The sequence below is a fragment of the Pseudomonas sp. P108 genome (assembly GCF_032613195.1).
Lineage (GTDB): Bacteria > Pseudomonadota > Gammaproteobacteria > Pseudomonadales > Pseudomonadaceae > Aquipseudomonas.
Genome location: NZ_CP126691.1, coordinates 995515 through 1053185 on the forward strand (window position 1 = coordinate 995515; position 57671 = coordinate 1053185).

45 protein-coding genes, 1 tRNA gene and 1 pseudogene (1 of these 47 running past the window's edge) are annotated in these 57671 nt (G+C 56.2%); 23 read left to right on the top strand and 24 right to left on the bottom strand.

From position 1 onward, the window contains the following. Positions 1-8: 8 nt before the first annotated feature. The 4 genes from QOM10_RS04185 (at position 9) to QOM10_RS04200 (ending at position 2282) form a co-directional block, all read left to right on the top strand. On the top strand, positions 9-914 hold the full coding sequence (locus QOM10_RS04185) for a pentapeptide repeat-containing protein (protein WP_316917653.1): 906 nt from the start codon (positions 9-11) through the stop codon (positions 912-914). A gap of 2 nt (positions 915-916) precedes the next feature. After that, on the top strand, positions 917-1534 hold the full coding sequence (locus QOM10_RS04190; RefSeq protein WP_316917654.1) for a nucleotidyltransferase domain-containing protein: 618 nt from the start codon (positions 917-919) through the stop codon (positions 1532-1534). Next, on the top strand, positions 1531-1824 hold the full coding sequence (locus QOM10_RS04195; protein ID WP_316917655.1) for a hypothetical protein: 294 nt from the start codon (positions 1531-1533) through the stop codon (positions 1822-1824). The genes QOM10_RS04190 and QOM10_RS04195 overlap by 4 nt, the downstream gene beginning before the upstream one ends. Before the next feature lie 134 nt (positions 1825-1958). Next, positions 1959-2282 carry a hypothetical protein gene (locus QOM10_RS04200; protein ID WP_316917656.1) on the top strand — a complete coding sequence of 108 codons (324 nt, stop codon included), beginning with the start codon at positions 1959-1961 and terminating at the stop codon, positions 2280-2282. A 137-nt stretch (positions 2283-2419) separates the two neighbouring features. Here the strand turns inward: QOM10_RS04200 and QOM10_RS04205 are convergent, their stop codons facing one another. The 3 genes from QOM10_RS04205 to QOM10_RS04215 form a co-directional block, all read right to left on the bottom strand. Next, positions 2420-3445, bottom strand: a complete 1026-nt coding sequence (locus QOM10_RS04205) for a YiiX/YebB-like N1pC/P60 family cysteine hydrolase (RefSeq protein ID WP_316917657.1) — start codon at positions 3443-3445, stop codon at positions 2420-2422. A gap of 41 nt (positions 3446-3486) precedes the next feature. Continuing rightward, positions 3487-4737, bottom strand: a complete 1251-nt coding sequence (locus QOM10_RS04210; RefSeq protein ID WP_316917658.1) for an RES family NAD+ phosphorylase — start codon at positions 4735-4737, stop codon at positions 3487-3489. Positions 4738-4944: 207 nt separating this feature from the next. Next, positions 4945-5259, bottom strand: coding sequence for a helix-turn-helix transcriptional regulator (locus tag QOM10_RS04215; protein ID WP_316917659.1), 315 nt, complete (start codon positions 5257-5259; stop codon positions 4945-4947). A 93-nt stretch (positions 5260-5352) separates the two neighbouring features. Between QOM10_RS04215 and QOM10_RS04220 the strand changes: the two genes are divergently transcribed. From QOM10_RS04220 to QOM10_RS04235, 4 genes are all read left to right on the top strand, one after another. Further along, positions 5353-5766: a hypothetical protein gene (locus tag QOM10_RS04220; protein ID WP_316917660.1), complete on the top strand. Its 414-nt coding sequence runs from the start codon at positions 5353-5355 to the stop codon at positions 5764-5766. Beyond that, on the top strand, positions 5759-6355 hold the full coding sequence (locus QOM10_RS04225) for an MbcA/ParS/Xre antitoxin family protein (protein ID WP_316917661.1): 597 nt from the start codon (positions 5759-5761) through the stop codon (positions 6353-6355). Before QOM10_RS04220 ends, QOM10_RS04225 begins: the two co-directional genes overlap by 8 nt. Before the next feature lie 4 nt (positions 6356-6359). Then, positions 6360-6857 (top strand): hypothetical protein, encoded by a 498-nt coding sequence (locus QOM10_RS04230; protein ID WP_316917662.1) that lies wholly within the window; start codon positions 6360-6362, stop codon positions 6855-6857. A 189-nt stretch (positions 6858-7046) separates the two neighbouring features. Next, a tRNA-Thr gene (locus QOM10_RS04235) sits at positions 7047-7122 on the top strand. A gap of 424 nt (positions 7123-7546) precedes the next feature. Here QOM10_RS04235 and QOM10_RS04240 read toward each other — a convergent pair. From QOM10_RS04240 to QOM10_RS04250, 3 genes are read right to left on the bottom strand one after another with little or no spacing between them, the layout of a single operon-like run. Next, positions 7547-9511 (bottom strand): hypothetical protein, encoded by a 1965-nt coding sequence (locus QOM10_RS04240; protein WP_316917663.1) that lies wholly within the window; start codon positions 9509-9511, stop codon positions 7547-7549. Then, positions 9508-11394 (bottom strand): hypothetical protein, encoded by a 1887-nt coding sequence (locus tag QOM10_RS04245; protein WP_316917664.1) that lies wholly within the window; start codon positions 11392-11394, stop codon positions 9508-9510. The genes QOM10_RS04240 and QOM10_RS04245 overlap by 4 nt, the downstream gene beginning before the upstream one ends. Continuing rightward, entirely contained in the window at positions 11369-12736 is a 1368-nt protein-coding gene (locus tag QOM10_RS04250; RefSeq protein WP_316917665.1) for a hypothetical protein, read from the bottom strand. Before QOM10_RS04250 ends, QOM10_RS04245 begins: the two co-directional genes overlap by 26 nt. Before the next feature lie 717 nt (positions 12737-13453). Between QOM10_RS04250 and QOM10_RS04255 the strand changes: the two genes are divergently transcribed. After that, entirely contained in the window at positions 13454-13753 is a 300-nt protein-coding gene (locus QOM10_RS04255; RefSeq protein WP_123452824.1) for a DUF6388 family protein, read from the top strand. A gap of 51 nt (positions 13754-13804) precedes the next feature. On the opposite strand, the gene nadC is transcribed toward QOM10_RS04255, so the two are convergent. Next, entirely contained in the window at positions 13805-14653 is an 849-nt protein-coding gene (gene nadC, locus QOM10_RS04260; RefSeq protein ID WP_316917666.1) for a carboxylating nicotinate-nucleotide diphosphorylase, read from the bottom strand. A gap of 372 nt (positions 14654-15025) precedes the next feature. Here nadC and QOM10_RS04265 point away from each other — a divergent pair, with 372 nt between their 5' ends. The 4 genes from QOM10_RS04265 (at position 15026) to QOM10_RS31235 (ending at position 20926) form a co-directional block, all read left to right on the top strand. Then, entirely contained in the window at positions 15026-17206 is a 2181-nt protein-coding gene (locus QOM10_RS04265; protein ID WP_150749588.1) for a DUF1631 domain-containing protein, read from the top strand. Positions 17207-17270: 64 nt separating this feature from the next. After that, positions 17271-17831 carry a 1,6-anhydro-N-acetylmuramyl-L-alanine amidase AmpD gene (ampD, locus tag QOM10_RS04270; RefSeq protein WP_150749587.1) on the top strand — a complete coding sequence of 187 codons (561 nt, stop codon included), beginning with the start codon at positions 17271-17273 and terminating at the stop codon, positions 17829-17831. Then, on the top strand, positions 17828-18667 hold the full coding sequence (gene ampE / locus QOM10_RS04275; protein WP_127925795.1) for a regulatory signaling modulator protein AmpE: 840 nt from the start codon (positions 17828-17830) through the stop codon (positions 18665-18667). The genes ampD and ampE overlap by 4 nt, the downstream gene beginning before the upstream one ends. Before the next feature lie 1554 nt (positions 18668-20221). Further along, a complete protein-coding gene (locus QOM10_RS31235; RefSeq protein ID WP_371857645.1) occupies positions 20222-20926 on the top strand; it encodes a methyl-accepting chemotaxis protein in 705 nt (234 codons plus the stop codon). 116 nt (positions 20927-21042) lie between these two features. Here QOM10_RS31235 and QOM10_RS04285 read toward each other — a convergent pair whose 3' ends face one another. Continuing rightward, a complete protein-coding gene (locus QOM10_RS04285) occupies positions 21043-21819 on the bottom strand; it encodes a TatD family hydrolase (RefSeq protein WP_316917668.1) in 777 nt (258 codons plus the stop codon). Between the two features lie 3 nt (positions 21820-21822). Then, positions 21823-22818, bottom strand: a complete 996-nt coding sequence (gene cra / locus QOM10_RS04290; RefSeq protein WP_095119519.1) for a catabolite repressor/activator — start codon at positions 22816-22818, stop codon at positions 21823-21825. A 307-nt stretch (positions 22819-23125) separates the two neighbouring features. Here cra and ptsP point away from each other — a divergent pair, with 307 nt between their 5' ends. The 4 genes from ptsP to QOM10_RS04310 all read left to right on the top strand — a co-directional run bounded on the left by ptsP (position 23126) and on the right by QOM10_RS04310 (position 30400). Next, on the top strand, positions 23126-25987 hold the full coding sequence (gene ptsP / locus QOM10_RS04295; protein ID WP_150749585.1) for a phosphoenolpyruvate--protein phosphotransferase: 2862 nt from the start codon (positions 23126-23128) through the stop codon (positions 25985-25987). After that, positions 25987-26928, top strand: a complete 942-nt coding sequence (gene pfkB / locus QOM10_RS04300) for a 1-phosphofructokinase (protein ID WP_160038267.1) — start codon at positions 25987-25989, stop codon at positions 26926-26928. Before ptsP ends, pfkB begins: the two co-directional genes overlap by 1 nt. An 11-nt stretch (positions 26929-26939) precedes the next feature. Further along, on the top strand, positions 26940-28673 hold the full coding sequence (locus QOM10_RS04305; RefSeq protein WP_150776356.1) for a PTS fructose-like transporter subunit IIB: 1734 nt from the start codon (positions 26940-26942) through the stop codon (positions 28671-28673). Positions 28674-28858: 185 nt separating this feature from the next. Continuing rightward, on the top strand, positions 28859-30400 hold the full coding sequence (locus tag QOM10_RS04310; RefSeq protein ID WP_316917669.1) for an alkaline phosphatase D family protein: 1542 nt from the start codon (positions 28859-28861) through the stop codon (positions 30398-30400). A gap of 193 nt (positions 30401-30593) precedes the next feature. Here QOM10_RS04310 and QOM10_RS04315 read toward each other — a convergent pair whose 3' ends face one another. Both QOM10_RS04315 and QOM10_RS04320 read right to left on the bottom strand, forming a co-directional pair. Next, on the bottom strand, positions 30594-33122 hold the full coding sequence (locus QOM10_RS04315) for a sulfite reductase flavoprotein subunit alpha (RefSeq protein WP_316918361.1): 2529 nt from the start codon (positions 33120-33122) through the stop codon (positions 30594-30596). 236 nt (positions 33123-33358) lie between these two features. After that, complete coding sequence (locus QOM10_RS04320; RefSeq protein ID WP_316917670.1) at positions 33359-35677, bottom strand: TonB-dependent siderophore receptor; 2319 nt, start codon at positions 35675-35677, stop codon at positions 33359-33361. A gap of 207 nt (positions 35678-35884) precedes the next feature. Between QOM10_RS04320 and QOM10_RS04325 the strand changes: the two genes are divergently transcribed. Together QOM10_RS04325 and QOM10_RS04330 are read left to right on the top strand one after the other, a co-directional pair. Continuing rightward, positions 35885-36565 (top strand): Fe2+-dependent dioxygenase, encoded by a 681-nt coding sequence (locus QOM10_RS04325; RefSeq protein ID WP_150749580.1) that lies wholly within the window; start codon positions 35885-35887, stop codon positions 36563-36565. Then, a pseudogene (locus tag QOM10_RS04330) lies at positions 36562-37317 on the top strand (tetratricopeptide repeat protein). Before QOM10_RS04325 ends, QOM10_RS04330 begins: the two are co-directional and overlap by 4 nt. Positions 37318-37599: 282 nt before the next feature. Here QOM10_RS04330 and QOM10_RS04335 read toward each other — a convergent pair. The 5 genes from QOM10_RS04335 to QOM10_RS04355 all read right to left on the bottom strand — a co-directional run bounded on the left by QOM10_RS04335 (position 37600) and on the right by QOM10_RS04355 (position 42827). Then, the gene (locus tag QOM10_RS04335) at positions 37600-38763 is read right to left on the bottom strand and encodes a type III PLP-dependent enzyme (RefSeq protein WP_034154440.1); all 1164 of its coding nucleotides are present in this window, start codon (positions 38761-38763) and stop codon (positions 37600-37602) included. 638 nt (positions 38764-39401) lie between these two features. Next, positions 39402-40559: a betaine/proline/choline family ABC transporter ATP-binding protein gene (locus QOM10_RS04340; RefSeq protein ID WP_150691842.1), complete on the bottom strand. Its 1158-nt coding sequence runs from the start codon at positions 40557-40559 to the stop codon at positions 39402-39404. Then, positions 40556-41209: an ABC transporter permease gene (locus QOM10_RS04345; RefSeq protein WP_007915307.1), complete on the bottom strand. Its 654-nt coding sequence runs from the start codon at positions 41207-41209 to the stop codon at positions 40556-40558. The genes QOM10_RS04340 and QOM10_RS04345 overlap by 4 nt, the downstream gene beginning before the upstream one ends. A gap of 13 nt (positions 41210-41222) precedes the next feature. Then, complete coding sequence (locus QOM10_RS04350; protein ID WP_316917671.1) at positions 41223-42116, bottom strand: glycine betaine ABC transporter substrate-binding protein; 894 nt, start codon at positions 42114-42116, stop codon at positions 41223-41225. 21 nt (positions 42117-42137) lie between these two features. After that, complete coding sequence (locus QOM10_RS04355) at positions 42138-42827, bottom strand: ABC transporter permease (protein WP_169844036.1); 690 nt, start codon at positions 42825-42827, stop codon at positions 42138-42140. Positions 42828-43185: 358 nt separating this feature from the next. Here QOM10_RS04355 and QOM10_RS04360 point away from each other — a divergent pair, with 358 nt between their 5' ends. The 4 genes from QOM10_RS04360 (at position 43186) to QOM10_RS04375 (ending at position 47912) form a co-directional block, all read left to right on the top strand. Beyond that, positions 43186-44769, top strand: coding sequence for a peptide chain release factor 3 (locus QOM10_RS04360; RefSeq protein ID WP_316917672.1), 1584 nt, complete (start codon positions 43186-43188; stop codon positions 44767-44769). Positions 44770-45075: 306 nt separating this feature from the next. Next, positions 45076-45546, top strand: coding sequence for a hypothetical protein (locus QOM10_RS04365; protein WP_127925808.1), 471 nt, complete (start codon positions 45076-45078; stop codon positions 45544-45546). 760 nt (positions 45547-46306) lie between these two features. Continuing rightward, entirely contained in the window at positions 46307-47503 is a 1197-nt protein-coding gene (locus QOM10_RS04370) for an MFS transporter (protein ID WP_160038277.1), read from the top strand. Between the two features lie 160 nt (positions 47504-47663). Further along, on the top strand, positions 47664-47912 hold the full coding sequence (locus tag QOM10_RS04375; protein ID WP_127925810.1) for a hypothetical protein: 249 nt from the start codon (positions 47664-47666) through the stop codon (positions 47910-47912). Positions 47913-48109: 197 nt separating this feature from the next. Here QOM10_RS04375 and QOM10_RS04380 read toward each other — a convergent pair whose 3' ends face one another. From QOM10_RS04380 to QOM10_RS04415, 8 genes are all read right to left on the bottom strand, one after another. Then, positions 48110-49090 (bottom strand): peptide ABC transporter ATP-binding protein, encoded by a 981-nt coding sequence (locus QOM10_RS04380; RefSeq protein WP_127925811.1) that lies wholly within the window; start codon positions 49088-49090, stop codon positions 48110-48112. Beyond that, positions 49090-50058, bottom strand: coding sequence for an ABC transporter ATP-binding protein (locus QOM10_RS04385; RefSeq protein WP_095125386.1), 969 nt, complete (start codon positions 50056-50058; stop codon positions 49090-49092). Before QOM10_RS04385 ends, QOM10_RS04380 begins: the two co-directional genes overlap by 1 nt. Positions 50059-50068: 10 nt before the next feature. Then, on the bottom strand, positions 50069-50995 hold the full coding sequence (locus tag QOM10_RS04390; RefSeq protein ID WP_027610812.1) for an ABC transporter permease subunit: 927 nt from the start codon (positions 50993-50995) through the stop codon (positions 50069-50071). A 10-nt stretch (positions 50996-51005) separates the two neighbouring features. After that, positions 51006-52016, bottom strand: coding sequence for an ABC transporter permease subunit (locus QOM10_RS04395; protein ID WP_007917620.1), 1011 nt, complete (start codon positions 52014-52016; stop codon positions 51006-51008). Positions 52017-52089: 73 nt separating this feature from the next. Then, positions 52090-53685: an ABC transporter substrate-binding protein gene (locus tag QOM10_RS04400; RefSeq protein WP_127925812.1), complete on the bottom strand. Its 1596-nt coding sequence runs from the start codon at positions 53683-53685 to the stop codon at positions 52090-52092. Between the two features lie 77 nt (positions 53686-53762). After that, positions 53763-55184, bottom strand: coding sequence for an OprD family porin (locus QOM10_RS04405; protein ID WP_127925813.1), 1422 nt, complete (start codon positions 55182-55184; stop codon positions 53763-53765). A 175-nt stretch (positions 55185-55359) separates the two neighbouring features. Next, the gene (locus tag QOM10_RS04410) at positions 55360-56958 is read right to left on the bottom strand and encodes an ABC transporter substrate-binding protein (RefSeq protein WP_316917673.1); all 1599 of its coding nucleotides are present in this window, start codon (positions 56956-56958) and stop codon (positions 55360-55362) included. Positions 56959-57258: 300 nt separating this feature from the next. Then, positions 57259-57671 carry the final stretch of an ABC transporter substrate-binding protein gene (locus tag QOM10_RS04415; protein WP_127925815.1) on the bottom strand. The gene runs 1213 nt beyond the window's last position, so only the last 413 of its 1626 coding nucleotides appear in the window; the start codon falls outside the window, past its right edge — the gene reads right to left on this strand; the stop codon is at positions 57259-57261.

Here is a 57671-nt window from a genome sequence, read left to right on the forward strand (position 1 = left end):
AGCTAAATATGATGGACGAGAACCCACCCTCAGAGAGCGCAGGCGTCGAGGCAATAACAGACGGGGTCTCCAGCATCGTGCAGCGGAAGCCGCGTGAGGCACTACTGCCAGGTAACCGGGAGGTTATCACGGATCTTTACGTCAGCAGGAATGTCGAGAACGAGCCTAAGGACTATGCGTTCAAGGTGTACGTCAGACTAAACGCCAAAAAACAGACGCTTAGAAAAGTCTCCTTCCAACACAGCGTCTTCGACGCTTGCTACTTCAATAACTGTAATTTCGATTCCTGCGACTTTACCGGCTGCCGGTTCGTTGGCTGTAATTTCCATCAGTCTGCATTCTCTGGATGCAAGTTTGAGTATGCGGTCTTCGAGCGTTGCCAAATCGACGATGACATCCTTGAGCGAGAGGCGCCGCGCGAGGAAAACCTGAAGATGCGGTTTGCAAGATCGCTTCGAATGAATTTTCAGCAAATCGGTGATGCCAAAGCTGTCAATCGGGCGATTTCACACGAGTTGGAGGCTACATCGAGTTATCTGAAAAAATCTTGGTCATCAAGGGAGACATATTACCGAGATAAGTATCCGGGCTGGAAGAAGGTGCCACAGTTCATCAAATGGCTTGAATTCAGGGCGCTGGATGCAATCTGGGGCAATGGCGAGAATACGCTTAAGCTCCTGCGGGCAATCGTAGCGGTTCATCTGCTAATAGCGTTTTACGATACTTATCAATTCGGTAACCCTTGGGATCTAACGGCCTATCTCACAAGCCTCGCGGCCTCTCCTGGAGTGTTCTTCGGCATCGCCACCCCGCACCCTTATCCTATCTGGTTCTCGTCAATTATCGCTGGTACGCGTCTTGTTGGATTCGCCTTTCTCACAGCAATCCTTGTAAAACGTTTCGGGCGGAGATGAATATGCACATTTACGCCTTTGGTTCTATCTGCCGTGGCGAGATTGACCTAGGATCAGATGTCGATCTCCTAGCCTGTATCGACGGTCCAGCAGAGCATATTGATCACGAAAAATACTCCGTGTATCGATATGAGCGAATTCAGGCTTTGTGGAAAGAAGGTAATCCGTTCGCTTGGCACCTGCATTTAGAGTCGAGGTTACTGTTTTCACCGGATGGCACAGACTTTCTGAGCGACCTCGGGAAGCCTGCGCGTTACACGGCAGATGCCGTAGATTGCACTAAATTCAAAATACTTTTCGATCGCTCTTTCCACGAATTGAGGGAGTCTTCGAACAGTGCAACCTTCCACCTTTCGTGCATGTTCTTGGCAATCCGCAATTTCGCAACTTGTCATTCGCTTTCGCTAGGTCATCCCATCTTCTCTAGGAAGTCTCCTCTGATGGTGCAACCAAGCTTAGATATCGATTCGCAAGTGTTCTCCATCCTGACACGTGCACGATTACTATCGACACGGGGTTACGGGAAAAACATAACGCACGAAGAAGTCATCACCGCTATCGAAGCAGTCGCCATCGTTCCGCGGTGGATGGAAGCGCTACGGAGCCAGAATTCGCCATGATTGAATTCAATAACCGAATTGATGCTCAGCGCATAATTCTTAACCTTATTAATCGCGAGCATTGGATGGAGGAGCTTTATGGTCTCTCTAGTGGTGCTATCGACCGCTGGGTTCGTGCCAATGGAATTGATCCCACCGCCGATCTGCCCCGTGCAGTCTACGAGTCGGCCGATAAGCTTTTTTTTCTAGCTAATAAAAGCCAGGAACAAGTTACGGATGAGTATCGGCTACTATCGGTTGAAGTTCTGGAGTTGACTCAAAGAATTGCGAAGATCGTTGATGCCATATGACTGCTTTCGGCGGATTACTGCCTTCAAATATCGGCAATTTTAAGTAGTACCTGTGTTTGCCTCATCGCAGCGCGGTGGATAATAAAATCCAGCAAGCCTACGGCGTCCATATAAAAGTGTAGTGAGATATTGAGATGAACGTAAAACTGAGTGAAGAAGAGATGCGCCAAGCGCTTTTTGGCTCCTCAAATAGATTGGATTCAACGCCGCCAAATACGTCCACCCCGGCGGTAGCCTTAAAGCGGCCGTCTGATTTGAAGTCTCGCAGCCCCGCTAAATCAGTTTCCCCGAAGCTAAGGGTTTCGCTACGAGTTACCAAAGAATTTGAAGGGTGTGCCGAAGTGTTTATTTACGATGCAAATACCTTAAGTACGCTTGTCGCCGAACAAGAAGCAAAAGCTGAGGCAAAAAAGCAAAAATACAAATATTTTGAATTGGTATCGGTGAAGTCAATTTAGTAACGGTTCCCATTAACTTTTCAAGATTTGTTAGTGGGTCGTAATTAAATCGTCCGTCGAGGTATTTCGCCACCTTGGCGATCTTAACCAACAAACCTTTAGGTTTTACACCGGCAGAAATGTTGGGTTGGCTTAGATCAGTCAAATTTTTTTTCTGCTCGCTGAGAACAGGGGGGCGATGACCTAACAGCAATGATTTGCTGCGCCGCATCGATCCTTTTTTTGGTGACATCCATCAAGTTTATGTACAGCTGAAGTTCGGCCGCAAAGTATTGGAGCTTGGTTTGCTGCCATAGACTCATGTACTGCCCATACATAAAATTGAATTGCTGAAGTTGCTGCTTTGCCGCAGGTAATTCTCTGTGCGCGACTTGTGCTCTATCGTCATTGGATCCTGGCAGTTTCAGAAACTCCGCTGCATCGTAGCGCCACGGGTTTCGTAGCAAATCCTCTTTCCATAAATCTAAATATCCTGAAGCTTTCACGATCTCGCAAATGGCTCCATCGTGTTGTGGATGCTCAATGAGGAAGGGTAAGAGCTGCTCAAAGGTCTGAATATCGGCGCCCGCAAGTTTGCGAATCTGCTGCAAAATAAAATTTGTCGCCTTTGCCTGACGTTCAATCGGACTTTCGGATTCGGCGAACCGAATTTCACTGGAGGTGGCCTGTCGAAGTGTGTCTGGTACGGCATGAAGGAGTGGCGAAGTAGCAAAATCAATCGGATAACAATACTCGGCATTGCTAACGAGTTGCGCTCCTGAATAGGCATAGGCTTGAGCAACCAAGCGCGAGCAGAACTGTCGGTTCGATTCATCAAGCTTGCCACCCGCTCGCCAGAATTTAGATTTAACTGCTTCGGGAACAGAATACTGCTTGCCGATTTGTGTTCGCGCATAGGCACAGGCACGCTGTATTACATTCGAATCGGCACCTTGTAGACGAAACACTGCGACATGTCCTTCTTTGGCGAATAACAGACGCTGAGTATTGGCAGAATGAACTCCATCTGCGTCCGAATGAATGTAGCTGTGATCTGCGACGTACAGCATGGCGTGCGAGAACGGACCTCCCGTCAGCTTGCGGACAGCCCTGCTGATCATTTCATCTTGAGCCGTCAGAATGATGTCGCCTATCCGAAGATTGTTGGTATCAAGAATGTACATCTGTGATCCTTTGGGCCAGTTGGCCGCAAAAAATGAGTGTCTTAGTTGATAGTTCCAAAATCTGAACCAAGGCGCCTTCGAGTTAATTCATCGAAGTTTATGAAATCTAAATTTTCAAAGTCATGCGTTAAAGTTTGAATTACGGCGATTTTATGAAAAATCAAACTTCCTTTCTGATGTATTAATTTTGGTGGATGGTCGGGGTTTTCCCATTCCTCGTCTGTAATGCCGACGCGAGAATGCTCAGGAAACAAAACTAAATTTATGCCTTTGTATCCGGTTTGAACAGAAGGATAAGTAATTCCGTCTATTTGAGTGTTGAATTTTTTTCTTAAATACTCAAAAACAACTTGCGTAGAGATATAGCTAAGCTCGTCTTGACGACCTTTTGGTTTGGACATTTTATGGATCAGTTGTTTCAAAAATTCAAAAGCATGTGACGCATCGGAAAAGCCTGGAGTTAAAGGCGTCAGGTCGGATCTGTTTAGCTTATCTAGTTCATTGAGTTGTAGAAGTTTAAGGATGTTGTGTGGCTTGAATGCGCCGGAGATTACGATATCTCCTGCTATCGGGCGGAGTTCACTTAGGCAGGTATTTCTTTCAAATGAGCAATAGAGAGCCGAAATTCCACTAGGTGTCATTCTTTGGCTACTAGCTCTGTCGCGTGGAGCGGGCCCAAGTTCTGACGCGGGACGTTCACTTATTTTTTTTTGCTCAGCTTCATCCCTGGCCAGTCTTGCTCTATACACAACGTCACCAGAATCGAGCACTTTAATCAATTTTGGTTCTAATAAGTTGGCAGGACTTATAAAGTTGAAGAGCGAGTCGAGGAAGGAATAAGCTGTGTTGCTGAAAAAACGGTGTCCATGAACGATATCTTGACGAAAGCTTTCCCACTGAACCTGATAAACGTTGTGCTCTTGCGTCCCGTCGTTTAAAAAGTAAGTGTGTGTGCTTCCATCGTCAGGCTTCTCTAGGTTGCTACCGATGTATTCAATAACTTCATCTGCAAGTTCTTCGTTGCCAAGTTCAAAGTGTTCGAGGACTATTGTTTCAAGCCAATGGATATCTACAATTCCAGAGCTAGCATCAAACACCATCGCCTGTTCGTATTCAGAAAGTCTGTCGGTATGGCAATACGATTCACTAAATCGGTCTGAAATGTAAGCTATAAGCTCGTTTTTGGGAGTGCAGTGGGTTTGATTTGAGCAGTATAAGCAACGAGCATGATCGCCATGCTGATTTATGTAGAACTTTAAGGGTTCCGGTTTTATGCAGTCAGCGCAAATCATATTTTCCCCTTTTAGTGAATATTTATCTCGCACATCCATTATTGATAAAAATTGCAGTGTGAACTCTTAAGTCTGGTCGTGAATGGCTGCGTTTTCGAAGGAAGCTTTGGCAGAAGAGCGCTTCTGAAGGCTTTCAGGTCGTTTTCATTCAGCGCGGCGATGTCAGCTCGATGAGTTCCTCATTGTGATCAATGGCAGCTGGGCAGCCTAGGTAGCATCCTCATCTTTGCGCCTGCCAGGGATCATTTCCAATCTGACGTCACGCACTGCCTTTGCTAGCAGTGTTTCAAAGCTCGTGGATGGGTCCCGATGTAGGTAGCACTGGAGCACGAGTGCCAGTGGCGAGATGCCCATTCCCTCCGCAAGATCATCAATGGCTTTCAGGCTTGGCGAGCGAAGTCCACGCTCCAGCAGGCTGATGTACTCTCGGCTGACCTTCGGTGCGAAGTCAGTCTGAGCCAAATCAGCTTTATGCCGCATATCCCTTAGAGCCTGCGCAAATGCGTCATTCAGCTCGCGCATGCGGCTACCTCCAAAAAAGGAGTATGTAGCCACATTGAGCTTCTGGTTGCAGCGTACTATAGTACGCCGTTAGTAAACTCTTTGAGAGATAATATGTTCGAAACCCACGAGAACGCACGATTGCAAAGTCCGCTATTCGTCTTGGAGGAAGGAACGCACCGTTGGGCCTACGTCTCGCAGACAACGAACCATGAGTGGTTTTTTGTCACGTACGCGACGTTCGACGAAGGCGTTTGCTCACAGCAACAATTCATGATCCCGGCCGCTCAGTACCTACTTGGGCTGGTCTCTAGGGATGCGCCCGAGGAATTCATCTTGGAGATCCAACTCGTCTCCCCGCCCTGGATGAACGAAAAAGGCACATGGTTGATGGAGCCAATTAGAGCGATCCAAGCGGTAGGTGAGAGATTCTGCTACGAGCTGATGGATGGAAAAATCTACCCTTCCGAGTTGCTTGTGCATCCTAGGAAAACGCTGTGGTCCAAGGTCGATAAGGCAAATGAATAATTTCATTGAAAGGCACCTTGCCGATCAGTACCGGCCCCTGCTTTTTCCGCAAGACTTCTCCGAGCAAGCTACATTCGGTTTTGAATGCAATGACGGTTGGGCTGATCTCATCGAAGCAAGTCTGCGGCTGATCCGACAACGTACCGAGCGGAGAGCACTCGACGTGAAAGTCACGCAAGTGAAAGAGAAGCTCGGTCAGCTTCGCATTTATCACCGTGGGGGGGACGAGAGTATCGGTGCTGCTTTCGACATCGCCGAGTTGGTTTCAGGCTGTGTCTGTGAGCTGTGCGGCAAGCCGGGCGAAGTGATAAATCTTGAAGGCTGGCTCTTGGCTCGCTGTGGTAAACATCGTGAGCGGCAGCATTCGCACCAAATCGAACCTCACAACGCTGACGAAGACTTCCTCGCCAGCTATACACAAGCCGTAGATTTGATTTTGTCGTTTTTCGGAGCGGGTGCAGTACTTTGGGTGCAGCAGGAACGAACTGTCTTCGGCGGTCGGCGACCCTACGAAATGCTTGCGACGGAAGAGGGGTGCCGGGCGATTTTTACTCTGCTGAAGCGTCTAGAACATGGGGTTGGAGTGTGACCTCATGAAATTAATTGCCGCTACAAGTGTGGTGATGGCTAATCACCCATATCTACAGGAGCACTTACGCCGTGAACTGGAATGGGAGTTCAACCAAGGGCCAGTAAATTTGAGACAGGTGCGAAGTCTCGTATCGTCGCCTAGGTTGACGTCGTTTTACGTGCGTGCATTCAGTCATCCGGCGCTTACTATTACGGGGGACACGTACTTGGATAACCGTACGATGTTAGCGGACTGCCTACAAAAAACTTGGGCTATATCTCTACAAGAATTTACCCATCTGACGGGGGTGGTGGAGTTCGTCGACGAGTATTGCCCAAAGGATGCTTCAGTGATGAAGCTCCAAATATGGCCATACGATCCGAAATGCCTAGATGACTTTGCGATGGCCGTGGCTGTGGCGCTAAGCTACACACCTGCGGAGTTGATGGCGGAATCACGGATTTCGCTCGCCATAGATGAGTTGGTTAGCGACTGGGGCTTCTACACTGATGAGTTCTGAACCAAACCATTACGAATCAAAAGGTCACGGATGTGGCTAGAACGGTGCTCGGTTTGTATGTTGTGAAGAGAGTTGATATTTATAATAAGCGGGTTTTTAATAGTTTTAGGTTATAAGCAGCTCATAGGAGGACTTTGATGTATCGACGCGCTCATTGGGATCTGCTACCTTCCCTAAGGTAAGTTAAAGGCCGGTGTAGCTCAGTTGGTAGAGCATCTGATTCGTAATCAGGAGGTCGCAAGTTCGATTCTTGTCTCCGGCACCATAATTAAATCAATTCTATTTATCGAAGTGGGATTGCTTCAATCATTTATAATTTGCGTCGATGAATATCTACGATGTTAGAGCCGTTATAATTTGCTAGCGATGACTCTAGCGCCCCGATTCGCGCCATTAATGAAACTTCTCGTGCTACTGAGTCCTCGTAAAGCTTTTTATAGTGATTTTTTTCGGACTTTAGTTTTCTGACTTTTTCCGACGTATATGTAGTGGTTGAGTCTTTTGTTGAGTTCGCAGCTTGCTCTATGGCGTCGATTAATAACTTAAATCTCCCATTGGATCTTCGAATAAATCCTCGATATAGCCCTGCTTCCGTCGCTACCGTGTCAAGGTTTATTTTACTATTGTTGGGTATGTTGATGCATTGCTTGGACTTAAGACGTTCCAAGGCTTCAAAGCAGCATAGTATGTTACGCATCTTTGATTTCTCCAAATTTATTCCGGTAGTAAGTTTCTAACTCTAAAAGATCTTCCAGTTCGGTCAGGTATTCTGAGGTTCCAATACCGAGCGAATTTAAGAATATCCTTTGTGATTTGATGGTTTTTTGCATCTTTATTTCAGTTAGTACGGCGCCTGGGCAGCGCAGGCAAGAAGTTAAAGGTGCCCTCATTATCCGGTCGCAATCGTCTATATTAGTGCAGCCGCCGAGGACGGTAGATTTGTAAGCAATCTTGCCATCATGAATCGCAATTCTCGTAGTCTCTGCATCGGTCATAATAATATTTACAGTGGACTCTGACTTTTTCTTTGATTCAATCCAAGCTCCATGCCCCCCATGAAGTTGGACTTTAGAATTGAGTACCTCCGAAGAATAGTTCAACGCTGACACTATATTGTTCATGGAGCGATATTCATTCTTGAAATGATTAATTTCATAGCCGAACAAATTGGAATATTTATTTCGTCCTCGTGCGTAAAATAATGTCATCGCCCTAGATAGATGTTGGAGCTGGCGCTTCAATGAAGTATAAGTTATCAAGTTGCTTTGTATTCCGTAGAAAGCAAGCGAGCGTCTGAATTGGTGGGTGGTAAAATGCCAATGCTTATTTATTTGGAATCTTTCATCAGCAATCCATTTTTTTTGAAAGTCAACTTTTGTTAGATTATCGTAATCCTCAGCAGTGATTACCATGTCGGCATGGTCGAAAATATAGTTCATGTGCCAGTGAACTAAGTTTGCAGGTGTGTCGAGATCGCCGCTAAATCTCTTTTTAGACATGTGAAAGCTCAAATTGCTCAAATTTGGAAACAAAAGCATTGTGTCGGAGGGGACGCCGTAGCTATGAGCGATTACATCACATATTAATCTTGCGGCGCTTAGGGCGTTGTTTATCTTAGGGCTTGTTATCCAGTAGGTTGATTTTCTGGATTTTGAAAGTTTGGTGGTGATGCCAAGTAAGCGAAGTACATTCCGGTTTTTAATTTTTTTTGTTGTGAGGCAGTTGTATCGAAGGCTATACGCTTCGTCATCCCTCATTCCAGAAAATGCATGTATCGTACACTTTGAGGCAAACTGGATGCTCCTTAAGTATCTGCCTAGACTAACGGTGCAGGATACGTCATGTTTGCTGAACAGATTGCTCAACCCGTAGTGCGCTGCTTTGTCGATTACTACTTGAGACGACAAAGTGCTATTTTTACCAGTATGTGAATTAGAGGTATAGTAACTTTCCAGTTCTGTCAAGAAGGGGCGTATCATTGCTCCATGATTTACAAACTCATCAATTCGCCCTCTGAGGCAAGCTAAGCCACTTAGGTAAATTCGAGGAGGGATAATAGCAGTCTGGTTGTCGTCATATTTTCTGTCCCGAATGTTATTGTATGCAATATTAGATAAGTCGGTTTCAAAGCCAAGAAGCCCGGTATCTAATGTACTTAAATGGTAGGCTAACGTGTACGCCCTGGCTATGTCTTCACTCGCAGTAATAGTTTCGGTAAACTCTTTGAAGGAGTGGCTGGTCTTAAAAATATAAAATAAATCAACTTCTTTTGATTCACAAAAAACAGACATTTTGCCTAAAAGACGATGATATGCTTGGAGTGTCCCCACAGAGATTCCTGACCCAAGCTGACCTCGTTCGCGTGTATACATTATTAGGAACATTAACCACTGTACTTGCTTGATAAGTAGCAAGTCGCTTGAGTAGTTCCTAGAAACGAAATTTATATTCTTATATGAACGGGTTCGATGATCATATGGGCCCAGCTTCCATGTCATATCTTGCGCTAAAGAAAGCGGTTCTCCTTGCTCGTCTCGGCTAATAACGAAGTTTTTTGGTACTTCGGGTGTCATATTCTTTCGATTGCGCCAATCATAGGTATCAGGTGCTGAAAGGATAGAGGTGTTCGAAAGGATGGATGGAAGCGCACTCATTGAATAAATCCTAAATCAATAAATAATGACAATTTTGCTGACCAGTAATTTGTGAGTTGTCCATCAAAGACTTCTCCCTGTATTTGATTGACTAGGTTTTTTTTATCTTCTGAAATAAGTTCAATGGTTTTTATTAGGTGTTTCAATGCGCTTTTTGATTCCCCGAAAAGATTATCGAAATGTGCATCGGAAGATGTTGCTTGTTCAAGCTCATTTATAAAATATTGCATGCTGAGTAGTTTTCTTACTCCCTCGCTATCTGGGTTTACAGCGAAGTTTTTGCAAAACAGGCACCCGACCATATTTTTACAGTCAGGTTCGATTCGGGAAAGATGATTAAATTTTGAGTGTGCGCCTGGAGTGCCATTACAATTCCCTCCGGGAATTTTAAGGGTTCCAGTAGTTTCATAATTTTGAATGTGTGATTCTAATTCATCAAAGAAATTAGAAAATTCCAAGTTTTGCTGAAATTCGCTTCCGTTGGTATAACTTTTTTCAACTGTTTCCACCCTATTTTGTAGTTGCTCCGCAGCTGCGGTAACTCCAAAGTGATTAGCTACCCAGTCGGCTTTGAATACTCGCCACTGACGGGCGTTGACGGGTTTTAGGTGCGGATCAAATTGTTTTTTTGCTAGGTCGAAATATGTATATAAGAAGTTCGGGTCGATAGGTATAAGCTTTGATCCGGTATCACGAAAAAAAAGTAAATTAGTGTCTCTGCCATCAGCAAGAAAATTCCTCAGGCGGCAGTATTTTTGGAACTCTTTTAGGAATTTAATGTGAATCTCAAAGTCTACTAAGTGTCCGGCTCTAGTTTTAAAGCTTCGGAAATGTTGACGCGTTATGACGGGGTTGTCTTCCATCTTTGGTTCCCATACTTGTTTGACTAGGTCTGCGGGGTTAATTCCTGTAATGGCAAACATTTTTAATTGAAATGAATTTACTGCCCAGTACGCTATCCTTAGTCTGGCCGGATGACGGGGGTCTAAGTTGGCGCGCTCCAAAGCTAATTCGCTTCGTTTACGATTAGATCTCGCGCCGCTAGGAGGGTAGTCAAACTTCTTCGCTATATAGTCAAGTGAATTTAGCTGTCCATTAGCGTAATCCCACATCCAGTTCCCATTGACCATCTCCTCTCGCTTAGCCAATTTCCATTTCGGCATAATCCAGCAAGTACAGGGCAGCGCCCAAGCGCTTTCGTTGGGGAGGTGGAGAAGGTAAGGAAAAGGAAGTTTATCGAGTAAAAAGTCAGTGATGTTATGAAAAAGGTTATCCGCGAGATGTAGCGCTTGATTTACTTCGTCTTCGTCCGGGATTTCTGTATGATTAGTATCATTGTTGAACCTTATTGGGCTAATTCCGGATTTTACTTTTGATATTTTATGTTCATACCACCATGTTAAAATGGCGAGCGCTCCTCCTTGTTTATGCAATGCTGTCTGAGAGTTAAGTCCGGCGTAGAGAAGCTCGTCTCGAAGCTCAAGGATATAGTTGTGAAACGCGTGTCTTGCATTTTGTATATCTTCAAAGATGTCTTTGTATCCGTTGAAGTCTGCCCAATCTACGAATGCAATTCCGTTTTTTATTTGGTTTCTAACAGTGACTTCAGATAGATTTTTTTGGGCGATACTTTGCAGAGATCCAATAACTATCTTCGAGATGACATTTCGGCGTGAAGGCCTGAAGCTGTGTTTTTCAACCGAGTAAATCCAATCTGTGCGCATTCTTACCAGGTATGCTATCGCACCTATTTGAATTGCGGTTTTACCCTTGGGGGATAGAATTTTGTAAAGCTCTGGCGAATTCGCGGTCGCAATGGCTTCGAAATCAGTTACAGACGCGTCCTCAAGCTTGATTTCATATATGTTTGAGTTTTGGTTCATGCGTATTTAAGGTGTCGTGAATGAGTGTGTTTCGGTTTGGAAGCATCTTGTTCTCCCAAGCTGTTTGGATCAGTTTTTTATCAGACGTTTTTTTTGCCAATGACAAATACTGAAGGGTTGTATCTAGCTTTGAGTGCCCCAGTTTTTCTTGGACCATTTTGAGTAGATTATCCATGCTTATAATCCCTAGCTCTACTAATGCGAGATTGTCAAGCAGTAGGTTAAGTCCCGTAGTTGCACGGATGTCGTGAAAGTGAAAGCTTCTATTGAATCCATTTAGATTAAGGATGGGTGTGAGTTGGCAGTGGATAAAGGTTCTTATTGAATTGCCCTTTGGAGACCATTGAGAGTTTTTATAATGAGTGTCGTCATTTGCTGCGTAAAATGGGTTTCCGTGCGTGCTTATGAAAACGTAATTATCAGCAGCGCTATACTGCGATGCCAGTTTAGTAACGCGGTTCGCGTAATCTGCACTTGATATGTATGTCTTGATCATATTGTAAAGCCAGCCGGGAAACTCAAGCACACCAGCCTTTGAGTATTTGGTGTCAATGCCAGTCCCGGGCCCAGATCTCACGTTTATAATTTCGTCATCGGATATGTTTTTCTTTTCAAAATGCTTTTTTCTAAGAGTGCATACCGACTGAATCCGCGCCCCTGTAATAAGTGAGGCAACGAATATTAAAATCATTACGTAATTGTTGAGTGTCTTTAGTGATTGGAGAAGTTTGAACTGGTCATCATCGTCCAGTGGAAACAATTTCCCATCATCAATAACACTATTTGCTGATGCTGGTTCACCTTTCGATTTAATATTAAGGTCAGTGCTGATGATTTCTTTGTATCTGGCTAGGCCTATCTTTTGTTCGTACCTAACAACTGTTTTCTTTTCTATCCATAATGTGTATTTGAAAGTTACATTGCGGGAAGACATCAGCCAGCGATAAAATGTTACGACGCGATTTATCTTTCTATTTCCGGTGCTAGTGGCATATTTACTATCTGCAATGTATTGGCTAAAAAAGTAAGTTGGGCGTAATGGCTTTAGTCTGTGATCCGTTTTGTAGCTCATGTTGTTGGTGTGCATTACATTCATAAACGTGACGAGATCATCAGCAATCCCTTTTAATGTCTCGTAATTAGTGATAGCACGGTACTCAGGTTTGGTAAGATCAGTTATGAAGTTAATACCATCCTCCCATGGCTCACCACTAGGTGTAATTATGCATGGGATATAGAGTGCAGTCATTTCAATGAGTGTACTGTGCAGAGACTCTATTTCAGTACTTTCGACTGAGGTTTGGGTTGGTGATGGGTTTTTGATCTTTATTGTGCTGTACATGTGCAATGTCTATCGACTAGTTGCATATATGTTGTGATATGTGAGGTTTGATTGTCAAACTTATTTCGGGTTGGTTTTATGAGTTGGTTTTATGAGTTGATTTTATGAGTTGCTGAAGTAAGTTGGTTTTATGAGTTGCTGTGGTGGGTTGGTTTTATGGGTTGGTTTTATGGGTTGTTTTGATAGGTTGGTTTTATGGGTTGCTGAGGTAAGTTGGTTTTATGAGTTGCTGTGGTGGGTTGGTTTTATGGGTTGTTTTGATAGGTTGGTTTTACGAGTTGTTTTGGTAGGTTGGCTTTGTGGATTGCTATATTGGATCGGTGCTATTGGAGGAGGGACAGGGCTCAACCATCCCTTGAGGTTACTGCGCCGCGAACACCTTGGCGTTTTGCCATTTTTGTACTAGCTTGTAGAGCCGAATAGGCCAAACTAGCTCGTAGAAGGTCGCAGGTTCGATTCCTGTCTCGGGCACCACCTTCTTAAACACTCTCACCCATCGCAAAAGCGGATTTATGTTCCGCAGGTCAGCTTTTTGTGAGAGAGATGTAAAGAGCCGTGTAATTCGTCATGCAAACGTCCTATATTCGGAGCCTGCATGAGCATCGCCCAGCAGTTTTCAGATGATCCCGAATGGTTCCGAAGGCCGGACAAATCCGCGTCAGAGAGATCCTTGATGATCCAGATCCATCCTCCATTCCTAAGATCAGCGAGAACGCCATGACCGAATTAACTCAAGAGCAACGTCACGAACAAGCGCTGGAAAAGTACATTCTGGACGTACCGGACCTGAAAGAAGAGATCAAGGACCTGAGTCCCGATGATCAGAAAGATCAGATCCAGTGGGCCTTCGAAGACGAAGCCGAAGCCCAGGGCTTGCAGCCGTGGGAGTTGACACTCAAGTACACGAGCACGCCGGAAGAGTTCGAGGCACAGCGCCTCGTGCTGCACAAAGAGGCGGCCGAAGTGCTGGGTGTCGAGTGGGAAGAGTACTGCGAGATGAATAATCTGGTGGTCTGATACAAAAACGCCAGCCTCAACCGGGCTGGCGTTTTTTATTGCGCGCAGTATTCAGAGACTGAGGCGCATCGACAGATCCACCGCTTTGACATCCTTGGTCATCGCGCCAATCGAGATGTAGTCCACTCCGGTTTCGGCGATCGGCAGCAGTGTGCTTTCGTTGATACCGCCGCTGGCCTCCAGTTTCGCCTTGCCGCCGTTCAGGCGCACGGCTTCGCGCATGTCATCCAGGCTCAGTTCGTCGAGCATGATGATGTCGGCGCCGGCGGCCAGTGCCTCCTTCAGCTCCTCCAGACTTTCCACTTCGACTTCCACCGGTTTGCCCGGGGCAATCTTGTGCGCGGCGGCAATCGCCTGTGGGATGCCACCGCTGGCGGCGATATGGTTTTCCTTGATCAGGAACGCGTCGTACAGACCGATGCGATGGTTGTGGCAGCCTCCGCAGGTCACCGCGTATTTCTGTGCCAGACGCAGACCCGGCAGAGTCTTGCGGGTGTCGAGCAGTTTGACCTGAGTGGCACCGACGAAATCGGCCAGGTACTGCGCGCGCGTAGCTACGCCGGACAGCAATTGCAGAAAATTCAGCGCACTGCGCTCACCGGTCAGCAGCGAACGGGCCGGGCCTTCCAGATGAAATAACGGTTGATTGGGCTTTACCCGCTCGCCATCGACCACTTGCCAATGCACCGCGACCCGCGGGTCAAGCTGACGAAACACCGCATCGACCCAGGCAGTGCCGCAGATAACGGCCGCGTCGCGAGTGATGATGGTGGCTTTGGCCAGGCGTTCGGCCGGGATCAGTTGCGCGGTGATGTCGCCGCTGCCGATGTCTTCGAGCAACGCACGGCGCACGTTGGCTTCGATTTCGGCGGTCAAGTCGGCGAGACGTAGATTCGGCATAACGGGCTCCACAAACAAAGTGGTTCGATTATAGGGGCATGGCGCGAGCCAACCCAAGGCGAGAACGCGCGTGCCAGCCTGCATCCGGTCGATTTTCTTTGAGCAAACCCGGCCAGGCGTGGTCACTGAAAGGGGCGGTATAGGGGAAACCCTGACGGCTATGGCGCCGGGTGCAAGTTATGAAAGATAATTCGCCTTGCATTTGACGTCATAGCTTTGACGTCCTGATTGAACTTGCGGGAGCGCGCCTGCTCGCGAATGCATTCTTTCAGTGACATTGCTACGGCTGACACACCGCCATCGCGAGCAGGCTCGCTCCCACAGGGATCCGGGTTGGCTTGACCGAACGAATCACCGTTTCAGGAGGCTTGGATGCACAACGACGGGAAAGTGGTGCCTTTGCACAAAGGCACTGCCGATCAGGCGAATCACTCGCCGCTCGCCCGCCTGCCTGTGATTCTGCTTCAGGTTCGCGACAAGGCTGCCCAGCAACTGCGCCACGGTTTGCAGGAGCTGTTCGATAACGCCGACGACACGCTGTTCGAAATGGCCGACCGGGCGCGCAACGACGTCGAACAGAACATCTTTTTCGAAGCCATGCGCGACCTGCGCCTGAAGCGCAAAAACATCGAACGCGGTTTTCTCGAGCAATTCTTCGAAGCCTTCGTCGGCCTGACCCAATACGATCCTGCGCACAACACGCTGCCGCACGCGCTGATATACGACGAGCTGGCCCCCCGCAACGACGATATGGAACGCAGCGTGGCGGTCGAGACCATGGTCGGTCGTGTGCTCAAGCGTGACGGCTTCGCCCTCGATCAACTGACCGCACGGCTTAACGCGCTGCTCGGCAAGACCCTCGATGATCAGCACAACCCGCTCGGCCCGGCGCTGCTCTGCGAGTTTTTCCTCCAGGCCGGGCGTAATCTGGGCGTGGAGATCAAGGTCAAACTGATCCTGCTCAAACTGTTCGAGCGCTATGTCCTGGCCGACACCGAACAGCTTTACGCCGAAGCCAATCAATTGCTGCTCGCCACCGGTGTGTTGCCGGACTTGAAGCCGGCCCCTGCACGCCGCGCCATTGATCGGGCGATCGCGAATGTGGAAAGTGGTGAAAGCGACGATCTGCCGCCTGTCGATGAAAGCGTGCAAGAGGTCTTCGCCGCGTTGCAAGAGTTGCTTTCGCATGTACGTGGCACTGTCGCACCGACGCTGGAATCCAGCTTTGCGGTTCAACCGATTTCCACCCGCGATCTGCTGCGCCTGCTCTCGCATTTGCAGCAATACGTGCCCGAGTTGGCGGCACAGGATGATTTCGATCTACGCAATCAGCTCGAACAACTGCTGACCCGGGTCAGCGTCAGAAGTGGCAAATCGCGGATTGTGGGCGATGCGGACGAAGACGTGATCAATCTGATCGCCATGGTCTTCGACTGCATTCTTGAAGACCGCAATGTCCCGGATTCGCTCAAGGCCCTGATCGCCCGGTTACAGATCCCGATGCTCAAGGTCGCGGTGCTCGACAAGAGTTTCTTCAGCCGCAGCACGCATCCGGCGCGGCGCCTGCTCAATGAAATCGCCGAGGCGGCCATGGGCTGGGGCGATTGTGACGGTGACGCGCGTGACAGCTTGTACCTGCGTATCGAACAAGTGGTGCAGCGCCTGCTGACTGACTTTGTCGATGATCCGGCGATTTTTTCCGAATTGCTCGCCGATTTCCTCGCGTTCACCAGTGATGAACGCCGTCGCAGCGAGCTGCTTGAACAGCGTCTGCGTGACGCCGAAGAGGGGCGAGCGAAAACCGAACTGGCCCGGCGCCGGGTCGAACGGGCTTTGAATCAGGCATTGCTGGGCAAGACGCTGCCGCCTTCCGTGGTCACCTTCGTACAGGATGCGTGGAGCAAAGTACTGCTGCTGACGTGCCTCAAGCATGGCGATCAGTCAGCCGAATGGCAGGCCGATGTGCAAACCATGGAGCAATTGATCTGGAGTGTGCAGCGTCACGAAGACGCTGAATCCAGTCTGCGCTTGCTGGCGCTGGTACCGGGGTTGCTCAAGTCGCTGCGTGATGGCCTGACCAGTTCGGCGTTCGACCCGTTCGCCACCAGCGAGTTTTTCAGCGAACTTGAAGCCCTGCATGTGCAGGTGCTGGAGCGCTCCGTCGAGGCAGAACCGGCCGCTTCGATGATTGAGGTCTCGCAACAGATCGTGCTGCAAAGCGCCGACGACAGCAGCATGGCGCTGTCATCGGCACGTTTGTCCCACGATGCCGTCGGTTTGCGCCAGGTCGAGCAACTGCGTCTGGGCAGTTGGGTGGCGTTTCAAGAGGACGATGAACACAGTCTGCGTTGCAAACTCGCGGCGATCATCGAAGCCACCGGCAAATATGTGTTTGTCGATCGCACCGGCATGAAGGTACTGGAGCGCAGTCGCCTTGCGCTGGCCGAGGAATTCCAGCGTGGTGCGGTACGCGCACTGGATGACACCTTGCTGTTTGATCGGGCGCTGGAGTCGGTACTGGGCAATCTGCGGCGACTCAATCGCGGCAAGTGATCGCGCGCCGGGGGCCGATCACGGCATACTGGGCGCCAACACAGTCGGCGTTGAAGGAATCGGTATGCAGTTGGATCCCGCTAGCGGGTGGTGTCACGGGGTGCAGGTCTGCCCATCGCCCAACTTCAATGAACGCCCTGCGGGCGAAATTTCCCTGTTGGTTATCCACAACATCAGCCTGCCGCCGGCGCAGTTTGCCACGGGCAAGGTACATGAATTTTTCCAGAATCGTCTGGATGTCACCGAACACCCCTACTTTGCAGGGATCGCCGACTTGCGCGTTTCGGCGCATTTTCTGATTGAACGTGACGGCAAGGTCACCCAGTTTGTCTCCTGTCTTGAGCGGGCGTGGCATGCGGGTGTATCGGTGTTCGAAGGGCGCGAAACCTGTAACGATTTTTCCGTGGGCATCGAGCTCGAAGGCACCGATGATCTGCCGTTCACCGACGCGCAGTATCAGGCGTTGACGGCGCTGACACGTCAGTTGCAAAGCGCATTTCCGGCCATCACCGGCGCGCGCATTTGCGGGCACAGTGACATAGCACCCGGGCGTAAGACCGATCCTGGCCCGGCATTCGACTGGGCGCGTTACCGCGCGGCCCTGGCACAAGAGGAAGGACAATGAGTTTTCTGGTGTTACTGCTGGCGCTGTGGATCGAGAAGTTTTCGGCCCTGCGTCATCGGGTTCAACGCGATGGCGGATGGATCCGCGAACTGAACAAACTCGAAAGCAGCGAGCGTCTGGCGAAACAGCCGTGGCTGGTGCTGAGCATTCTGGTGCTGTTTCCGGTGGCCTTGCTGGCGCTGTTGCTGGTGGTGCTGGAGCCGGTGGCTTACGGCTTGCTGGCGTTGCCGGTGCATTTGCTGGTGGTGATTTACAGTCTGGGGCGCGGCGACTTGCTCGGCGGTCTCGGGCCGTTCCGTGATGCCTGGCGCCGTGAGGATCTGCAAGCCGCGGCGCATGTGGCCAAGCGTGATCTGAATATTTGCGCCGACAGCGGCGAGCAGTTGCTCGAGCGTGTGCAGGGGCATCTTCTGTGGCAGGCTTACCAGAGCTTTTTTGCGGTGATCTTCTGGTATTTCGTGCTCGGCCCGGTGGCGGCACTGGCCTATCGCTTGTTGGCGCTGGCGCAAGAACACGGGCAGAACCCGGCGCTGGTCGAGCGCGCCGCGCAACTGCGGCACGCCTTCGACTGGCTGCCGGTACGCTTGCTGGCGGCGAGCATGGCACTGGTCGGCAACTTTGTTGCGGTCAGTCGGGTGATGCTGCATGAACTGCTCAACTGGAACATCAGCGCGGCGCAACTGATCAATCGGGTCGGTTTGGCGGCAGGCGAGATTCCACCTCCGGTGGTCGGGCCGGAAGGCATCAACACCCTCGATTGCCTGTGGGAACTGCTGCTGCGCGCGGCAGTGCTGTGGTATGCCGGGTTTGCCCTGTGGACAGTCCTGATCCACTGATTTCACTGATTTAAAGAACGATCAAAAGATCGCAGCCTGCGGCAGCTCCTACACAGGGATTGTGTGTTTCCTGTGGGAGCTGCCGCAGGCTGCGATCTTTTTGTCGTTAACCTTAAGTTACAAAACCTCCCTCCGATTTGAGCTATACAGAGATAGCGCTCGATAGTGGCTATCTGCTGTCGCCCCGCGCCTGCCAATAAAAACAAGAAAAACCAAGGGAGACTTCCAGTGAAGAGCTTGCTCTATCCCGCCGTCTCGCTGATGAACCGTCTGAGCTTCGGCATGAAGTTCAGCCTGATCAGCGTGCTGTTCCTGGTGCCGATGCTGGTGACCAATTTCTATCTGGTGCGCGATTCCTATCGCGAATTCCAGGGCACCCGCGTCGAGCTGCAAAGCCTTGATCTGCTGGGCAGCAGCCTGGCCCTGCGCCGGGATCTGGAAACCCTCAACAATCTGGTGCAGATCAACGTCAGCCTCGGCCAGTCGGGCAAGGCCGGGAATGTCGAGGCGCAGATCACCACGCTCGAACAGGCGGTTCTGGCGCGCCTGCAGGGACTGACGGCAATGACCGACGATCCCGAGCAGATCAAAGTATTCGACGACAAGCGTGATGAAATGATCGCCGCGTTCAAGGCCCAGCAAGTGGAAAACTCGCTGCAGAGTAAAAGCGCGTTGATTGGCAAACTGCTGGCCAGTGCGCAGATTTTCAGCCAGATCATCACCAGTCAGGCCGGGCTGAGCCGCGACAACCAGAGCGACATCCGTCAGCTCAGCGAACTGGTCACCCTGATTACGCCGTCCGTCACGCAAACTCTCGGCGAAGGCCGGGCCATGGGTTCTTATTCATTGGGTCAGGGTTTTCTCAACAGCTCTTCAAGCACACGTTTCGACGAGTTGATGGTGCAGATCGAAAAACTCCAGGCCGAATACGGTTTGAAACTGCAGGACGCCCTCGGCTCCAGCAAAGCAGCGCGGGAAACCCTCAGCGCTGCGGCCGACAGCAGCAAGGCCTCGCTGAAACAGGCCAGCGAACTGTTCGAAGAGCAGGTCGTCATGGCCGACACCCTCGATGCGCCGTGGCAGGCTTTTTACGATCAGGTCACTGGGCTGATCGGCAAGACCTATGAGCTCAACGAAGCCACGTTGAAATTCCTCGACACTCAATTGCAGCAGCGTCTGGCGCAAAACCGCACACACATGGTCTTGCAGGCGGTGGCGCTGTCGGTGGTGTTTGTGCTGATTTTCTATCTCTATGGTGGTTTCTACGCTTCGACCCGCACCACGCTTAAACGCCTCGGGGCGATGATGGACAAGGTTGCGGCTGGTGACATGACGGTCAACTTCAAGGCCAGCAGTCGCGATGAGTTAGGTGAGTTGGGCGAGGTGTTCAATGGCACGGTGAGGAAGATTCACGACTTGATTGAGCGGGTGGGCCAGACCGTCGCCGAGGTCGAACGTCAGGCCGGGCAGGTTGAAAACGTCTCCGCGCAGAGCAATCAGGCGGTGGCGGGACAGCGCACGCAGATCGAACAAGTGGCGACGGCGATGAACCAGATGTCGGCGACCTCACTGGAGGTGGCGCGCAGTGCCGCCGCAGCGGTGAGCAGTGCTCACAGCGTGAATGACGAGACCATCAATGGCCGTGGCTTGGTCGAATCACAGCAGGGCAGCATTGCCGCGCTGGCCAGCGAGATCGACCAGTCGGTGCTGGTGATCAACCAGTTGGCCAGCGACAGTCAGTCGATCAGCCGTGTACTGGAAGTGATCAAGAGCATCGCCGAGCAGACCAACTTGCTGGCGCTCAACGCGGCGATCGAAGCGGCACGTGCCGGCGAGCAGGGACGTGGCTTTGCTGTGGTCGCAGACGAAGTGCGTACCTTGGCCAAACGCACTCAGCAATCGACCGAAGAAATCGAACAGATGATCGCCAAGCTGCACGGCGGCGTCGGAGCAGCGGTGAAAGCCATGGGCGTTAGCCATCAGATGGCCAACGGCACGGTGGGGCAGTCGGAAAAGGTTCAGCAGGCGCTGGAAAACATCCTCGGCGCGGTCGGCATGATCGTCGATCAGAACCAGCAGATCGCCGCTGCGGTGGAGCAGCAAACGGCGGTGGCCCACGACATTGATCAGAATATCGTCGAGATCAACCGCGCCGGCGAACGCACGGCGCAAGGTGCGCACCAGACCGAAGATGCCAGCCGCGCGCTGTCAGCCCAAGTTGTCGAGCTTAAACAACTGATCAGCGCCTTCCGCGTCTGAGCTGTACACAAATCCCCTGTAGGAGCTGCGGCACGCTGCGATCTTTTGATCTTGATTTCAAAGATCAAAAGATCGCAGCCTCGTTTCACTCGACAGCTCCTACAGGGGGAGATGTGTTACCAGCCGAATACTTCGCAGCTGTTGGCGGTGCTGGTGGTGGCTAAATGTTCGGGGCTGATCTTCATCAACTCGGCCAGCGCCTCGCAGATCGCCGGCAAGTGCGCCGGGCTGTTGCGCTGACCGGGAAACATGACAGGCGCCATGTCCGGTGAATCGGTTTCCAGCACGATCGACTCCAGCGGCAGTTCCGCCAGTACCCGATGCATGCGCAACGCCTGCGGCCAGGTCGGTGCACCGCCCAGGCCCAGTTTGAAACCGAGTTTGATGTACTCCCGCGCTTCTTCACGGCTGCCGGCGAAGGCGTGAATGATCCCCGCGCGTTTGAGCTTGAAGCGTTTGAGCGTAGCGATGATCGCCGCATGACTACGGCGAACGTGGATTAATGCCGGTAATTGGAAATCCGCCGCCAATTGCAGCTGCGCTTCGAACAGCGCCTGTTGCCGCTCGCGATCCAGCGTTTCGACGAAGTAATCCAGACCGATTTCGCCCACCGCACACAATTGTCGATGACCGCGCAGCCGGGTCAGCCAATCACCGAGCGCTGACACATCCTCAGGACGATGCTGATCGAGATACACCGGATGCAGACCGAACGCCGCGTACAAGTCCTTGTCGCTCTGCACCAGATCCCACACCCGTTGCCAGTTACCCTCATAAACCCCCAACACCACCATCCGCCGCACTCCGAGGGCGCGGCATTCGGCGAGCAACGCCGCGCGATCGGCGTCGAAGTCGGGGAAATCGAGGTGGGTGTGGCTGTCGATCAGCTCCACGGCTCAGTCCTGGTGGATACGCTGCTTGAAGGTCCGCGCGATGGCCTGCACACCGGGCTTGTACTCCGACTGCTCGACGGCGGCCAGTGCCAGTTCCAGCGCCTTGTCGGCGATCAACTGGTGCTGCTGGGCCATGGCGTTGACCGGCAGCGGCAGGAAATCCAGCAACTGTGTATCACCGAAGGTGCCGAGGCGCAGCGGCCGGGATTTCAGCGGAAAGTCATGCAGCGCATCGAACACGCCTTGCAGCAGCACGTAGGACGTCGTCACCAGTGCATCCGGCAAATGCCCCAGACGTTGCAGGAGTTCTTCCATCAACTGCTTGCCGCACTCACGGCTGAAGGATTCGGCGTGTTCGACCAGCACTTCGCCTTTGAAATCGACCAGCGCCTCTTTGAAACCGGCGGCACGTTCCTGGCTGATGCTCAATTCCGGGCGCGCACCGAGCAGTACGATCTGCTTCGGTTGCGGATCGAGCAGGCTCTGGGTCAAGTGCAGGCTGGCCTCGCGGTCGTCACTGATCACCGAGCAGAAATGCTCGGGTTCCATGACCCGGTCGATGGCGATGATCGGCAGACCTTTGGCCTGCAACTGCCGATAGCTGTCATCGCCGGCCGGCAGGCAACTGGCGACGATCAGCGCATCGCAACGACGAGCACGGAACAGTTGCAGCAATTGCCGTTCGCTGTCCGGCGCATCGTCGGAGCTGGCGATCAGCAACTGATAGCCACGCGCTCGCGCACCTTGTTCGAGCAGTTTGGCGATCCGCGCGTAACTGGGGTTTTCCAGATCCGGCAGAATAAAGCCCAGTGTGCGCGTATGCCGACTGCGCAGCCCGGCCGCTTGAGGGTTTGGCGTGAAGCCGTGCAGATCGACCACCGCCCGCACCCGCTCGACGGTGGCGGTGCTGATGCGTTGCTGTTCGGCCTTGCCGTTGATGACGTAGCTGGCGGTGGTCACGGACACTCCGGCCAACCGCGCGATATCACTGAGTTTCAACCCGGGATTTCCTTGTTTATTCGAGCTTGCCGCGACATTTTCGCCAATCCTACCCGATTAGGGCAGGCGACTATTGTCGCAGCGCATCCGACAAGTTGGACTTCAAGGATGGGACATTATCGAGTAACGTGCCGATCAATCTAGATTAAACGTTTCAGCAAGCGTATTTTCTACGTTTTAGACGCCTTTGGCCGGTGCTGCCGTGAAACCGCCAAAACTGCCGCTGAAAAGCAAAGCGGCAGAGCGCCTAAGCTGCAACCATCCAAAACAATACCTGGCACTCATAAAGCGCCAAAAAGGAGATCGCATGCTCGAGCTCACTATAGAGCAGATATCCATGGGCCAATCGGCTGTGGATAAACCCGCTGCCCTGCAACTGCTCGCCAATCATCTGGTGGCCGATGGTCTGGTCGCCGACGGCTACCTCGCCGGATTGCAGGCCCGGGAAGCCCAGGGCTCGACCTTTCTCGGTCAAGGTATTGCCATTCCCCACGGCACCCCGGAAACCCGCGATCAAGTGTTCGCCACTGGCGTGCGCCTGATGCAGTTCCCGGAAGGCGTGGATTGGGGCGATGGCCAGATCGTTTATCTGGCGATTGGTATCGCTGCCAAATCCGACGAACACCTGCGCCTGCTGCAACTGCTGACCCGTGCCCTCGGCGAGACCGATCTGGGCCAGGCCCTGCGGCGCGCCAGTTCCCCCGAAGCCCTGCTGAAACTGCTGCAAGGCGCGCCGCAGGAGCTGGCGCTGGATGCGCAGATGATCGGCCTCGGCGTGTCGGCCGATGATTTCGAAGAACTGGTCTGGCGTGGCGCACGTCTGTTGCGTCAGGCCGATTGTGTGAGCAACGGTTTCTCGGCGGTGCTGCAACAGGTCGAAGCACTGCCGTTGGGCGATGGTTTGTGGTGGTTGCACAGCGAGCAAACCGTGAAGCGCCCGGGCCTGGCGTTTGTCACCCCGGACAAACCGATGCGCTACCTCGGTCAGCCACTCAGTGGCTTGTTCTGTCTGGCCAGTTTGGGCGAGGCGCATCAGGCGCTGCTCGAACGTCTTTGCGCATTGCTCATCGAAGGTCGCGGCCATGAATTGGGGCGCGCCACCAGCAGCCGCAAAGTTCTCGAAGTGCTAGGCGGTGAATTGCCCGCCGATTGGCCGAGCGCACGCATTGCCCTGGCCAATGCCCATGGTCTGCACGCGCGTCCGGCGAAGATCCTTGCGCAACTGGCGAAGAGTTTTGATGGCGAAATTCGCGTGCGCATCGTCGACGGCCAGGACAGCGCAGTATCGGTGAAGAGCTTGAGCAAACTGCTCAGCCTCGGCGCCCGTCGTGGTCAGGTGCTGGAACTGATTGCCGAACCGAGCATCGCCGCTGATGCTTTGCCGGCCTTACTCGCCGCCATTGAAGAAGGCCTTGGTGAAGAAGTCGAACCGCTGCCAGCAGTAAGTCAGCAGCGCGAAGTCATCGCCGACATCGCCGAAGTGCTGATCGCTCCGGCGTCTGGCACTCAGTTGCAGGCGATCCCGGCAGCACCGGGCATTGCTATCGGGCCTGCGCATATTCAGGTGCAGCAGACCATCGATTACCCGCTGCGCGGCGAGTCCGCCGCGGTCGAGCGCGAACGCCTCAAGCAAGCCCTCAGCGATGTGCGCAGCGACATTCAAGGTCTGATCGAACGTAGCAAAGCCAAAGCCATCCGCGAAATCTTCATCACCCACCAGGAAATGCTCGACGACCCGGATCTCACCGACGAAGTCGACACCCGCCTCAAGCAGGGCGAAAGTGCCGAAGCGGCGTGGATGGCAGTGATCGAGGCGGCGGCCAAGCAACAGGAGTCGTTGCAGGACGCGTTGCTCGCCGAGCGTGCGGCGGATCTGCGCGATATCGGCCGCCGCGTGCTGGCGCAACTGTGTGGTGTGCAAACCCCGAGCGAGCCTGAGCAGCCATACATTCTGGTGATGGACGAAGTCGGCCCGTCCGACGTCGCGCGGCTGGACCCGGCGCGTGTGGCGGGGATTCTCACCGCACGCGGCGGCGCCACCGCGCACAGTGCAATCGTCGCGCGAGCGCTCGGGATTCCGGCGCTGGTCGGCGCTGGCGCAGCGGTGTTGTTGCTGGCGCCGGGCACGCCGTTGCTGCTCGACGGCCAGCGCGGTCGCCTGCATGTCGACGCCGATGCTGCGACCCTGCAACGCGCCGCCGAAGAACGCGACACTCGCGAGCAACGCCTGAAGATTGCCGCCGAACAACGCCACCAACCGGCACACACTAGCGACGGTCACGCCGTTGAAGTGTTCGCCAACATCGGCGAAAGCGCGGGCGTGATCAGCGCGGTGGAGCAAGGCGCTGAAGGCATCGGTCTGCTGCGCACCGAACTGATTTTCATGGCCCATCCGCAAGCGCCGGACGAGGCGACGCAAGAAGCCGAATACCGCCGCGTTCTTGATGGTCTCGCCGGTCGCCCGTTGGTGGTGCGAACGCTGGATGTCGGCGGCGACAAACCGCTGCCGTATTGGCCGATCGCCAAAGAGGAAAACCCGTTCCTCGGCGTGCGCGGCATTCGCCTGACCTTGCAGCGGCCGCAGATCATGGAAGCGCAATTGCGCGCCTTGCTGCGTTCGGCGGACAACCGTCCGCTGCGCATCATGTTCCCGATGGTTGGCAGCGTTGAAGAGTGGCGTCAGGCCCGTGACATGACCGAACGTCTGCGCCTGGAAATCCCGGTCGCGGATCTGCAACTGGGGATCATGATCGAAGTGCCGTCCGCCGCTTTGCTCGCGCCGGTGCTGGCCAAGGAAGTCGACTTCTTCAGCGTTGGCACCAACGACCTGACGCAATACACCCTGGCCATCGACCGCGGTCATCCGACTCTGTCGGCGCAGGCCGACGGCTTGCACCCGGCGGTGCTGCAACTGATCGACATCACAGTGCGCGCGGCCCATGCCCACGGCAAGTGGGTCGGTGTTTGCGGCGAACTCGCAGCTGATCCGCTGGCGGTGCCGGTGCTGGTTGGCCTCGGTGTCGATGAACTCAGCGTGTCAGGGCGCAGCATTGCCGAAGTCAAAGCACGCATCCGCGAACTCAGCCTGACTCAGGCGCAAACCCTTGCTCAACAGGCCCTGGCCGTGGGCAGCGCGAATGAAGTGCGCGCACTAGTGGAGGCCCTGTAATGGCCAAGATTCTTACCCTGACCCTCAACCCGGCGCTCGACCTCACCGTTGAGTTGCCACGGCTGGAGGCCGGTCAGGTCAATCGCAGCGACGAGATGCACACCCACGCCGCTGGTAAAGGCGTGAACGTCGCGCAAGTGCTGGCCGATCTAGGCCATCAACTGACGGTCAGTGGGTTTCTCGGCGAAGACAATCTGCAAGCGTTCGAAACCCTGTTCGCCAAGCGCGGTTTTGTCGACGCGTTTATCCGCGTGCCGGGTGAGACGCGCAGCAACATCAAGGTCGCCGAACAGGATGGCCGCATCACCGACATCAACGGCCCGGGGCCGGTGGTCGACGCCGCCGCGCAGCAGGCCTTGTTGGAGCGTCTGCTGCAGATCGCACCGGGTCACGACGCAGTGGTGGTGGCCGGCAGTTTGCCGCGCGGCGTCACGGCGCAGTGGTTGCGCGAGTTGATCGAACGGCTCAATCAGCTCGGTCTGAAAGTCGCCCTCGACTCCAGCGGCGAAGCGTTGCGCGAAGCCTTGAAAGCCAGTCCATGGCTGATCAAACCCAACACTGAAGAACTCGCTGATGCGCTCGGTTGCGAGGTGGTTTCGCACGCGGCGGAAGCGCAAGCAGCGGCGCGTTTGCATGCGCAAGGCATCGAGCACGTGGTGATCTCCCACGGCGCCGACGGTGTGAACTGGTTCAGCGTCGGTTCGGCACTGCACGCGACGCCACCGAAGGTCAGCGTCGCCAGCACGGTCGGTGCCGGTGATTCGTTGCTGGCCGGCATGCTTCACGGTTTGCTCAGCGCTGACACGCCTGAACAAACCCTGCGCACCGCCACCGCGATTGCGGCGATGGCGGTGACCCAGATCGGTTTCGGCATCAACGACGCTGCGCAACTGGCGCAGCTCGAACAGGGCGTGCGCGTGCGTCCCCTGACAGAACAATAAGAGGGTTTGTCATGAAATTAGCCATTGTTACGGCTTGCCCGAACGGCATGGTCACCAGTGTGCTGTGCGCGCGTTTGCTCGATGCGGCGGCGCAGCGTCAGGGTTGGAGCACCAGCGTTGAAGTGGTCGATGCGGCGCACCCGGAACGCGAGTTGTCGGCGGCGACCATTGCAGCGGCCGAGTGGGTTTTGCTGGTCGCCACAGGCGCGATCGACATGACGCGTTTTGTCGGTAAACGTGTTTTCCAGATCGCCCCGGCGCAGGCGCTGCAGGATGTTGAAGCGGTGCTGCGTCGTGGTGCTGAAGAGGCTGCGGTTTACGTCGCCAGCGCGGCTGAACCGGTTGCTGATGCGCCGCGTGCGCCACGCATCGTCGCGATTACCGCGTGCCCGACCGGTGTCGCCCACACCTTCATGGCCGCCGAAGCTTTGCAGCAAACTGCCAAGCGTCTGGGCTATGAATTGCAGGTCGAAACCCAAGGCTCGGTGGGCGCGAAAACCCCGTTGAGCGCAGCGGCGATTGCCGAGGCTGACGTGGTGTTGCTGGCGGCGGATATCGAAGTCGCCACCGAGCGTTTCGCTGGCAAGAAAATCTATCGCTGCGGCACCGGGATCGCCTTGAAGCAGTCCGAAGCCACGCTGAAAAAAGCCTTGGCCGAAGGTGCAGTGGAAAGCGCGGCGGCTGACGGCAAAGTACCAGCCAAGCAAGAGAAAACCGGCGTTTACAAACACCTGCTGACCGGTGTGTCGTTCATGCTGCCGATGGTCGTGGCCGGCGGTTTGATTATTGCGCTGTCGTTCGTGTTCGGCATCACCGCGTTCAAGGAAGAAGGCACGCTGGCCGCTGCGCTGATGCAGATCGGCGGCGAGACCGCGTTCAAGTTGATGGTGCCGTTGCTGGCGGGTTACATCGCCTATTCGATTGCTGACCGTCCAGGTCTGGCGCCGGGGATGATCGGTGGTCTGTTGGCGAGCACCTTGGGCGCTGGTTTTATCGGTGGGATCGTCGCCGGTTTCATCGCCGGTTATGCGGCCAAGGCGATCAGCCGTTATGTCGCCTTGCCGCAGAGTCTTGAGGCGCTGAAACCGATTCTGATCATCCCGCTGTTAGCCAGTCTGTTTACTGGTCTGGTGATGATTTACGTGGTCGGCAAACCGGTTGCCGGCATGCTCGGGGCGCTCACGCATTTCCTCGACAGCATGGGCACCACCAACGCGATTCTGCTCGGTGTGCTGCTCGGCGGCATGATGTGCGTCGACCTCGGCGGGCCGATCAACAAAGCCGCGTACGCGTTCTCGGTGGGGCTGCTGGCGTCGCAGAGTTATGCACCGATGGCCGCGACCATGGCGGCGGGCATGGTGCCGCCGATTGGCCTCGGTATCGCCACGTTTATTGCGCGACGCAAGTTTGCCCAGACCGAGCGCGAGGCGGGTAAAGCAGCGCTGGTGCTGGGGCTGTGCTTTATCTCCGAAGGCGCGATTCCGTTTGCCGCGAAAGATCCGTTGCGGGTGATTCCGGCGAGCATTGCTGGTGGCGCGCTGACCGGTGCGTTGTCGATGTACTTCGGCTGCAAACTGATGGCGCCGCACGGTGGCTTGTTTGTGCTGGCGATCCCGAATGCGATCAATCATGCGTTGCTGTATCTGCTGGCGATTGTCGCGGGGAGCCTCTTGACCGCCGTTGTCTACGCGACGGTCAAACGCCCGGAAGCCGTTGAGCTGGCGCTGGAACCGGCGAAGGCCTGACCGACAACATAAATCCCCTGTAGGAGTGAGCCTGCTCGCGATAGCGGTCTGTCAGTGACATGAATGTTGGCAGATATACCGATATCGCGAGCAGGCTCACTCCTACACTGGATCTGCGGTGTGTCTGGTGTCATGTGTGTTTCATGTGAGCGTGCTTAAGTTTTCCTTTTTTCAGGGAGAACACCATGAGCGATTTCAACCCCGGTCGCCGGCGTGTCATGCAAGTCGTTGGTGCTGGTCTGCTGATGCCAAGCCTGGCGCCGGCGGTGATAGCGTCGGTCAAGGACCGTCCGCAATTGACTGATGGCGTGCAGTCCGGCGACCTGCAAGGCGACCGCGCGATGATCTGGAGCCGCAGCGATCGTCCCGCGCATATGGTGGTCGAGTGGGACACCCGCAGCCAGTTTCGCCATCCACGCCGATTGGTCTCGGCGCTCGCCGATGCCCGCAGCGACTTCACCGCCCGCGTTGAACTGACCGGGCTGCCCGCCGATCAGGCGATTTTCTATCGCGTGTATTTCAAGGACGCCCGCACCGGCGTCGCCAGCGAACCGTGGCTCGGTCACCTGCGTAGCGCACCGACGGCGCGGCGCAATATTCGTTTCGTCTGGAGCGGCGATACCGTCGGCCAGGGTTTCGGCATCAACCCGGACATCGGCGGCATGCGCATCTACGAAGCGATGCGTCTGCGTTTGCCGGACTTCTTTATCCACAGCGGCGACACCATCTACGCTGACGGCCCGGTGCCCGCGCAGCTCACCACTGAAGGCGGGCGCATCTGGCGCAACCTCACCACCGAAGCCAAGAGCAAAGTCGCGCAGACCCTCGACGACTATCGCGGCAACTACCGCTACAACCTGATGGACGAAAACATCCGCCGCTTCAACGCCGAGGTGCCGCAGATCTGGCAGTGGGACGACCATGAAGTGGTCAACAACTGGTCACCGGGCAAGCAGCTCGACGAGCGTTATCAGGAGAAAGATATCCACACCCTGGTCGGACGCGCCCGCAAGGCATGGCTGGAATATTCGCCAATGCGTTTACAGGCTGCCGACGGCGGCGGGCGGATTTATCGCAAGTTGAGTTATGGGCCGATGCTCGATGTGTTCGTGCTCGACATGCGCAGTTATCGCGGCGCCAACGACGACAACCTTGGCGCGGCGAAACCGTTTCTGGGGCGTGAGCAACTGGACTGGCTCAAGCGCGGCTTGAAGAAATCCAAAGCCCAGTGGAAGGTCATTGCCGCCGACATGCCGATCGGTCTTGGTGTGCCGGATGGCGAGGTCAGTCCAGGTGTGGCGCGTTGGGAAGCGGTGGCCAACGGTGATCCGGGACCGGCGCAGGGGCGCGAGGTGGAAATCGCCGAGTTGCTCGGATTCTTGCGTGCGCAGCAGGTGCGCAATTTTGTCTTCCTCACCGCCGACGTGCACTACTGCGCGGCGCATCACTATCACCCGGATCGCGCGGCGTTTCAGGATTTCGAGCCGTTCTGGGAGTTTGTTGCGGGGCCGCTGAATGCCGGGAGCTTTGGGCCTAATCCGCTGGATAAAACCTTTGGCCCGGAGGTGGTGTTCGAGAAGGCACCGCCGGCGCAGAACACTTCGCCGTTTGCCGGGTTTCAGTTTTTTGGCGAGGTGAATATTGAAGGGGGGAGTGGGGAGATGAGTGTGGTGTTGCGGGATTTGAATGGGGTGGCGGTTTTTGAGAAGAAGTTGCAGCCCGCTTGAAGATCAAAGGCTACCCTCACCCCAGCCCTCTCCCGGAGGGAGAGGGGGCCGACGGAGGTGTCTTGCGTCATACATCGACCTGAGAGACCGAGTTGATTATGGATTCGGTAAAGCCGTCGCAGGTCGGCGTACATCTCAAGCATCCCCCAATCAGTCCCCTCTCCCTTTGGGAGAGGGTTAGGGTGAGGGGCTCTTAATAGACATCACGCCGATAGCGGCCTTGCTCAATCAGGCGTTCGACTTCAGCGGCACCGAGAATGTCGTTAAGCACTTGATCAACCCCCGAAGCCATCCCCTGCAAGCTGCCGCAAATGTAAATCACCGCCCCCTCCGCCAGCCACTTCTTCAACTCGTCAGCCGACTCACGCAAGCGATCCTGCACATAAACCTTCTCGGCCTGATCCCGCGAAAACGCCAGATCCAGCCGCTCCAGATCGCCATTGATCAACCACTCTTCCAGCTCCGCGCGACAGAGGAAATCGTGTTGACGATTGCGCTCGCCAAACAGCAACCACTGGCGCTGTTGACCGTCGGCAATCCGCGCCTTGAGCAAGCTGCGCAGTCCTGCGATGCCGGTGCCGTTGCCCAAAAGAATCATCGGCACGGGTTCGTTCGGCAGATGGAAGCCACTGTTGCGTCGAACCCGCAAACTGATGCTGCCGCCCACCGGCGCGTGCTCGGTCAGCCAGCCAGAACCAATGCCAAGCGTGCCGTCGGCATGCTGTTCCTGACGCACGATCAACTCCAGCACACCGTCGGCGGCAATCGAGGCGATCGAGTATTCGCGCATGGCCAGCGGCACCATCGCATCGACCAGCGATTGCGCATGCAAACCGACCAGATGGGCGCGGTGCTCAGGCAATTGACGCGAAGCCAGTGCCACTTCCAGCGGCTCGTCGAGGCCGTTGATTTTCACCGTGGTCTCGCCGCGAATGCCGAGGCCGTCGAGGAAATGCTCGATGGCCCACGGGCAGTTGCGCGGCAGTACTTCGACGAGGTCGCCGGCCAGCCAACTGCTGGTGTTCGGTGCGCTCAAGCCCAACAGATAAACCGGTGAGCCGCTGCTGTCCGGGTTCATCAGTTCGCGGCGGACCAGCGTCCAGTTGTCGTAGCTCGGCGCCTGCCAAGTATCGATGGGGGCTTGCCCGGTGAGCAGGCCGAGTTGGGTTTGCCAGTGACGCAGGGCATACGGATCACCGCTGTCGACTTCCACCGGAGCGAACAATGTCTTGCCGCCGTGCTCAGCCAACCAATGGTGCAGGTGTTTGGCGAAACCGCAGAAGTGCTGATACTGACGATCGCCGAGGCCAAGCACCGAGTAATTCAGGCTGTCGAGCGTTGCCGCCTTGCTCAACACCTTGCGCTCAAATCCGCGTGCGCTGTCCGGTGCTTCGCCGTCGCCGAAGGTGCTCACGACAAACAACGCATTGTTCGATTCACGCAGATCCTGCTCGCTGACATTCGCCAATGGCTGCACCTTCACCGGCAGTCCGGCGGCCTGCAATTGCCCGGCGGTCTGCCACGCCAGTTGCTCGGCAAAACCGCTCTGGCTGGCGAAACCGATCAGCCACGCCGGAGTATCGCCGGCCGGTTGAGCGAGGCCTTTGCGTGCGTCCTTGATCTGCTTTTTCTTGCGGCGGCGGTCGAGGTAGAGCAGCCAGCCGGTGATGAAAAACAGCGGCATGCACACCGCCGCAACGGTGATGATGATCCGCCCGACCAGACCGAAGTAACTGCCGACGTGCAGCGCATAAATACTGGTCAGCAGTTGCGCCTTGAAGCTCTTGTCAGCGTAGCGGTCGACGCGTTTGACCACGCCGGTGGCCGGATCGAGGGTGATCTGGTTCAGGGCGCGATCGTGCGGCGAACTGTCGAGCAGGTAGAACACCGTCGCCGGTTGACCGGCCACAGGTGGCATACGAATGTTGTAGGCAGACAGACCCGGGCCGGCTGCGCTGTAGATGCTGCTCCACATCGCGGCGTAATCGGCGGTCGGCGCCGGACCTTCCGGCGCCGGGCCACGACCGCCGCGCACGCGTTCGTTTTGCGGGGCGTCGGAGAGCAATTTGGTCAGGCCTTTGTTGTACCACTCGTACGACCACGACAATCCGGTCAACGCCAGCAGCAGATAGACCAGCAGGCACCAGGTGCCGGCTACCGAGTGCAGATCCCAGTTGAAGGCGCGGCCCTTTTTCTTCCAGTCCAGCGTCAGCCATACGCGCCAGCTGTTCCACTGACGCGGCCAGCGCAGGTACAGGCCGGAGAGGCAGAAAAACAGCAGGATCAGCGTACAGGCGCCGGTGATGTTGCGCCCGGTATCGCCCATGGCGAGGAAACGGTGCAGTTGCAGCATCAGGCCGAAGAAGTCCTGGCCGACGGCGTTGCCCATGAATTCGCCGGTGTAGGGATCGAAATAGCGCATCTCACCGCGACGCTCGCCTTTGGGCGGCGTGAAGAAGACGCGAGCCGCGTTGCCGCTGTCGGTTTCGACCCAGAGCATCGAAACCTTCTTGCCCGACGTGGCTTCGATGCGCTCGACCAGTTCGACCGGCGGCAAGACACCGGCGACCTGTTTTTCTACTTGCAGGACGGACGGGTTCAGCGCCCGCAGGATTTCGTCCTGAAACGAATAGGCCGCGCCGGTGATGCCCATCAACGCCAGCACCAGGCCTGCGGTGATGCCAAAAAACCAGTGCAACTGGAACAGGGTTTTCTTCAACACGTCACTCGCCGTCCGTTCGGAAATTGTCTTCACGGCGCGCATTATGCCGTGGGTTATCGAGAAGCGTTCTTTCTTACGCACAAAAGCCCCGTTCAATTGAATGAACGGGGCCAAGCCTTGCGGCGTATTCCCTGTAGGAGTGAGCCTGCTCGCGATAGCGGTGTGTCATTCAATCAATTTGCTGACTGACACAACCCCATCGCGAGCAGGCTCACTCCTACAGTTTCCAATATCGGTCAGAAGTGGAAGTTGGTGCTCAACAGTGCCGTACGGCCCGCCGCCTGGTTGGCGAAGTGGGTCGAGAAGGCTTTGTCGTAATAGGTTTCGTTGGTCAGGTTCTGCACGTTGAGTTGCAGGTCGACGTTCTTGGTCAGCTTGTACGCCGCCATTGCGTCGTAGCGAACATACGAGTCAACCATGGTGGTGTTGGCCACGCTGCCGTACACGTCGTCGACGTAGAACGCACCGCCACCGATGGTCAGCTTCGGCGTGACCTGGTAAGTGGTCCACAGGCTGGCACTGTTTTTCGGCGTGTTAGGCAGTTCGTTACCATCGTTGGCCTTGCCCATCGGGCCGCCGTCGATTTGTTCGCTGTCCATGAAGGCGTAACCGGCGAACACTTGCCACTTGTCGGTGATCTTGCCGCTGGCCGACAGCTCGACACCTTGCACACGGGTCTTGCCGGCGTTTTCGTACGAGGTGGTGTCGACTTGCACACGAGCGTTTTCTTTCTCGGTGCGGAAGATGTCAGCGGTCAGCGACAGGCGATCATTGAGCAGATCCCACTTGGTGCCGATTTCATAGTTCTTGGTGGTTTCCGGCTCCATGTCGCTGCTCAGCAGATTACCGCTGCGATCCGGGGTGCCGCCCAACGGGTTGCCTTCCTGACCTTCGCCCAAGGTGTTGCCCGGTGGCGTGGCCGAGGTGGCGTAGGAGGCGTAAATGCTGCCGTTTTCCGCAGGCTTGTAGACGACGCCGAACTGACCGGTGACGAACTCGCTGGTGTCATCACCCTTGGTCGTGGTGGTGCCAGCGGCGTTGTAGGACTTGTAGTCGGTGTCGAAGTGGTCGTAACGCAGACCCATGTTCACCAGCCACTGCTCGTTCAGTTCCAGGGTGTCGAACACATACAGTGCGTAGGTGTTGGCCTGGGTGTCGGTGCCAGCGTAGTTGCGCGAGATTGCGCCGTTCCACGGATCGTTCGGGTTCGGGTTCGACAGCGAGGTGCAGTTGTAGCCACTCGAAGCGCCGACCATCGATGGGGTGCAGTTAGTGCTGGAGTTGCCCGGTGTGCGCGGCGTGGTGTCGGTGTTGACGTTATACGAGGACTTCTGGCTTTCCTCACGGGTGTATTCAACGCCGGTGGAGAAGCTGTTCTTGAAGCCGGCGACGTAGAAGTTACCGAACAGGTCGGTCTGGTTGGTGGTGGTCTCGGTGTTGCTCACCCGCGTATTCGCCCGACGCCATACCGTGCCGTTGTTGACGTTGCCCTTGCTGTCGTCCGGCTGGGTCAGGATGTAATCCTGCATGCTGGTGCCGTGACGCAGGGTGTTCTTGATCGTCAGCGAGTCGCTCAGGTCATGCTCGATGGCGAAGGTCGCGGTGTCGGTGCGGCCCTTGCGGAAGTCGCGATCCAGGCCGTAGAAATTGCTGTGGTCACCACCGGCGTATGGCTTGTCCGGATTGGACTTGGTGCGTGCAGCGGAGCCGCCGGCAGGAATGGTGTACGGCACGCCCGAATCCGGGGTGTCGTTGCTTTCGAGATGGTAATAATCGAGGTTGACGCGGGTGTCGGTGCCCAGGCCAAACGCCAGGGACGGGGCGATACCCCAACGGTCGTAGTCGACCTTGTCGCGACCGGCGACATTGCTCTCGTGGCTCATCAGGTTCAGACGGCCAGCAGCGGTGTCGCTGAACTGGTAGTTGCCGTCGAGGGTGTAACGCTGGGTCTGGTCGGAGCCCCAGGTGAAACCACCGTCGAACGAGTTGCCCAAGTGCGCTTTCTTGCTCACCAGGTTGATGCTGCCGCCTGCCGCGCCGCGACCGCCAATGGCGGAGTTCGGGCCCTTGCTGACTTCAATGTTTTCCACGGCGAAGATCTCGCGGCTCTGCGAACCGGTGTCGCGCACGCCGTCGAGGTAGGTGTCGCCCTGGGCGTCGAAACCGCGAATGAACGGACGGTCGCCCTGGGGGTTGCCGCCTTCACCGGCGCCGAAGGTGATGCCGGGCACGGTGCGCAGTGCGTCCTGCATGTTCAGGGCGCCGGTGTCTTTCAGAACCTGTTGCGGAATAACGGTGACCGAGCGCGGCGTGTCGACCAGCGGCGCGGTGTACTTGGGCGAGGAGGCTTTTTCGACCTGGTAGGACGTAGAGTCCTGCGCTTCGCCGGTGATGGCGGTGGCGTCCAGGGCGATGGCATTGCCGGCGGCTTTGCTGTCGGTTTTTTCAGCGGCGAACACCATCTGGCCAGCGGAGCCGGCGGTGATTGCCACACCGATTGCAGAGGCGAGCAGACGTGGTGAACTGACCGGTAATTGTGCGTGTTGACGTGCCATTTTTATTCCCCTCCCCAAGGATTTGAGGCGGCGGAATATAGGTTAAACAAGTATTCGTATCAATTGCGAAATATTGTTATTCGCACTGAATTTACATTCTTTACAATTTAACCTTACGGTTTTTGCCAGTTCATTCGTCTCTCGGGTTTTACACGGTCAATAAGAATCAATACCATTGCCGCCTCTTTGCCATCAGGTGACATCGCCATGCTGCTGCACATCCCCGGACTGTTCGCAAAAGACGAAGTGCAGCGCATTCGTGACGCGCTGGAGCAGGCCGATTGGGCCGATGGCAAGATCACCGCCGGCTTTCAGTCAGCGAAGGCCAAGCACAATCTGCAATTGCCTGAAGGTCATCCGTTGGCCAAGGAAATCGGCGCGGCGATGCTGGAACGGCTGTGGAAAAATCCGTTGTTCATGTCCGCCGCGTTGCCGCACAAAGTCTTCCCGCCGTTGGTGAACTGTTACACCGCCGGTGGCAGCTTCGATTTCCACATCGACAACGCCGTGCGCCAGCCCAAGGGCAGTATCGAGCGGGTGCGCACCGATTTGTCGGCGACGCTGTTCTTTAGCGAACCGGAGGATTACGACGGCGGCGAGCTGGAAATCCAGGACACTTACGGTACGCAGCGGGTGAAGTTGCCGGCTGGTGACATGGTTTTGTATCCCGGCACCAGCCTGCACAAGGTCAACGCGGTCACTCGCGGTGCGCGTTATGCGTCGTTCTTCTGGACGCAAAGTCTGGTGCGCGAAGACAGTCAGCGCGCGTTGCTGTTCGAGATGGACGGCGCGATTCAGCAGCTCACCAGCGACATGCCTGATCATCCTTCGCTGATCCGCCTCACCGGCACCTATCACAACCTGCTGCGGCGTTGGGTTGAGGTATGACTTTTCAAATACGTCGCGAGGAAATCCTCAGCGGCGAACAACTCAGCGCCATGCTCGCCGAAAGTCCTGCCCGTGCCGCGCAAGCGATTTTGCTCGCGGCGGGTCAGGGCGAGGTTGAAGCGCAAGCGCTGCTAGGCCAGATCCTGCTGGATGGCCAGGGAATCGCATAGGATCAAGCGCTGGCGCTGCGCTGGTTCGGCATCGCCGCCGGACGCGGGCATCTGATGGCGCGCAACATGCTCGGGCGTTGTCATGAGCATGGTTGGGGTTGTTCGGCAAATGCGGCGATTGCCGCGCAGCACTATCGGATTGCGGCGGAGGCCGGACTGGATTGGGCGATGTACAACCTCGCCAATCTGCTGGCGACCGGGCGGGGAGTGGAGGTGGATCATCTGCAGGCGCTGGCGCTGTATCGCCGCGCGGCTGAACTGGGCCATGCGAAATCGATGAATCTGCTGGGGCGGTATCTGGAAGAAGGGCTGGTGTGCCCGGCGGATCCGACGGCGGCGCGTGAGTGGTATCGGCGCTCGGCGGAGGGTGGGGATTTTCGTGGGCAGTTCAGTTTCGCTGCAGTTTTAGCGGATGAGGGGCGGATTGATGAGGCGGTCGATTGGCTTGAGAAAGCTTTGGCCGGCGGTAATCCGAATTTTCTGCGGGTGGCGAGTCAGACGCTGTCAGGTGCGACAGATCCCAGGGTTCAGGGGATGGCTGCTCGGTTCGCGCTTCGATGCACAGACTTGCAGCGCGTCTGAACTCGCAAGCCCTCACCCTAACCCTCTCCCGGAGGGAGAGGGGACTGACCGGGGGATATTGAAGAGTTACGCCGACCTGAAAGTGCTTTGCCGAATCCATAATCGACACGGTCTCTCCGGTCGGTGAATGACGCTTTACACCTCGGTCGGCTCCCTCTCCTTTGGGAGAGGGCTGGGGTGAGGGATCTCGGTCTCAAGTACCCCGCAAAACATCAAGCCGAACGCACAGGCACAAAAAAGCCCATGACACGTCATGGGCTTTTTGCATTACGGCTTCAGCGCTTACACGTAAAACGACTTCAACGGCGGAAAGCCATTGAACTCAACCGCGCTGTAACTGGTGGTGTATGCACCGGTCGACAACCAGTACAGACGATCACCGATCGCCAGGTTCAGCGGCAGACCGTACTTGTAGTTCTCGTACATGATGTCGGCGCTATCGCAAGTCGGTCCGGCGATGACGACTTCTTCCATCTCGCCTTTCTTCTCGGTCCAGATCGGGAACTTGATCGCTTCGTCCATGGTTTCGATCAGGCCGGAGAACTTGCCGACATCGGTATAAACCCAACGTTCAACAGCGGTGCGCGACTTGCGTGCAACCAGCACCACTTCGCTGACCAGAATACCGGCGTTGGCGATCAGCGAACGGCCCGGCTCAAGAATGATTTCCGGCAGATCATCACCGAAGTCTTCCTTCAGGAAGCGGATGATTTCTTCGGCGTAGGTTTCCAGGCTGTTGGTGCGGGTGATGTAGTTGGCCGGGAAGCCACCGCCCATGTTGATCAGCTTGAGGTGGATGCCGTCTTCTTCTTTCAAGCGCTCGAAGATCACTTTGACCTTGGCGATCGCCGCATCCCAAACGCTGATGTCGCGCTGTTGCGAACCGACATGGAACGAGATGCCATAAGGCACCAGGCCGAGGTCACGAGCAAGGATCAGCAGGTCCATGGCCATGTCGGTCTGGCAGCCGAATTTGCGCGACAGAGGCCAGTCAGCCGTGGTCGAGCCTTCGGTGAGGATGCGCACATAGACTTTCGAGCCCGGTGCAGCCTTGGCGATGTTGCGCAGGTCGGCTTCGGAGTCGGTGGAGAACAGACGCACGCCCTTCTCGTAGAAGTAGCGGATGTCCTTGGATTTCTTGATGGTGTTGCCGTAGCTGATACGGTCGGCGCTGACGCCACGATCCATTACCTTGTCCAGTTCGTAGATCGAGGCGATGTCGAAGCTCGAACCTTTTTCTTTGAGCAGGTCGATGATCTCGACGGCCGGGTTGGCCTTGACCGCGTAGTAGACCTTGGCGAATTCGAAACCGGCGCGCAGGTCATCGTAGGCCTGGGCGATCATCGCGGTGTCGATCACCACGAACGGGGTTTCCTGTTTGTCGGCGAACGCCTTCATTTTGTCGAATGTAGCGCGCGCGAAATAGTCTTCGACCTGGATCGACATGCTGGGAACTCCTACTGGCAAACTAAGTTAATCAATGGGTGCAAATGAACGCCCTCCGTATCCCCACTTTGGTTCGCCTACTTCCCAAGGCATGTCGCCGAAAGCAAAAAGGCCATGGGATGTGCAGCTTTCCCTTGGCCTTGCTGTCTCGTCGTCAGTACTTGAGCCGGATGGATCGTTTCCAGCATGGACGTTCGGCGCGAACTTTAGGGCGTGAGGGGCGTGAGATCAACTAAAAATGTCGCGTTTTTGCACGCTTCTGACGTGCGTCGCGTTCATCACTCTTTGTAGCCGACCGAGATGACGGGCAGATGTTCCCCGAGAATTTTCAAGTGTTAAAAATACCTGCACGTTCGCGGATTATGTCGGCGAAGTCGTGGGTAAGTGTGATGGGCGCAACATCGGCGACGTTGGCGGCGAGAGGGGCGTATGGAGGGGGTTTTAGTTGTTTCAGAAGCGCTTGTTGGTGTGTTCTCTGAGTGACGTGTGTTGAGATTCTTTTCCAGCTGGCGAATGAAGAAAAAATCACGCAGATCCTGTGGGAGCGAGCCTGCTCGCGAAGGCATTTTCACAACCAACATCATAGTTGACTGATATTGCGCTTTCGCGAGCAGGCTCGCTCCCACAGGTTTCGTGTTTTATGCGACTACGGCCTCAGCTGGCGAGACGATGCTGGTCTTGCCGCCGCGAGATTTGCCGGAGCTCAGATACTCGGCAATCGACTCCTGCGTGACCTCACCGAGGAACACCCGCTCGGCGTCCATCACCGGCAACCACGAGCGGTTGAATTCATACATGCGCGACAGCAGGATGCGTAGATGCTCGTCGTACGCCGCCGTGGCGTTGAACTCACGCAGGAACTGCGCGCAAGTACCGGTCTGGCGATGCAGATCACGACGACGCACATAGCCCAACGCCTTGTTCTCGGCACAGGTGACCACGACATAGCGACGGTCATGCTCGTCCATCAATTCCAGCGCATCGGCCACTGGCGTTTCCGGGCTCACCGACGGCGCGTTGTCCGCCGCATCTTCGGCCTTCACCAGCAGCAGGCGTTTGAGCGTGCTGTCCTGGCCGACGAAGTTGCTGACAAAGTCGTCCGCCGGGTGCGCGAGCAGCGTGTCCGGATGATCGATCTGCAGCAGTTTGCCGGCGCGGAAAATCGCGATCTTGTCGCCGAGTTTGATCGCTTCGTCGATGTCGTGGCTGACCATGATCACGGTCTTGTTCAGCGCACGCTGCATTTCGAAGAATTCGTTCTGGATCATCTCGCGGTTGATCGGGTCGACCGCACCGAACGGCTCGTCCATCAGCAGCAGCGGCGCATCGGCGGCCAGTGCGCGGATCACGCCGATGCGCTGTTGCTGGCCACCGGACAGTTCGCGCGGATAGCGATGCAGATACTGCTTGGGCTCCAGCTTGATCATGCTCATCAACTCGCGGGCGCGGTCGTGGCATTTCTGTTTGTCCCAGCCGAGCAGTTTCGGCACGACGACGATGTTCTCTTCGATGGTCATGTTCGGGAACAGACCGATCTGCTGGATCACGTAGCCGATGTTGCGACGCAGGGTCACTTCGTCGAGATCGGTGGTGTCTTCGCCATTGATGAGGATCTTACCCGAGGTCGGTTTGATCAGGCGGTTGATCATTTTCAGCGTGGTGCTTTTGCCGCAACCCGATGGCCCGAGGAACACACAGATTTCGCCTTCATTGACGGTCAGGCTTACCGAGTCCACGGCTTTGACATCTTTGCCGTTGCTTTGGAAAGTTTTGCTGAGGTTTTGAAGTTCGATCATTTGAGCAGTCCTTTTGGAGTCAACGAGCGTTGCAGCCATTGGAGAAACAGGTCAGCGAAAATGGCCAGAAGACTGACCAGCAGTGCGCCAACGATCAGCATCGACATGTCACTGCGGCTGATGGAAGCGAGGATCAATACACCGAGGCCGCCGGCGCCGATGGTCGCGGCGATGGTCATCACCCCGATGTTCATCACCACGGCGGTGCGCACGCCAGCGAGGATCACCGGCACGGCGATCGGCAACTCGACCATGCGCAGGCGCTGGCCGAAGGTCATGCCGATGCCGCGCGCGGCTTCACGGATGCCCGGTTCCACACCAGTGAGGGCGAGGTAGGTGTTGCGCATGATCGGCAGCAGTGAATAAAGGAACACCGCGGTGATCGCCGGCATCGGGCCGAGGCCCTGGCCGAACTTGGAGTAGAACGGCAGCAGCAGACCGAACAGGGCAATCGACGGCACGGTCAGCAGCACGGTGGCGCTGGCTTGCAAGGGACCGGCGAGGGTCGGAAAGCGTGTCATCAGAATGCCCAGCGGCACGCCAACGACAATCGCCAGGGTCACGGCAATACCGACGAGGGTGATGTGCTGCCAGGTCAGGTGCATCACCTGCTGCCAGTCGAGATGGGAAAAGGCGTTCAGGAATTCCATGACTTCTCCTCTCTTAATTCAGCGGATGTTGGCGCAGGAAATCGGCGGCAACTTTCGATGGGCTTTCGTGATCGACGTCGACCCGCGCGTTGAGCTGGCGCATGGTTTCGTCATCGAACAGTTCGGCCAGTGGCTTGAGCTGTTCGGCCAGTTGCGGGTGCTTGTCGAGATAAGCCTGACGCACCACCGGCGCGGCGGTGTAGTCGGGGAAGTAATGCTTGTCGTCTTCCAGCAACTTCAGGCCGAAGGCGTTGAGGCGACCGTCGGTGGTGTAGACCAGACCGGCGAACACCTGACCGTTGCGCAGCGCCGTATAAACCAGCCCGGCATCCATCTGGCGGATGTTCTTGCGGCTCAGGTTCATGCCGTAGAGATCGACCATGCCGATCAGACCATCGGAGCGGTTGGCGAACTCGGTATCCAGCGCCACCAGATGATTGGTCTTGGCTTCGGCGCGCAGCACTTCGTTCAACTGGCTGATGTTGTTGATCTGCGGATATTCCTCGGCGACCTTTTTAGGGAGGGCGAGGGCGTAGGTGTTGCTGAATTTCGACGGGGTCAGCCAGACCAGGCCTTTTTTCGCGTCGAGTTCTTTCACCCGTGCGTAGGACTGGGCGCTGTCGAGTTTCTCGGTGACATGGTTGTAGGCCACCAGCGACACGCCGGTGTATTCCCAGAGCATGTCCAGCTGCCCGCTTTCGTGGGCGCTGCGGGCGAGGTTGCTGCCCAGACCACCGGTGATCTGCGCGTCGTAGCCTTTGCTGCGCAGGTATTGCGCGGTGATTTCGGCAAGCAGGGTCTGCTCGGTGAAGACCCGGGCGCCGAGGCGGATCAGCGGTTTTTCAGCGGCTTGCGCTACTCCTGCGAACAGCAGGATGCAGCCCAGAATCAAACTAAATCGTTTCATAGGTATTCCTTCGCAAAAGCCTTAAGACGGGCGCAAACCGCGTTCCAGCCAGAGACGGCTGGCGAGGGTGACGACGCCATCGAGCAGCAAGGCCAGCAGCGCGGTGCACGCGGCGCCGAGCAGCAGTTGCGGCTGATTGTTCAGGGCGATGCCAGGGAAGATCAGGCTGCCGAGGCTGTTGGCGCCGATCAGGAACGCCAGTGGCGCGGTGCCGACATTGATCGCCAAAGCCACGCGCACACCACCGACGATGATCGGCACAGCGTTGGGCAATTCGACTTTCCACAGCACTTGGCGCGGGGTCATGCCGATGCCGACGGCCGCTTCTTTCAGCGAGCCTTGGACATTTTTCAGGCCTTCGTAGGTGTTGCGCACAATCGGCAACAAGGAGGCGAGGAACAAAGCGAAGATCGCCGGGCCACTGCCGATGCCGAGGACGCCCAAGGCAATCGCGAGCACGGCCAGCGGAGGCACGGTGTTACCGATATTGAAGATTTGCATGAAGCGTTCAGCGCGGCCGACCATGGTCGGGCGACTGAGGAAGATGCCAGCGGGGATGCCCACGACAAGGGCGGCCAGCATTGAAGCGAGGACGAGAATCAGATGAGCTTGCAGGTAAAACAACAAATCGTCGCGGTAGTGTTCGATCGTGTTGATGCCGATCCAGTGGACCAGCAGGGCCAGGAGCGCGATCACCACCGCACCTCCCATCAGCCCTTTGCCATAGCGGATAGCCACAGGCGGACTCCTTTTTTTGTAGTCGGCGAACGCTCTCCCGTGTGGCATGCCATACATGGCTGCCGGGAATAAACGTTCGCGAGAAGCAGCTCCCTCAGCACCGGCAAAAAGCGGTCTGAAAGCGAGCCATGAGCGCAGCCTCGTCAGGCTAACTTGCTGATTTTTCAGCCCCTGACGAAAATTCGTAACAGGGGATGGACGTCTCCGTGCTTTAAAAGGTTCCCATCTGCGGCAGCATTTGGCCACCCTTAATGTGCTCAACGGTTCGGTTATTGCATCGAGTTGGGCTATAATCGCGGCCCTTTTTTGAATCACCGCCAGGCGATTTCCCATGACCAACCAGGCCGCCGAAGTCGCGAAACGCCGCACTTTCGCCATTATTTCCCACCCCGATGCCGGTAAAACCACGATCACCGAAAAGCTCCTGTTGATGGGCAAGGCGATTGCAGTGGCCGGTACGGTGAAATCCCGTAAATCCGATCGCCATGCGACATCCGACTGGATGGAGATGGAGAAACAGCGGGGTATTTCCATTACCACGTCGGTCATGCAGTTCCCGTATCGCGAACACATGATCAACCTGCTCGACACCCCGGGCCACGAAGACTTCTCCGAAGATACCTACCGCACCCTGACCGCGGTCGACTCGGCATTGATGGTCCTCGACGGCGGTAAAGGTGTCGAGCCACGGACGATTGCGCTGATGGACGTCTGCCGTCTGCGTGACACGCCGATCGTCAGCTTCATCAACAAACTCGACCGTGACATTCGCGACCCGATCGAACTGCTCGACGAGATCGAAGCCGTGCTGAAGATCAAAGCGGCGCCGATCACCTGGCCGATCGGTTGCTACCGCGACTTCAAGGGCGTGTATCACCTGGCCGACGACTACATCATTGTCTACACCGCCGGTCACGGTCACGAACGCACCGAAACCAAGATCATCGAGAAGCTCGACTCCGACGAAGCCCGCGCGCATTTGGGCGACGAGTACGACCGCTTCATCGAACAGCTGGAACTGGTTCAGGGCGCCTGCCACGAATTCAATCAGCAGGAATTCCTCGACGGTCAGCTGACCCCGGTGTTCTTCGGTACTGCTTTGGGCAACTTTGGCGTTGATCACGTCCTCGACGCTGTCGTTGATTGGGCGCCGCGTCCGCTGGCCCGTGTGGCCAACGAGCGTACCGTCGAGCCGGTCGAAGAGAAGTTCTCCGGCTTCATCTTCAAGATCCAGGCGAACATGGACCCGAAACACCGCGACCGCATCGCCTTCATGCGTATCTGCTCCGGCAAGTACGAGAAAGGCATGAAGATGCGCCACGTGCGTACCGGCAAGGACGTGCGCATCGGCGACGCCCTGACGTTCTTCTCCTCCGAGCGTGAGCAGCTTGAAGAAGCCTTTGCCGGCGACATCATCGGTCTGCACAACCACGGCACGATCCAGATCGGCGACACCTTCAGTGAAGGTGAAACCCTGGGCTTTACCGGTATCCCGCACTTTGCGCCGGAGCTGTTCCGTCGTGTGCGTCTGCGTGATCCGCTGAAGTCCAAGCAGTTGCGTCAGGGTCTGCAGCAGTTGGCCGAAGAGGGTGCGACGCAGGTGTTCTTCCCGGAGCGCAGCAACGACATCATTCTTGGCGCCGTCGGTGTGCTGCAGTTCGATGTGGTCGCCAGCCGTTTGAAGGAGGAATACAAGGTTGAGTGCTCGTACGAGCCGATTACTGTGTACTCCGCGCGCTGGATTGAATGCGGCGACAAGAAGAAGCTTGAGGAGTTTTCCAACAAGGCTGTGGAGAACCTGGCGGTCGATGGCGGTGGTCACCTGACCTATCTTGCGCCGACGCGGGTTAATCTGGCGTTGATGGAAGAGCGTTGGCCGGATGTGAAATTCCGTGCGACGCGTGAGCATCACTAAGCTCTGAGCTGGTTTGTTCGAAAGCCCCTGAGGTGTAGGCCTTGGGGGCTTTTTTTTTGCCTGTTGGTTTTGGCGGCTTTGTTCCGCTACCTCAGAGAGCAGGTCTTCATCGGCGTTCCAAAGAGGAGCTTTCGACTTTGAAGTTGGCATGGAAACAAAAACTAAAGCAGCCAAACGGGCATTTAATTTAGTGCCTTCTGCATATTTAAAATGAGATGTCAACTGTCAGGTCTTACAGTGGCGCTGATACGGTGTAGCGCTTATAAGCATCGAGGGTATACCCCTGAAACTATCCGGAGAAGCACCATGAAAGTCACTACGTCTAACAGTAATGAACTACCTCCGCATCTTAAACCAATTGGTCATATGGAATTCAAGATCGATGGAGTTGCATACAATCCAGTAGTAGGCTCGGGCTGGTTTGTAATCAACCCAAATGGTCGAGGCCAGGTGGGCGGGGGAACTCGAAATAAGGATTCTGTTTATTTTGAGTTCGATGATATTGAAAAAAGTCAAGATGTCGAGGGTGCGTTTGGTACAGATCGGAAGTTCCATGCGTTTTTCAATCCTCACGATGATTGGGAGACATGGGAAGCGGTGTCGGGCAATTACAAAGGCTTGATTAATTTGGAAGAGCGTGTGGTTAAAATGGACTTTGAATTTACTGCAAAGTCCCCGACATCCGAACGGCAACGCAAAATAACAGCGTTAATGAAATTCAGGTTTGACGGGCCCGAGGACAAATCATCCGAGCGAAATTTTCGTCATAAGAAATAATCAATGAAAGAAACTCATCGGTTTTGTTCCTGCGGCTTAGTGTGTTCAGCCGCAGGCTTATATGAGGGCATCAGCGTTGGGTATTTACCGTTAACAATACATACGTCTGGACCCGTTCGCAGGTTCTTTAATCCGACGAAACTCCTGGCAGTTTCTTGCGGTTTGCTTGATTAAACTTCTTCCCGCTGTGTTTGGCTGCGCCAAACGGTCGCTGCGCTCCCACCCCCGGATCAATCCCTCCACTCAGCCTTCCGACGTCGCCCTACAGATCAAGAGCTGCAGCCGAGCTAACGCTCATCCTGTTGAGTGGTGAAGAGCACGGCGTGGTCGGCTTTGGATTTGTGGTGAATTTTCCCCTCACCCCAGCCCTCTCCCGAGGGAGAGGGAGCCGATTTGTGGGCATTCAAAATCTCAGTTCAACTCGGTATCCCAAGTCGGCGTATCTCTTCCAGTCCACGCGGTCAGTCCCCTCTCCCTCCGGGAGAGGGCTAGGGTGAGGGTGCTTTTGATCTGTTTCAGAATCTGAGTTCTGACTCGGTATTTCACGTCGGCGTAGCTCGCGCAAACACCTCGGTCAGTCCCCTCTCCCTCCGGGAGAGGGTTAGGGTGAGGGGCTTTTGATCTTCGGCACGGGTTTATCGCAAGCAATGGCTGTAGGACGACTCGGTTTTTCGCGATCTCGATGCACTTGAACGCGACAACCCGCCTGCTGGCCGTTAGTGTTCCAGCTCCACGCAAGTCGCTTTGAGAGGTCAATGGAATGACGAGTCGCCTGACTCACTTGCTACGACTGAACGGCTATTTCAGCGTGATGGCCTGGGTGCTCGCGGCGCTGTTGTTCATCAATCGCCTGAGCAGCATGGTCAAGCTGTTCATGGCGCTGTATCTGCGTCAGGAGCTGGGCCTGGCGATCGAGACGGTTGGCTGGTTGTTGTCGGCGTACGGCGCGGGGTTGCTGGTCGGGTCGATGCTCGGTGGCTGGCTCAGTGATCATGTGCGCACGGCACGGCTGACGGCGGCGTTGTTCTTTGTTTCGGTGTGGGTGCTGATTCTGCTGGGGCTGGTGACGCAGGTGTCGTTGCTGGCGGCATTGCTGTTGCTCAGCGGGGGCATCGACGGGGCTATTCGCACGCTGCATCAGCGGCTGATCATGGAATATTGCGAGGTGGCGCAGCGCTCGCGTGCGCAGGCGTTGAGTCGGGTTGCGCGCAACCTTGGGATGGCCGCCGCCGGTGTGGCGGGCGGGGTTTTGGCGCAGGCTGATTTTCGCTGGGTATTTTTCGGCAGTGCGGCAATGACGTTGCTGGCCTTGATGTGGTTTGTCCGCACTACGTGGCGTCGACCGGTGCTGATCAATGACGAAAAGTCCACGGACGACGCAGGTTCCGGGGTGCCGCATCGCGACAAACCGTTCCTCTGGTTGCTGGCGGCGACGGCCGTGCTTGGCATCGCGTTCGACACGGTCTACAGCACGCTGGGCAATTATCTGCGTGATTACTACCACCTGAGCACTGAGGCCATCGGTTGGCAGTTCGGCCTCAATGCGTTGTTGGTGATCGCCCTGCAGATTCCGCTGTCGCATTGGGGCGAGCGCTGGGGCATGCGTCGACAAATGCTGCTCGGCAGTGTGTTGCTGGCCTGCGGGCTCGGCATGTTGCCGTTCGGTTCCGGGCTGTTTTACGTCTGCGTGTCGACGCTGATCTGGACCTTGGGCGAGGCCTTTTTCATGCCGCCGCTGAATGTGCTGGCCATGCACTTTGCCCAGGGCGGCAAAAGCGGTCAGTACTTCGGCCTGTTCTTTATGAGCTGGAGCGCGAGTGCGCTGTTGTCACCGGTACTCAGTGGCCAGTTGTACGGTCAATTCGGTGGCCACAGTGTGTGGCTGGCGAGTGCGCTGATGGTGTTGATTTCCATCCCGCTGACTTGGCAGGCCACGCGCCTGCGCCCGGTCGCTTAGCTGATCCGGCGATTGGCGTTATTCGAAAGCAATCTGTCTGTCGAGGGCATTTCTGCGTGCTCGTTAGCGTCCTATCTGGTGAACCCGATGGATTGGAACTAGATTTCACACAGCGCCAGTCAGGCACAAATGTCTCACCTGAAAATGGATGGAGTCGGCTATGAAAAGCAGGTTGCTACGGGTTTTATTGCTGTTGAAAGTGATGGTCATGCTGTCCCTCGGCACCGCGACGGCCTGGGCCGAGTGCGAGGATCACGATTCTCAGGCGTTCAACGGGCAGGTCGGGCATAGCGGTTTGATGCTTGCCAAGTCCGAGTCCGAGCCGGGCGATCAGGGGCAGGGTGGCAGCGCCGATGATGACGACTCGACCACTGATGAACCGGACGACGAAGGCGATAGCCAGACGTAAATCGCAGGCAAAAGAAAACCCCTTCTGCCTCGACTGATGCGCAATCGGGGTGGAAGGGGTTTGGTTAACTCAGGAATAACTCACATCCCCTGTGGGAGCGAGCCTGCTCGCGAAGGCGTCATCTCAGTCAACATTAATGGTGACTGATTCACCGCTTTCGCGAGCAGGCTCGCTCCCACATTGTTTCAGGGCGGTTTTTAGGCCGCGCCATCAAGGAACTGCTCGGCGTAGTGGCAGGCCACCTGTCGGCTGTCGAGCTGACGCAAGGCCGGCTCTTCGCTGCTGCAACGCTCGGTCGCGTACGGGCAGCGCTTGTGGAAAGCGCAGCCCGGCGGCGGGTTCAGCGGGTTAGGCAGTTCGCCGACGATCTTGATTTTCGGCTTGTTCGGGTCCGGGTGAATGGTCGGGGTCGCCGACAGCAGCGCCTGGGTGTAGGGGTGCAACGGACGCTCGTAAATGTCGTTCTTCGGACCCAGTTCCACCGGGCGACCGAGGTACATCACCATCACGTCATCGGCCACGTGTTGCACCACCGCCAAGTTGTGCGAGATGAACACGTACGCGGTGTTGAACTCCTGCTGCAGATCCATGAACAGGTTGAGCACCTGCGCCTGAATCGACACGTCCAATGCCGAAGTCGGTTCATCCGCCACCAGCACTTTCGGTTGCAGCATCATCGCCCGGGCCAGGGCGATACGCTGACGCTGACCGCCGGAGAACATGTGCGGATAGCGCTGATAGTGCTCAGGGCGCAAGCCGACCTGCTTCATCATCGCCTGGACTTTCTCGCGACGCTCGGCGGCGGAGAGATTGGTGTTGATCAGCAGCGGCTCGCCGAGCTGGTCACCGACTTTCTGCCGTGGGTTCAACGAGGCGTATGGGCTTTGGAAGACCATCTGCACGTCTTTGCGCAGTTGCTTGCGCTGGGCCTTGTCGGCGCCGGCGACTTCCTGGCCGGCGATTTTCAGCGAGCCGGAGGACGGATCTTCAATCAGTGTCAACGCACGGGCGAGGGTGGATTTGCCGCAGCCCGATTCGCCGACAACAGCGAGAGTCTTGCCGGCTTCCAGTTCGAACGACACGCCGTTCAGTGCGCGCACGGTCGCATGGCCCTTGAACAGGCCACGGGAGACTTCGTAGTGACGGGTCAGGTCGCGGGCGGTAAGTACGACGGCCATTACGCCACCTCCTGGTTCAGCGGGAAGAAGCAGCGGGCGAGGCTGTGGCTTTTCGGATCAAGGCCTGGACGCTGCGCGCGGCAGCTGTCCTGCACGTATGGGCAGCGCGGCGACAGCAGGCAACCCTGCGGACGGTCGTAGCGGCCCGGAACGATACCCGGCAGGGTCGACAGGCGTGAGGCGCCGAGGCTGTGCTCGGGAATCGCCTTGAGCAGCGCTTCGCTGTACGGGTGCGCCGGGATGTCGAACAGTTGCGGCACCTGCCCGACTTCAACGGCTTGCCCGGCGTACATCACGCAGACGCGCTGGGCGGTTTCTGCCACGACGGCGAGGTCGTGAGTGATCAGCACCAGGCCCATGTTCTGTTCTTTCTGCAACGCCAGCAGCAGATCCATGATCTGCGCCTGAATCGTCACGTCCAGAGCCGTGGTCGGTTCGTCGGCGATCAGCAGTTTCGGTTCGCCGGCAATTGCCATGGCGATCGCAACGCGTTGGCTCATACCGCCGGACAGTTGGTGCGGGTAGGCGTCCATACGGCTGGCGGCGCCCGGAATTTCAACTTTTTCCAGCAGCTCGATCGCACGTTTGCGCGCTTGCTTGCCGGACATTTTCAGGTGCAGACGCAGCACTTCTTCGATCTGGAAACCGACGGTGTAGCTCGGGTTCAGCGCGGTCATCGGATCCTGAAACACCATCGACAGGTCTTTGCCGACGATCTGCCGACGCTGACGGTTGCTCAGTTTGAGCATGTCTTTGCCGTCAAAGCTGAGCGAGTCGGCGGTGACGATGCCGGGGTGCTCGATCAGGCCCATCAGCGCCATCATGGTCACGGATTTGCCCGAACCCGACTCGCCAACGATGGCCAGTACTTCGCCTTTGTCGACTTTCAGGTCGAGGCCATCGACTACCGGGGTCGCGGTCTTGTCGCCGAAGCGAACGTTGAGATTCTTGATTTCTAGCAGTGACATGGGAATCTCCTCAGGCGGCGTTCTTGAGTTTCGGGTCGAGCGCATCGCGCAGACCGTCGCCCATCAAGTTGATTGCCAGCACGCTGAGCAAAATGGTCAAACCAGGCAGACTGACTACCCACCAGGCGCGTTCGATGTAGTCGCGGGCCGAGGCCAGCATGGTGCCCCACTCAGGGGTTGGCGGTTGTACGCCAAGGCCGAGGAAGCCCAGTGCGGCGGCATCGAGAATCGCCGAGGAGAAGCTCAAGGTCGCTTGAACAATCAGCGGCGCCATGCAGTTCGGCAGCACGGTGATGAACATCAGACGTGGCAGACCGGCACCGGCCAGGCGCGCGGCGGTCACGTAGTCGCGGTTCAGTTCGCCCATCACGGCGGCTCGGGTCAGACGCACGTAGGACGGCAAGGACACCACAGCAATGGCGATCACGGTGTTGATCAGGCCAGGGCCGAGGATGGCGACGATCGCCACAGCCAGCAGCAGCGATGGCAGGGCCAGCATGATGTCCATCAGACGCATGATGGTCGGGCCGATCATCTTCGGGAAGAAACCGGCGAACAGACCGAGCAGAATCCCCGGAATCAGCGACATCACCACCGACGACAAACCGATCAGCAGCGACAGGCGCGAGCCCTGGATCAGACGCGACAGCAGGTCACGCCCCAGTTCATCGGTGCCGAGCAGGAACTGCATCTGCCCGCCTTCGAGCCACGCCGGCGGCGTCAGCAGGAAGTCGCGGTATTGCTCGCTAGGGTTATGCGGTGCGACCCACGGCGCGAAAATCGCGCAGAAGATGATCAGCAGCATGAACAGCAGGCCGGCAACCGCGCCTTTGTTTTTGGAGAAGGCTTGCCAGAATTCTTTGTACGGTGACGGGTACAGCAGGCTTTGATCCGCGCTTGGGGCGGACGTGGCTACTGAGGATGTTGGAGTGCTCATGGTATGGACCTCAGCGCTGATGACGGATGCGTGGGTTGGCAAAGCCGTAGAGGATGTCCACCACGAAGTTGACCAGAATCACCAGGCAGGCGATTAACAGGATGCCGTTTTGCACAACCGGGTAGTCCCGGGCGCCGATGGCTTCGATCAGCCATTTACCGATGCCGGGCCAGGAGAATATGGTTTCGGTCAGAACTGCACCGGCCAGCAGGGTGCCGACTTGCAGGCCGACCACGGTCAGTACCGGAATCAGCGCATTGCGCAGACCGTGGACGAACACCACGCGCGACGGCGACAGGCCTTTGGCCTTGGCGGTGCGGATGTAGTCTTCGCGCAGCACTTCGAGCATCGACGAACGGGTCATCCGCGCGATCACTGCCAGCGGAATGGTGCCGAGGACGATGGCCGGCAGAATCAGGTGATGCAGGGCATCGAAGAACGCCCCGACGTCATCGGCCAGCAGCGTGTCGATCAGCATGAAACCGGTGCGTGGCTCGATGTCGTAGAGCAGGTCGATCCGTCCGGAAACCGGGGTCCAGCCCAGGCTCACCGAGAAGAACATGATCAGGATCAGGCCCCACCAGAAGATCGGCATCGAATAGCCCGCGAGGGAGATGCCCATCACCCCGTGGTCGAACAGCGATCCTCGCTTGAGTGCCGCAATCACCCCGGCCAGAAGCCCGAGAATGCCGGCGAACAGCAGGGCGGCCATGGACAGTTCCAGGGTCGCCGGGAAGAGGGAGGTGAACTCGGTCCATACGCTCTCACGCGTACGCAGGGATTCGCCGAGATCGCCTTGAGCCAGTTTGCCGATGTAGTCCAGATACTGGGCATACAACGGTTTGTTCAGACCTAGGCGTTCCATTGCCTGAGCGTGCATTTCGGGGTCGACCCGACGTTCGCCCATCATCACTTCCACGGGGTCGCCCGGAATCATGCGAATCAACGCGAAAGTCAGCAAGGTGATGCCGAAAAACGTGGGGATCAACAACCCCAGTCGGCGGGCAATAAAACTAAACATCGTGTGTGGTACCTCATCAGCCGGTTAGGCGTGCCCGGTGTCCCTGGGGTCAGGGACACCGGGAGTTTCTTATCTACTTCACCTGGGTGGTGGCGAAGTTATTAGTGGTGAGAGGGCTGATGTGATAGCCCTCTACGTTGTTGCGCATTGCGGTAAACATCCTGGTGTGGGCCATGCTGATCCATGGCTGATCCTGATTAAACAATACTTGCGCCTGTTCGTAGAGCGCGGCGCGTTCGGCCGGATCTACTTTAGCCCGTGCTTCATCCAGCAGCGTCTGGAATTTCTCGTTGCACCAGCGCGCGTAGTTCTCGCCGTTTTTTGCCGCCTCGCAACTGAGCATAGGCGTCAGGAAGTTATCCGGGTCGCCGTTGTCGCCCGCCCATCCGGCCGAGACCATATCGTGTTCGCCGGCCTTGGCGCGTTTGAGCATTTCGCCCCATTCCATCACGCGGATGTCGATCTTGATCCCGACTTTCGCCAGGTCAGCCTGCATCATTTGCGCGCCGAGCATCGGGTTGGGGTTGGTCGGGCCGCCACCGTTGCGGGTAAACAGGGTAAACACGGTGCCCTCCGGAACCCCGGCTTCCTTGAGCAGGGCGCGGGCCTTGTCGAGGTCACGTGGCGGGTTCTTCAGGTCGTGGTTGTAGCCCAGCAGCGTGTCCGGGTACGGGTTGACCGCGACGGTCGCATTGCCCGGGCCGAACAGCGCGTTGACGTAAGCCGCTTTGTCGAAGGCGATATCGATCGCTTTACGCACACGCACGTCGCTCATGTATTTGTGCTGGGTGTTCATGGCGATGTACGAAACGGTCATCGCATTCAGTTCATCGACCTTGAGCTTGTCGTCTTTCTTGATGCTCGGGATGTCATCCGGTTTCGGATACAGCGCGATCTGGCACTCGTTGGCCTTGAGCTTCTGCAGGCGCACGTTGTTGTCGGTGGCGATCGCCAGAATCAACGCGTCGGCCGGCGGCTTGCCACGGAAGTAATCCGGGTTGGCCTTGAAGCGCACCTGCGCATCCTTGGCATAACGCTGGAAGATGAACGGGCCGGTACCGACCGGTTTGTTGTTGAGGTCGCCGGTCTTGTTGGCCTTGAGCAGCTGATCGGCGTACTCGGCGGAGTAGATGGCAGTGAACGGCATCGCGACGTCGGCCAGGAATGGCGCTTCGCGGCGGGTCAGAGTGAACTTGACCGTTTGGTCGTCGACTTTTTCGACGCTTTTGAGCAGTTCTTTGAAGCCCATGCTTTCAAAGTACGGGAAGCCCACGCTCGACAGCTTGTGCCACGGGTGATTCGGGTCCAGCTGACGCTGGAAGCTCCAGACCACGTCGTCGGCGTTCATGTCGCGGGTCGGCTTGAAGTATTCGGTGGTGTGAAACTTGACGCCTTTACGCAGGTGGAACGTGTAGGTCAGACCGTCTTCACTGATGTCCCAAGTGTCTGCCAGGGCCGGAACGATTTCCGTGGTGCCGGGCTTGAAGTCCACCAGACGGTTGAAGATGGTTTCGGCCACAGCGTCCGCCGTGACTGCAGTTGTGTACTGGACCATATCGAAGCCTTCCGGACTGGCTTCGGTGCAGACCACCAAGGGTTTGGCCGAGACGCCGACAGCGACACTCAGCAACGCAGCCGCGATGGCCGCACGTAGGGGAAGCATTTTCATCGATAACCCTCTGCAATCGGTTGAAGACAAAAAGCCGAACGGCCGACTCATCATGAGTCAGCCGTCGACTGGCGTTTTTACAGGATGTTGAATGGAATCGTGGTCACGAGACGGAACTCGTTGATGTTGCCGTCAGCCTGGTTTTCACTGGCGCGGTGCGTGGTGTACGTCGCGCGAATCGCAGTGGCCTTGAGCGGGCCGCTCTGCACGGCGTAGGAAGCACCGATGCCGTATTCGTAGTGAGTTTCGCCGTCCATCAGGCTCAGGTCGCCGCGCTTGGCGCCCGGGTCGGTGTAGGCGGTGCCACGGTAGTGAGTACCGTCAATGCCCCAGCCGCGTGCCTGGTAGATGTTGAACTTCAGGCCTGGCACGCCATATTCGGCCATGTTGATGCCGTAGGCGATCTGGAAGGACTTCTCGTTCGGGCCGTTGAAGTCCGACAGCAGGGAGTTGGCCAGGTAGATGCCGTTGGTTTCGTGCAGGTAGTCGAAGTAGGTGTCGCCATTCACTTCCTGGTACGAGAAGGTCAGGCTGTGAGCCTGGTGAGCCAGACCCAGCGACAGCGAGTAAGTATCGTTGTCGATCTCGCCCATGAGCTTTTTGCCTTCGTCGACGGTCTTGTAGTAGTTCAGACCGGTGGTCAGGCTCAGCACCTGGCTGTCACCCAGTTCGTGGGTGGCACCGAAGTAGTACTGGTTCCAGAAGTCTTCGACGTTGGAGCCGTACAGGCTGGTTTTCAGACTCTTGAACGGCTGATAGTTGACGCCAGCGATGTAGACCTTGTCGGTCTCAACGCCAGTGGCCGAGTACTCGGTGCGGAATTTCGACAGGCTCTGCTCGGTACGCGGCGAAACACGGTCGAAGCCACCGAGGTCGAACGACAGGTTGTTGAACTCTTCGCTGTGCAGGGTAATACCCTCAAAGCTCGAAGGCAGCGGACGGTTGCCGATGACGTCAACGATCGGGGTGCTGAAGTTCTGGCGACCGGCGGTCAGCGTGGTGTTGGAAACCCGCAGCTTGACGTTGGCCAGACCCAGTTTGCTCCACTGGTCGACAGCGTCGCCGTCGGAGTGCGCCAGGGTACGGTTGGAACCGCCGGCGATGTCCTTGCGGTCACGGTCCAGAACGATGGCGTTGTAAGCGGCGACTTCGGTGCTGACGCCAACGGTGCCTTGGGTGAAGCCCGAGGTGTAGTTGACGATGGTGCCTTGCACCCAGTTGATACGACGCGGGGTCGGTGTCTTGACCACTGGCGAAGTGTTCTTGTCGCTGTTTTTCACGTAGCTGAAACGGTCATCACGACGCTTCAGTTCATTGGCGTACCAGTTACGGGTTGTGCCGCCCAGGCTTTGTCCATCGATAAAGCCTTTGGCCTCGCTTTGGGCGCTACTGCCGGCCAATGTGGTAGGGACGAACTCCTGACTTGCAGGTTCTGCGTACGCCGTGGCGGTGATGCTGCTGATGGCCAGGGCCAGTATCGCGGTGCTGCTCAGTTTCATGGGTGAAGCTCCTTTACTTTCTTTTTATGCCGGCTTTTTTTGGTATGCCGGTTATTGGTTTAGAACTCATTCACACATCGCAAACGTTTGCAAAAAGCCGGATTGGCGAATTTCGGCAAAGCGCTTGCGTGAGGGGCTAGACAGCGCCCCTCAGCGTTGCGGCTAATCGTCTGGTTTAATCGATACCGACACCCGAGAACACGTTGCGACCGAACGGGCTCACTTTGAACCCTTCAATCCTCGCGCTTAACGGCTGGTTGACCGTCGAGTGGGCGACAGGCGTGATCGGCACTTGCTGTTTAAGCAATTGCTGGGCCTGTTTGTAGAGCACGGTGCGCTGGTCGCGGTCGGTGACGACCTTGGCCTCTTTGATCAGCTTGTCGTAAGCCGGATCGCACCACATGGAATAGTTGTTGCCGCCAATGGCATCGCAGCTGTACAGCGTGCCGAGCCAGTTGTCCGGATCCCCATTGTCACCGGTCCAGCCGATCAGGCTGATGTCGTGCTCGCCGTTCTTGGTGCGCTTGATGTACTCGCCCCATTCGTAACTGACGATCTTCACTTTAAGACCGATCTTGGCCCAGTCGGCCTGGAGCATTTCGGCCATCAGCTTGGCGTTGGGGTTGTACGGACGCTGCACCGGCATCGCCCACAGGGTGATCTCGGTGCCTTCCTTGACGCCGGCAGCCTTGAGCAGCTCTTTGGCTTTTTCCGGGTTGTAGGCGGCGTCTTTGATAGTGTCGTCGTAAGACCACTGGGTTGGCGGCATGGCGTTCACGGCCAGTTGGCCAGCGCCTTGATAAACAGCGTTGAGAATCCCTTGTTTATTCACCGCCATGTCCAGCGCCTGCCGCACTTCGAGCTGGTCGAAAGGCTTGTGACGCACGTTATAGGCGATGTAGCCGAGGTTGAAACCCGGCTTGGAAATCAGTTGCAGTTTCGGGTCGGCCTTCAACGCTTCAACATCGGCAGGGCGCGGATGCAGGGTGATCTGGCATTCGCCGGCCTTGAGTTTCTGCACGCGCACCGAGGCGTCGGTGTTGATCGCGAAGATCAGGTTGTCGAGTTTGACCCGGCTCGGATCCCAGTAATGTTTATTACCGGTGTAACGGATGTTCGAGTCTTTCTGATAACTCTTGAACACGAACGGCCCGGTGCCGATCGGTTTCTGGTTGATATCGCTCGGCTTGCCGTCGGCCAGCAGTTTGTCGGCGTATTCGGCGGACAGAATGGCGGCGAAGCTCATGGCGATGTTCTGGATAAACGCGGCGTCGACGCTGTTGAGCGTGAACTCCACGGTCAGCGGCCCGGTCTTCTCGACCTTGGCGATGTTCTTGTTCAGGCTCATCCCGTTGAAGTACGGGAACTCGGTTGGATAAGCCTTACGGAAGGGCTGCTGCGCATCCAGCATGCGATTAAACGTGAACAACACGTCATCGGCGTTGAAATCGCGGCTCGGCTTGAAGTACGGCGTTGTATGAAATTTCACACCTTCACGCAGGTGAAAGGTGTACTTGAGACCATCCTCGGAAATATCCCACTGGGTTGCCAGACCGGGGACGACATTGGTCGCGCCTTTTTCGAACTCGACGAGACGGTTGTAGATCGGTTCGGCGGCGTCGTTATCGGTCGCTGTTGTGTACTGTGCGGTATCGAAACCGGCCGGGCTGCCTTCCGAGCAGAACACCAGGCTTTTGCTGGCGGCGAAACTGGCGGACGAGGCGGCCAACAGGCCGGCGCCCAGCAATGCGGAAAAAACCAAGGTATGGCGCATGACGCTCCCTCTTTTTTTAGTGTTGTTCAATGCGCCGTCGTCTCATCCGGAGACGTTTGGCTACATCGAGCTCAATCCAGTACGTACGGCAAACCGGTGGCCCACGCAGAAACTGGTCAGTACCCGACGGTAGGGGCCGCGGTCCTGGCAGTAAATGCGTAAATGCCTTAAAGCTCGTAGGAAAAGGCGACACGTCCTATACCGCTGCGGTAATCCGCAGTGGAATTGGCTGTAGGCAATTTCCTAAATTCCCGGCAGATAAAACAGCGGCGACGTTAAAAACGTCGCCGCTGCAGTGCCTTATTTGCTGACGCTGACGCCGTAGAAGGAGTTCAAGCCAAATGGGCTGATCTTGAAATCCTGCACGTTGGCGCGCATGGGTTGATACACCGTCGAGTGAGCGATAGGTGTCATCGGGACTGCATCTTTGAGGACGTGTTGTGCCTCTTTGTACAGTTCGGTGCGTTTACCTTGGTCGGTTGTACGCTTGGCTTCTTTGACGAGGCCGTCGAACTTCTTGTCGCACCACTTGGAGAAGTTGTTGCCGCTGAGCGAGTCGCAACCGAACAGCACGTTCAGCCAGTTGTCCGGGTCACCATTGTCACCGCTCCAGCCAATGATCATGGCCTGGTTCTCGCCACCTTTGGAACGCTTGATGTACTCGCCCCACTCGTAGCTGGTGATCTTCACTTTCAAGCCGATCTTGGCCCAGT

Coding starts and splice junctions, on each gene's coding strand:
- QOM10_RS04185 (WP_316917653.1), top strand. CDS start 9: ATGATGGACGAGAACCCACCCTCAGAGAGCGCAGGCGTCGAGGCAATA.
- QOM10_RS04190 (WP_316917654.1), top strand. CDS start 917: ATGCACATTTACGCCTTTGGTTCTATCTGCCGTGGCGAGATTGACCTA.
- QOM10_RS04195 (WP_316917655.1), top strand. CDS start 1,531: ATGATTGAATTCAATAACCGAATTGATGCTCAGCGCATAATTCTTAAC.
- QOM10_RS04200 (WP_316917656.1), top strand. CDS start 1,959: ATGAACGTAAAACTGAGTGAAGAAGAGATGCGCCAAGCGCTTTTTGGC.
- QOM10_RS04205 (WP_316917657.1), bottom strand. CDS start 3,445: ATGTACATTCTTGATACCAACAATCTTCGGATAGGCGACATCATTCTG.
- QOM10_RS04210 (WP_316917658.1), bottom strand. CDS start 4,737: ATGATTTGCGCTGACTGCATAAAACCGGAACCCTTAAAGTTCTACATA.
- QOM10_RS04215 (WP_316917659.1), bottom strand. CDS start 5,259: ATGCGCGAGCTGAATGACGCATTTGCGCAGGCTCTAAGGGATATGCGG.
- QOM10_RS04220 (WP_316917660.1), top strand. CDS start 5,353: ATGTTCGAAACCCACGAGAACGCACGATTGCAAAGTCCGCTATTCGTC.
- QOM10_RS04225 (WP_316917661.1), top strand. CDS start 5,759: ATGAATAATTTCATTGAAAGGCACCTTGCCGATCAGTACCGGCCCCTG.
- QOM10_RS04230 (WP_316917662.1), top strand. CDS start 6,360: ATGAAATTAATTGCCGCTACAAGTGTGGTGATGGCTAATCACCCATAT.
- QOM10_RS04240 (WP_316917663.1), bottom strand. CDS start 9,511: ATGAGTGCGCTTCCATCCATCCTTTCGAACACCTCTATCCTTTCAGCA.
- QOM10_RS04245 (WP_316917664.1), bottom strand. CDS start 11,394: ATGAACCAAAACTCAAACATATATGAAATCAAGCTTGAGGACGCGTCT.
- QOM10_RS04250 (WP_316917665.1), bottom strand. CDS start 12,736: ATGTACAGCACAATAAAGATCAAAAACCCATCACCAACCCAAACCTCA.
- QOM10_RS04255 (WP_123452824.1), top strand. CDS start 13,454: ATGACCGAATTAACTCAAGAGCAACGTCACGAACAAGCGCTGGAAAAG.
- nadC (WP_316917666.1), bottom strand. CDS start 14,653: ATGCCGAATCTACGTCTCGCCGACTTGACCGCCGAAATCGAAGCCAAC.
- QOM10_RS04265 (WP_150749588.1), top strand. CDS start 15,026: ATGCACAACGACGGGAAAGTGGTGCCTTTGCACAAAGGCACTGCCGAT.
- ampD (WP_150749587.1), top strand. CDS start 17,271: ATGCAGTTGGATCCCGCTAGCGGGTGGTGTCACGGGGTGCAGGTCTGC.
- ampE (WP_127925795.1), top strand. CDS start 17,828: ATGAGTTTTCTGGTGTTACTGCTGGCGCTGTGGATCGAGAAGTTTTCG.
- QOM10_RS31235 (WP_371857645.1), top strand. CDS start 20,222: ATGTCGGCGACCTCACTGGAGGTGGCGCGCAGTGCCGCCGCAGCGGTG.
- ptsP (WP_150749585.1), top strand. CDS start 23,126: ATGCTCGAGCTCACTATAGAGCAGATATCCATGGGCCAATCGGCTGTG.
- pfkB (WP_160038267.1), top strand. CDS start 25,987: ATGGCCAAGATTCTTACCCTGACCCTCAACCCGGCGCTCGACCTCACC.
- QOM10_RS04305 (WP_150776356.1), top strand. CDS start 26,940: ATGAAATTAGCCATTGTTACGGCTTGCCCGAACGGCATGGTCACCAGT.
- QOM10_RS04310 (WP_316917669.1), top strand. CDS start 28,859: ATGAGCGATTTCAACCCCGGTCGCCGGCGTGTCATGCAAGTCGTTGGT.
- QOM10_RS04320 (WP_316917670.1), bottom strand. CDS start 35,677: ATGGCACGTCAACACGCACAATTACCGGTCAGTTCACCACGTCTGCTC.
- QOM10_RS04325 (WP_150749580.1), top strand. CDS start 35,885: ATGCTGCTGCACATCCCCGGACTGTTCGCAAAAGACGAAGTGCAGCGC.
- QOM10_RS04335 (WP_034154440.1), bottom strand. CDS start 38,763: ATGTCGATCCAGGTCGAAGACTATTTCGCGCGCGCTACATTCGACAAA.
- QOM10_RS04340 (WP_150691842.1), bottom strand. CDS start 40,559: ATGATCGAACTTCAAAACCTCAGCAAAACTTTCCAAAGCAACGGCAAA.
- QOM10_RS04345 (WP_007915307.1), bottom strand. CDS start 41,209: ATGGAATTCCTGAACGCCTTTTCCCATCTCGACTGGCAGCAGGTGATG.
- QOM10_RS04350 (WP_316917671.1), bottom strand. CDS start 42,116: ATGAAACGATTTAGTTTGATTCTGGGCTGCATCCTGCTGTTCGCAGGA.
- QOM10_RS04355 (WP_169844036.1), bottom strand. CDS start 42,827: ATGGGAGGTGCGGTGGTGATCGCGCTCCTGGCCCTGCTGGTCCACTGG.
- QOM10_RS04360 (WP_316917672.1), top strand. CDS start 43,186: ATGACCAACCAGGCCGCCGAAGTCGCGAAACGCCGCACTTTCGCCATT.
- QOM10_RS04365 (WP_127925808.1), top strand. CDS start 45,076: ATGAAAGTCACTACGTCTAACAGTAATGAACTACCTCCGCATCTTAAA.
- QOM10_RS04370 (WP_160038277.1), top strand. CDS start 46,307: ATGACGAGTCGCCTGACTCACTTGCTACGACTGAACGGCTATTTCAGC.
- QOM10_RS04375 (WP_127925810.1), top strand. CDS start 47,664: ATGAAAAGCAGGTTGCTACGGGTTTTATTGCTGTTGAAAGTGATGGTC.
- QOM10_RS04380 (WP_127925811.1), bottom strand. CDS start 49,090: ATGGCCGTCGTACTTACCGCCCGCGACCTGACCCGTCACTACGAAGTC.
- QOM10_RS04385 (WP_095125386.1), bottom strand. CDS start 50,058: ATGTCACTGCTAGAAATCAAGAATCTCAACGTTCGCTTCGGCGACAAG.
- QOM10_RS04390 (WP_027610812.1), bottom strand. CDS start 50,995: ATGAGCACTCCAACATCCTCAGTAGCCACGTCCGCCCCAAGCGCGGAT.
- QOM10_RS04395 (WP_007917620.1), bottom strand. CDS start 52,016: ATGTTTAGTTTTATTGCCCGCCGACTGGGGTTGTTGATCCCCACGTTT.
- QOM10_RS04400 (WP_127925812.1), bottom strand. CDS start 53,685: ATGAAAATGCTTCCCCTACGTGCGGCCATCGCGGCTGCGTTGCTGAGT.
- QOM10_RS04405 (WP_127925813.1), bottom strand. CDS start 55,184: ATGAAACTGAGCAGCACCGCGATACTGGCCCTGGCCATCAGCAGCATC.
- QOM10_RS04410 (WP_316917673.1), bottom strand. CDS start 56,958: ATGCGCCATACCTTGGTTTTTTCCGCATTGCTGGGCGCCGGCCTGTTG.